Below are 57,671 nucleotides of genomic sequence, written 5' to 3' on the forward strand. Positions count from 1 at the left end.
CGCTGGTCCCCGAGGCAGATCGCCCTAATCATCGTGCCCCTGCTGATTCTTGTCCTGGGCATGGGCGATGAGCTGGCGACAGCCGTAGAATCACGTGGTTATGATCCCGCCAAGCAGCGGACCCCCGTCTATCAGCTCCGCTGGAGCAGGCGCGATACACTGGCAGCGCTAAGTATCCTTGCGGTCGCAGCTATATTGTGGTGGGTAGCCCGGATTAGCTGAGCGGATGCGGAGCGATTCAGCGAACAAAATTACCATAGTGGATGGATCATGAGCGAATGGATCATGCAAGAACTTATACGTGCTTCGCAGCTAATATAGTTAAACCCACCTTACCTATCCGCCCACCTGTGGGGCATCCGGCGAAATCTGGGGCAACAGTGCCCCTGATTTTTGCTTCATTGGCCTTTATTCAGCCTTCGCACCCTCGCGTCAGCCCATTGTATGCTGTTTTTGGCATACATTCAGCCCGTGTGCCTGCGTACCACCTCATTGTATGCTGTTTTTGGCATACATTCGGCCCGTGCGCCTGCGCGCCACCCCATTGTATGCTGTTTTTCGCATACATTCGGCCCGTGCGCCTGCATGCCAGCCCATTGTATGCTGTTTTTGGCATACATTCGGCCCGCCTTCCCTCTCACCGCCCATTGTATTCGGTTTTTCGCATACAATCTTGGCACACCATTTACTCATTCAGCATGCGTCCAATTACTCCCCCAACCATGCGCTCACTCCTAATCAAAAGCAAGCCGCCTCCTCCAACAATCGGAGAGGGCGGCAATTTTATGCACCTACAACAGCTTTATTTACTTCAATGTACTCGCAATGACCGAAATATCACCGGAGGAATAATCCAGGAAATACGCTGTTTTCGACTTCACATTAGCATACAGGAATTTGGTGGTGCCATTCTTCGGCCATTCCTGTTTCTTCACCAGCACCGCACCTCCCTGAGAGAATAGAGACCATGAATGCCCCTGCAGATCTCCCACAAAAACCTGACCGTTAATGGCCTCCGTAACCCAACCGGAGATGTCGCCTTCCTCTTTAAAGACTTGTTTCACAGAACCTGTTTCTTTGCCGGTGGCTTTGCTAATTAACCGGAATACCTTCTGAGCCTCATCAGCTGAAGGGCGGCTGACATTCCCCGGCACGGGCTGATAGGTGTACGAAGTGAAGGCAGTATAGAAGTTCCCGCTGGATTGAATGGAAAAGTCCGTATTGAAGTCCTTGATTACCGTCTCATTTCTTGAATAGAGATTAACCAGCTTCACCAGATAGTCCGTGCTCATAACACCCTGTGCCTGATACTTAACCGCCAAATACGGGTATCCCTGAAAATCCCAATCCATTACGGATAGATTCTCATATCCCTTGTCATCGAACTTGGCATTGTAAGTTACATTCGGCTTCACCCAGGGATACTGATAGAGGCTGAAGGTATTCCCCGCTTGGACCATGATCCGTTCATTAGTTTTGCCGGTTGGAGCTACCCATTTCACTTTATCTCCTGCCGTTTTAAGCGAAATATCCGTTTTGCTGAGGAGATGTCCATTAGAGGAGAATACGGATTTTGAAATTTTAGTGCCCTTGCCTTGTTTAAGCAGCACAATTTTCGCGGGACTGCTCATCACCTGTAAGTCCAGGATACGGCTGGAGTCCTCTGATATCGTAGTCGAAGTGTTTGTATGTAAGTCAACGATATCTGCTTTATTATTCACATGATCCACAAGCGCCACTGTATTTCCGCTAACCCATACCACATCGGTCTGCTCATTGACCGGCTGCTCTTTGGGACTGGCATTCGCCGGACCGACGGAAACCAGCAGGCCCATAGCCAACGCAGAAATAACCAATACCTTCTTGAACATAGAATAATCCTCCTGTTACGCGATTTTCGATTCCATGTTTATGACGCCCGAATATATAAAAAGTTGCAGAAAATCAAATATTTTCCGCAACTCTTTATCGCCGTATCCGGCCATCCGTCTACTACAAGGCTTATTCGCCAATCGCAAGCAGGCTATTCATCTCACTTCCCCTCCTCCGGGTGCCTGGAGACCAGCCGCACCAGATCCAGGGTCAACAGAGGGAGTGTAACAGCAGCGGGATAGGCCAGATACCGCGGCTCCCATACCGGGTTGAACTTCTCCTTATACCGGCGCAGACCGGAGAAGCCGTACCAGTGGCCGCCGCGTTCAAAAACCAGCCGGGCAAGCTTCTCCTCCCGCAGCGCTCCAAAGCGTCCCCCGACATTGGACAGCGGGGCAGACCCGAGGTTAAAGCTTCTGTATCCGCGGCCTTTCGCCCATTCCAGCAGGCACAGGAACAGGTAGTCCATAGTGCCGTTCGGGGTATCCTTGTGATGGCGCATCAGATCCACCGAGACGCTCTTCTGCCCGTCATAGCCAGGAGCCACGGAGGCAAAAGCCAGCACATGGCCCTCTGGTCCGCGCAGCAGCGCCAGCGGTGCGAGCTGGAGGTACGGCTCGCTGAACCAGCCCAGCGAATAGCCTTTTTCCATCCGCCCGGCCAGCCATTCCTCTGACAACAGATGGAGCTCCTGCAGCAGCTCCTTCGAATGCTGTGCCTCTGTGATCTCGAAACGGTAGCCCTCGCGCTCGAACCGCCCCTTCACATTACGAAGGCTGGCGTTCCGCGAACCGCTAATGCCAAAGTCCGCCAGCGGAACCAGCGCCTCTTCCCCCAGCTTGAAGAACCGGTAGCCCTGCTCATGATAGAGCGGAAGATGCGCCGGGGTCGCCTGATAGAAGACTACAGATAGGCCATATAAGTCTGCAGCCTGTCTGAACTCACTGATTCCATTGTTAAGCAGATCCATCGGCCCCAGCGGGTCACCCAGCACCACCAGCTTGTCCCGGACTCTGGCGAAAGCGAACAGCACCCGGCCTCCCTGGGCCCAATAGAAGCTTTTGTCGCCGAGGAACAGCATGTGGCTTAAGGCATTGCCCCAGCCTTCTGAGAGAAAGCGCTCCAGCCGCGCCATATCCTTATCCGCGAGAAGCGTATCTGCCTTGTGCTGCGGCCTGAGGGCTACAAGCATCGTCAGCAGCAGCCAGGAGAAGATCAGTCCGCCGGCCGCCGTAACGGCCACATTACTGTGCTGCCGCAGCCATTCCGGCTGGATGCCGGGCGGAAGATGCTTCAGGAAGCCGTGATGGGTATAACTCGCCAGCCCGTAATAGCTAAGGGCTACAGCCGAAGTCAGGAGCAGCCACCATAAGGTGCTTTTAGCGCTAAAAGGAACGCTGATCCGGTAGAACCGGCTTCGTGAGATCCAGAGAATCAGCGCCACCACCAGCAGGAACAAGGCCTCCTCGTAATCGAACCCCTTCGTAAATGCAAAGACCGCCCCGCCAAAAAGCAGCAGGCTTGTCCAGACGTAAGCCCTGCGGACACGCAGGGAGATCCCCCGCGACAGCAGAATCAGCATAAAGCCGATCAGCACGGACAGATGGTGCGAGATCTGCATCACGGGCAGCGACAACAGCTCCTCTGTCACCTTCAGCCGGTAGAGCAGCTCAGGCGTAGCTGCGGACAACAGAAGAAGCAGACCGCTGGCCAGGACCAGCTTGCCGAGTGCCCATACACCCAGATCGCTGAGGAAGGTATATTGGCCGGGCCAGCCCCATATTTTCTGCCATACCGTCAGAGGTGCATCCACTCTATCGCCGCTGCGCTCAACGCCCTTCGTACCCGGCAGCCCGAACTCCAGCGCAGCCAGCACCAGCCCGAGCAGCCAAGGGATAATGTAATAAAATAATCTGTAGATGACCAGGACTGCCATGGCATGGTCACTCTTGATGCCAAGCTGGGTAAGCCCGAGCAGCGCAATCAGATCGAATGCGCCAATGCCGCCGGGGGCCATGCTTAGAATTCCCGCTATGGCGGCAACTACATATATACTAAAGACCGTGAGGAACGGGGCGTTCCCGAGCAGTTCACTGGCAATGAACCAGAAGGTCAGCCCGGCGAATATCCACTCCAGGAAGGAAGCTCCCACAGAAGCAACCACAGTAGACCAGGCGGTTCGCCCCTCACCCCGGTTGACCCATTTGGCGAAGAGCGCAGAGCGCTGGAGGAGTACAAAGAACGGCAGATACAGCGCTATCCCCCAGACTGCAAAACCCAGCCAGCGATGCGCCTCCAGCAGCCGGTCCGCCGGCAAAAGCCCGGTAATCGTCCCCCACCCGAGCAGCGACAGCCCCGTAATCATCAGTGGCGACAAAAACACAATAGCCGGCGCGAGCAAGGACGCGGGCACACTGCTCCGCTTATAGAGCAGCGTTCTAAGGCCCGCACCAGCCAGACCGGCGAATCCGATCATATTATTGAACGTATTGGCAATCCAGGCATAACGGAAGGTCCGCAGCCGACCGATCTGCAGGCGGAAATGCCGCCGGATCAAGTAATCATAAGTACTCATAACCGCCACCGACAGCAGCGATATCCCCAGCATCTGCATAATAGAGGGCACGGGAACGGATTTCAGATCACGGATGATTTTGCCTAAGTGAATCTGCTTCAGCTCATGCTGCCCCTCCAGATAGACCAGCCCGATAATCAGCAGCGGAAAAAGCGCCCGCACCGCCTTAATCCGGTAGATGGATATCAGCAGCCGTACGATTTTGAAGCGTTCCAATTTATTTTTGATTACAGTATGCATGACTTCACCTGTCCTCACTGCCGAACGCTCTTGTCGCCTGAACATATTCAGCCCTCTTCATACGAACCCATTATAACAAGATCCACAGCAGAACTCCCGTATAATGGTCACACGCTTACAAGAGTTAGACGGCAGGCGGAGGATATTCCCTGCACAGGGAGTATATTAGTTCCGGTGATGGGGAGAAGTGTACGCATTCATATATGCATAAAAGCACCCGGACTGCGATTAGTCCGGGTGCTTTTATCATCATGCCAAGGGTTGTCATTCCGTAATGGAGAGCCTGTCACCACGGCAATGGCGGCTCTCTTCATAGGCAAGCTGTTCTCGCTCAAGGTTATACTCTAATGTCGAATCTCCCAGAGCTGTCGGTGGTTGCGTTAGCAATCTCCTGAACGGATGCCGCTGTCAGCTTATTATTGTTACCGGAAGGCTTGTCCGGAGACGCAGCAGCGTTGTTGGCAGCAGCAGAGTTGCCCGCAGCCTGTGACTTCTGGGCAATTTGCGCTTCGATCTGCTTGATCTGCTGTTCCAGCTGCTTGGTTTGTGTTTCTTTGGCTTGCTCGTTGTCCTGGCTTGCGCTTACCTTCTCAAGCTCAGCTTCCAGCTTCGCCTTCTGCTTCTCAAGTGCAGTGGTATCACTGGCGCTGGAGGAAGTATAAGATACGGATGCTGAAGCGGCTACGGATGAGACATTCATGGGCGGTCCCTCCTCTCACCTCTTCAATATATCCCTTTTCTCTACAAGGAACGTTAAAATGCGCTGAAAGTTTGCTGAATAGCCGTTCTTTACTCCTTGCGCACCCTCCGGTTCACCAGCATAACGCTCAGCAGGATGATGACCAGCCCGGCGATGGTGTTGGCATAAACCTGCTCCTGCAGGAAGATTACGCCCCACAACAGGCCAAATACAGGCACGAGGAAGGTAACGCTGACGGTCTTGACCGGGCCGACACTGGCAATCAGCCGGAAATACAGCAAATACGCCACCGAGGTGCAGATCAGCGACAGGCCGAGGACAGAATATACAGCGGCGGAAGAAGGGAGATGATCCGGGGCAAAAATCACCGCCAGCGGCAGCAGCACCACACTTGCGCCCAGCTGCTGTCCCGCAGCAAGCGCCAGCGGAGTGAGACCGGAGCCTACACGTGACGCGTATAAGCCTCCGAACGCATAGCAGAGCGCAGCTCCAAGCGAATAACCTACGGATAAAAGAACCGTACTGGTCAGCGGGAGCGGACTCCAGCCAACCAGCACACCCACACCTACAAGGCCTATTATCAGTCCGGCCGATTTGGCCGCCCCCGGCTTCTCCTTCCGGGTCCCCCATGCCGCCAGTGCTGCGAACATCGGGGTTGTAGCATTCAGAATTGCCGCCAGCGAGGCGCTTAAGTGCAGCTCAGCCATACAGATCAGCGTGAACGGAAACGCCGCGTTAATCGCACCGAGCAGCAGGAAAGACTTCCAGTGCTTCAGGAGATCCAGCCTGCGCCGGGTCAGCAGCGCATAGAGCAGCAGAGCAGCTCCGGCAATCGTAACGCGCAGCTCTGTCGTGAAGACCGGACCCAGCTCCGGCGAGGCAATCCGCATGAACAGGAAGGAGGCTCCCCAGGCAAAAGCAAGCAGCAGCAGGGTAGCGAAATCCTTGCGGCTCAAGGCTGGACCTCTCTTCTGCACAGCAGCAGATAGGACAGAACCGACAGGAGACCCGCTCCCGCGATGACCAGCGCCATCGGCAGGGCCGAGCCGCTGCCGCCAAGTCCGACCAGCGGAGCCGCGCAGCTCCCCAGCAGCAAAGGAAGCAGACCCAGGAGCGCTGAGGCGCTGCCTGCCGTCTCCCCCTGATCCTGCATCGCCAGCGAGAAGCTGGTCGTACCCACCAGGCCTACACTGGAGACCACGGCGAACAGACAGGGCAGAATCAGCGCCAGCCCGCCCCCCGCGAGGAGGGTGACCAGCAGCAGGATGCCGCCTGCGGTGCAGAGAAGAAGGCCGCAGATCAGCAGCTTACGCTCACCCACTCTGGCCGACATCCGCCCGGCAATCTGCCCGGTCAGAATAATACCCAAGCCGTTCACGGCGAAGATCAGGCTGTACATTTGCGGGGATACCCCGTAAATGGTCTGCAGCACAAAGGATGATCCCGAGATATACGCGAACATGCCTGCCATAACAAAGCCCTGGGAGAGCGCGTAGCCCATGAAGCCGGCATTGCCAAGCAGAGTGCGGAAGGTACGCAGGGTTCCTGCCAGTCCGCTGCGTATACGCCGTTCCTTAGGCAGAGTCTCCGGCAGCCGCAGAAGAATGACCGCCGCGAAGAGCAGCCCGCATACGAACAAGACGATAAATACACCCTTCCAGTCCGTCACTCTCAGCAGTTGTCCCCCGATGACCGGAGCTGCAATCGGACCCAGTCCGTTGACAATCATCAGCAGCGAGAAGAACTTGGTTAATTCCGAGCCGCTGTACATATCGCGGACCGCCGCGCGGGAGATCACCACCCCTACCGATCCGGCCAGGCCCTGGACGAAGCGCAGCACAATCAGCAGTCCGATGGACGGGCTGAACGCGCAGAGCAGCGAGGACACCGCATAGATAATCATCCCGAACAACAGCGGAATCCGGCGCCCGTGCACATCACTGAGCGGTCCGGCTACAAGCTGGCCCGAAGCCAGCCCCAGCAGGAAAAAGGTCAGAGTAAGCTGAACCATGGCGGGACTGGTATCGAAATAGAGACCAAGAGCAGGCAAGGCAGGCAGATACATATCAATCGACAGCGGGCCAATGGTAGCGATGGCTCCCAGAATCACGGCAAGCTGCAGCCGCAGGCTTCTGGACGGCCCGCCCTCGGCCAGGCTTGTCATCGAATTTTGCTTCATCATGAACAGGATACATCCTTTCTTGCACGTAACCTTTAGTAAAACGGCAGCGCCATTTATGTTCAGGTCCGTTTATATATTTCTCCATACTACCCGATTACCGCCGGATTGTTCAATGAATTAATGGTTCGGCGGGAAAGAGCAGGGGGAACTGGTGCAGAGGGATCAAAGTGCAATAGTGCCGGGAGATAGAAGCGGTCTGATGGGGGCGACCTGCTCGCAAATCCTGCAGAATATGCAACAATGTCGCTCATGAGAGGCCCTCTGCGTGGAAATCCTGCTTGAAATGCAACATTCGCAGCCCTAACTAGCCCCGAAGCGCCGGAATTCCTGCAAAAGATGCAACAATGTGCCATAGCCAGTAACAAATTTAGAAAATTGCTGCAAAAAGTGCAACATTGCTGCTCGGTTGAAGTGTACTGTGCGCGTATCCTGCGCGAAATGCAACAGTCGCAACCCCAGTTTGTGCCGAATTTGAGTTACGTGCCCCCGCACCCCCGCCCAATCTCCACAACAACAAAAAACCGCCTGCCGTAGCCGCCAATCCACTATCTGTGATCGGCAGGCCCGCAGGCGGTTATTCTATTCCGGGTGGTGCTGTTGTTACTTACACTTAATTGGTAAGAGCGGCCAGCCAATCTCTTGCCGCCTCCGCCTCGGCTGCGCTCAGGCGGTGTCCCTGATTGCCCCAATGGGAGGTAACATCGGCTCCCGCTCCGCTGAGCAGAGCTTCCAGCTCCTTGGTCTCCGGAGTGGGGATAATCGGATCGTTGGTCCCTGCCCCGATAAAGACCGGAACCCCCTGCAGCGAAGGAATCGTCAGACCGCGCAGCGGAACCATCGGGTGCAGCAGCACTGCCGCCCGGAAGAGGGCTCCATAATGGAAGAGCAGGCTGCCCGCGATGTTCGCACCGTTGGAATAGCCGACAGCGACCAGATTACCGGCATCGAAGCCATATTTTGCAGCCGCTTCCTCCAGGAACTGCTTCACCTCATGGGTGCGGAAGATCAGATCCTCCTCATCGAAAATCCCCTCCGCCAGCCGCCGGAAGAATCGCGGCATGCCATTCTCCAGCACGTTGCCGCGGATACCGAGCACAGATGCTCCGGGTGCCAGCAGCTCGGCCAGCGGCAGTAGATCACGCTCGTTGCCGCCTGTGCCGTGGAATAAAACCAGCGTTGGCTGTGTTACGTCCGTACCTTGCTTGAATACATGGATCATACCTGCTTCACCTCGATTTCACGGATTTCAAACGGACTTAAATTGTCTTCTATCGCCGCACGCTGCGGCTCAAACCACGCCGGAAGCATCAGCTTCTGCCCCAGCGCCTCAGGTGCTTCATCACGGGCAAAGCCTGGAGGATCGGTTGCAATCTCGAACAGAATCCCGCCTTCTTCCCGGAAGTAGATGGCATTGAAGTACTGGCGGTCCTGCACCGGAGTCGGCTGGTAGCCGTGACTCTGAACCCGGCGGCCCCACTCCAGCTGCTCGTTGTCATCTACGGCCCGCCACGCAATATGGTGAACCGTACCTGTACCGCCGCCGCCCTGCGGAACCGGTGTGGCCTTCAGATCAATAATATTGCCGATGTCTCCAGTCGCTCTATACCGGATATAACCGTCCCCTTCAGCAATACGTTCCATCCCAAGTGTGCGGGAGAGTGTATCAGCTGTGCGTTCCGGGGCTGTGCTGTAGAGGACAGCACCTCCGAAGCCTTTTACCGCATGCTCTACCGGAACGCCGCCGAACGACCAGGTGCTCAGCGCACCCTCTTCACGCTCCACCAGCTCAATCCGCAGTCCGTCATAATCCGCGAAGGAGAGATACGACTCGCCAATCCGGGTAACCTTAGTCACAGGGATCTGGTAAGCGGCCAGCCGCTGCTCCCAGAATCCGAAAGAGCCGGCCGGTACAGCATAAGTGGTCACACCGACCTGGCCGCCGCCGATTCTGCCTTTACGTCCATGAGCCCATGGGAAGAAGGTGATGATCGTACCTGGTGCACCCTGCTCATTGCCGAAGTAAAGGTGATAGACCTCGGGGGCGTCGAAATTGATGGTTTTTTTGACGAGCCGCAGGCCCAGAATTCCGGCATAGAAATCAGCATTACGCTGTGCGTCTCCTACAAAAGCGGTAACATGGTGAATCCCTGCAGTATGCATAGTCATGAGTGAACCCTCCTGATAGTTATGATGATGATGCGCTTATTTTAATTTTAGTTGAAGAATATTGCGTCCAGCGAAATCGAACCCGCACCTGTCAGCGCTACACCTACAGCGACTACCAGCACCGTCAATGGAAACTCAATCCCGTTCGCCGTGGACCAGAATCCGTTAGGAGCATGCACCTTCACAATGGCACCGAGCATCGTTGCCGCAATCAGTACCGCAGCCACCGGAGTCAGCAGACCCAGAGTGAACAGCAAGCCTCCGACCAGCTCCATCAGACCTGCCAGCACCGCCATACGCACGCCGGGCTTAATCCCCATCGACTCCATCCAGCCGCCTGTTCCCTTAGGCCCATATCCGCCGAACCAGCCGAACAGCTTCTGTGCACCATGCCCGATGAACGCTACACCAATTACCAATCTCATCAACAATAAACCTACACTAACCATTTTAAACACTCTCCATTCCCTTGGTTTTAATTATCTTAACATTAAGATATTGGCTAAAAAAATTTATTGAGCTATTATTCTCTCATTAGTTCAACGTACTAATAAGCAGACAACCTTACCGCCGCTGGGCTGCGACGCACTCACTTCTATACGCCCTTGCCCAGCTTCTTCAACAGCAGTGTCGCCTGAGCCTTCTCTTCACTGTCCAGTCCGCCCATAAGGTTATGAATAGAATGAATATGCTGCGGAAAAATATGATCGAACAGCTCACGCCCCGTCTCTGTAATCTCGGCATACGTAACCCGGCGGTCATCCTCGCAAGGAACGCGCTTCAGCAGTCCACGCTTCTCCAGCTTATCGATATTGTAGGTGATGCTGCCGCTGGTGACCAGAATCTTCTCGCCGATCTGCTGAAGCGGAATCCGGTTTCTATGATACAGCACCTCCAGCACCATGAACTCCGCCGATGCCAGCCCGTGACTCTTCATATCCTTCACCGCCTGATCCATCAGGCTCTTATACGCCTTCGACAGAACGACGAACAATTTCAGCGATGCTGCCTGCTCTTGCTCCTGCGCAGTATCTGCTTCCGTTCCTGCTGTCTTATTCTTGCTGCTCATTCGCTGCACCTCCTGCCCGGCTGTGTTTGTCTTTAAGTTAATTATCTTTAAGTTAAGATAACTATACGTTATGGGGAGCGGTCTGTCAAGTGGTTCTATTCACTGAATTTGCTTCTGGAGAAACAAATTGAACTTCTTTCTAAATGATGTAGAGTTACTCTGCGACAACGGAAGGACATCTCCATTCGAAATATAGATATTATAGCCCTTCACATAACTGACATGGTTCAAATTGATAACAAAGCTCTTATGTGGAACTACAAAGTCATAGAGGCTCATCTTTCTTGAAATATTAGATATCTTTTCTTTATGGATTATGTACTGCTTACCTTTTATGGTCTGTAAATATATATCGCGGTTCATGTACTCAAAGTATAGTATTTCCTGGCTTTGAAGAGATCGCACACCTTCTTTGCACAAAAATTTAACCTGCTGCACCTCTTTCTTGTGCGGAGGAGTGTACCTAACGGTATCTATGAGCAAAGAGAAAAGGGTATCGCGATTCACCGGTTTTACCAGATAACCAAAAGCATGAACGGAGAACGCAGAATCTTTATTTATTGAGTGGCTAGATATAAATACGATTTTCACTTCTGTATCCAGCTCACGGATTTCCCGCGCCAACTCGTAACCGTTAACGCCGGACATATCCAAATCCAGAATTAACAGATCAAAAACTTCCCTGTCCTGTAATATAGTCGTTCCAAAAACGTACTCCTTTATGCTGTATTCTATTTGATTGTTCAAAGCTTCTTGAATGTAACCGCTAATTTGATTAAGGACATGGAGTTCGTCCTCACATACTCCTATCTTCAGCATCCTGGTCATCTCCATACATGTTTTCCGTGCTATTCACAACACAATTGTGATCTGCAGGTGATCTTCCAGCAATTCAGCACTGATCGTTCCGTTTAATTTATCAATTAGAATTTTGACAATTGCCAATCCCAGTCCGGTGCTCCCTGCATTTCGGGATATATCCGATGTATAGAAGCGGTCGAACAGTCTTTCCACATTCACTTCATTCGGGCTTGAGATCCTATTGGTTATTATTAATTCTGTTACGCTGCCCTTCATCAGGGTAATCTTGATATCACCTGTGGCATACTTAGCTGCGTTATCCAGCAGGTTCTGCAAAATACGCCGCAGCATATCCTCATCTGCCCAGACAAATACGGTATCTTCCGGGAGGATAATTTCAGGATGCAGGCTCCGTACCTCGAACATAGCAGCATTCTCCACCACGCTATCCATAATGGCATTCGAGTAATTTACATTCTTGAATTCCGGCTCAATCTCTTCAGAATCAAGTACAGCCAGTTCATAAAATAATTTGATTAAAGTCTGCAGATGAGCAGCTTTGCGGAAGACTATTCCTATTTGTTCACGTTGCTCTGGATTCACTGCCCCTTTGCTCAGCAATTGAAGATAGCCAATCATTGATGTTAAGGGTGTGCGCAGATCATGGGAGATGTTGGCTATGGATTCTTTCAAATGATTGCCGCTGCGTATCATCTGAATGCGGAGCTCACGCTGCTTCGTCAGATTCTTATTGATCTCTGCAGTAAGTGAGTTCAAATCCTTATCGATCAAAGATATACTCAGTTTCTTTTCAACCGTTCCCAAAGACAATTCAACCATCTGTTTTGTAATATTGCGAATTTGCCTTTTTAGTGAAAAGAGGCGGAACATAATTACTCCAAAGATTACCGAGAGCAGAACAGCGATATATATCATTAATTGTAGCGCCTCTTTCCATCCTTATTTAAGTTCAGACGTATTGAACCGCAGAAATGAGAGCGCTATGAACAGCAGCAGAAATAATCCTCCTGAAAGTATGATCTCCGACACCTGAACCGTAGAGAGAGAGAAGGCTAAGGAGACTCTGATCTGATTCATAGGCAGCAACCGCAGCCACGGCACAACTTCATACCAGCCCAGCGGCCCTGCATAGGCAATGCACATTGCACTGATAAAAAGAACAACCATTGATACAGATACTGTTTTGGCAGAGTCCTTGAATAAAAAAGCAAGAAAGATACAGACTGAGAACACTGCACTATTCAGTAGCACCGACAACAGAATTACTCTTAGGATATACAAAATATCATGATTCCAGGAGTTCCCCCAGCCCAATTGAAAGGACATTCTTATGCTCCCCACTACCGGCCCCAGCAGCATCAAAAGATTGAATACAGCCAAGTAGATAAGACATTTACTGAAGAATATTGCCATTCGCGAATGACCCGCTACGACCTCCAGATGAATCGTGCGGTTCGAAAAGTCCTGGCCCATCAGCAAAGCCACAATTGCAGAGAATAACACCAGCCAGACCGTTGAATCGTAAACCATTGCATAAAATATGCCTATAGCATCTTTATGTGTTGTCAGATCAGCAATATAGCTCTTGCTGGCAAGAAGCCCGTAAAGGATACTAAGCAGTGCACTGCCGATAAAAAACCGGTTGTATTTCATGCGGAACCATTCCATTTGCATTAGATTATTCATGGCATCCTCCCCTTTAATATAATTCTGACCGATTGAAGATTCTAACTGCCGCCAAGCAGAAACACATCAAAAAAATGATTCCGACCAGCAACGCCGTACCTATGGATGAAGAGTCCTCAATTAATAATCTCAGCTGCCCCAATGGAATAAAGTGCGCAATCGCCTTAGCGTTCGGACCATTAAGCAGAAAGATGTTCAGAAAATAAACCAATGCTGGAATCGATAGGGTTTTACCAATGTCTTTACAGATGAAGGCCGTCAGCAGCGAAATTCCGCACATCGCTGCGTTCAATACTGCTGTGGTAAAGAATAAGGCAATTACTTTGCTAAAATCAGACCCGAAAGGATGACTACCCCATCCGTGACTTCCGGTGTTATACGCAATACAAAGAATGGGCTGCAATAACAAAATGATGTTGGACCCCACGATAAACAGGATGGCCTTGCTAAAGAAAACATGATTACGTGAATGTCCTGCGCAAATCATGTGGTACAGAGTATGGTCAGCGAAGTCCTTGCCAAGGTAGAGTGCTCCAAATACACAAGTGAGCAGCATTAGTATAGGTGCGTTATACAATGATGCCGATACACTATCATTTCCTGTAAGCTGCCCCTGATCCAGCATAAGGAAGCTGCCAAGCATTACAGACAGAGCAGACAGGATAAAAAAACTCTTATCATGCACCAGCTTATACAGCTCCGCCTTAATGAGACAATACATGCTTCTCTCCTCCAATACGCTCCAGGAAGTACCCTTCCAGCGTATCCCCGGCGATTGCCATTCCTGTAATCAGCACTCCCTCTTTCATTAAAGTAGCCGAAATCCCCTCCATGTCATCTAAGTGATCATATAGCTTAATGGTTCCATCAGGCATAACCTGATAATCTTTGATATTCATCCTGCTCTCTAAAGCATGCAGGGCATTCTCTACATGATTAGTCTGAAGGGCAATATGGCGTTTGCATTTCTCATTTAGCTGACTCTGCGTTAATTCCTCAATCAGAGCGCCTTGATTAATGAGGATGTACTGCGACACTGTCTGATACAGTTCGTTGAGAATATGGCTGGATATCAATATCGTTGTCCCGCGTTCCTCATTTAGGCGTTTCAGCAAGATCCGCATTTCAGCTATGCCCATCGGGTCAAGCCCATTAATAGGTTCATCCAGAATAAGCAACTCGGGATCATGCAGCAAAGCAATCGCAATACCCAGCCGCTGGCGCATTCCGAGCGAAAAATTACGTACTGCCTTCCTTCCAGTAAGATGATCCTCCAGACCCACCAGCTCCAGTGTCTCTCTGATGACCTGCGGATCGGGTATCCCCCGCTGAAGCCGTTGAACCTCCAGGTTCTGCACCGCAGTCATGTTAGGATACAAGGCAGGCGTTTCAACCATACAGCCGATCCGTTTGCGCTGTTCCTGCAAGGCCTGCTTCCCTGTCTTACCGAACAGGTGCAGCTCACCGCTCGTAGGAAAGGACAACCCTACAATAAGACGGATCAGCGTTGTTTTTCCCGCGCCATTCTGCCCGATGAAGCCGTAAATCTTTCCCCTTTCAATGGTTAGATTAATATTATCCAAGGCCAAAGTATGATTATATTTCTTGGTGAGATTTTTGGTCATAAGGATGATGTCACTCATGTCTGCCACGCTCCTTATCTACAGTTACGCTGAATTACATAACCTTACTGACTACATTAAGCGGTAACCTTAAAGAAATTCTTAATTCTGCCTGGGCCACTTTTAAAGAATTTATAAAGTTTATGTTCCTGCAGGGCTTTGCACACAACAGGAAGAGCCGCTTGCGCCATAAGCAAACGGTATCCTCAAAACGAGCTTATATACTTTATCCGATCTTGGGCTAGTCAAGTTTATACAAGCGGTATCCTATTCCCCAAACCGTTTCTATGTAATGTTTATCCGGACTTACTGCCTTCAGCTTATTGCGTATATTGCTAATATGAACATTCAGCGTGTTATCTTCACTCATGTACTCTTCATTCCAGATACTCTGAAATAAATTGGATTTAGAATATATTTTCTCTGGATGCCTCATAAGCAGTTCAAGAATACCGTATTCTTTGGCCGTAAGCGCAAGCTCATGACCCGCAACCTCTACAATATGATTCATCTCATTGAGTTGGATGTCCTGATAAGCTAAACTTCTGGTGCCTACAGAATCCTGGTTCATTCGATTACGCCTTAGATTACTTTCTATTCGTGCAAGGGTCTCATCAAGATCAAAAGGTTTGGTGATATAATCATCCGCGCCAATCCGCAGGAGCTCAATCTTGGTTTGGATCGTGTCCTTGGCTGAGATTATGATCACCGGAACTGCAGAATATTCCCGCAATTCATTTAGCAACTGATCGCCGCTCTTATAGGGCAGCATCAGGTCTAGGAGGACTAAATCATAACAGCCCCTTTGAATGAACTGCAAAGCCTCTAACCCATTGTAAGCTGAAGTAGTCAAATAGCCGTGTTCCGTCAAAAACTGGCGAAGCAGACTATTTATCTCTTTCTCATCCTCAACAATAAGTATATGTTCCAATTAACCACATCCTTATCATTTCTCTAATCATCATTATTCGGCTATTTTGCCGGACTCGCAGACTCTTACGGGTATATATTTTTCCTTTTATCCTTTATTTTAACACTTATTCTCGAAAAAACGATAATTAAGATTAGAATTAGATACATTTTGATTTCAACAAGTCCGTCCAGCCAGTAATGCCGACTCGAGTACCCTATCAGAAAGTTATGATACACTTGAATAACCGGTGTAATAATAATATAGATAAGAACCGACATCGATATTGCATAGTACATAAGATAGACGCCCTTAACTTTTAATGACTTGTTGGTTAACAGTCCCTTAATTCCTGAAAAGGACTTTTTTCTTAAATTAGGAAATTTCAAAATAGTTGTAAGCAGAAAGTATCCATCCAGCGGCAAGAAAGGAATCAGGTTAGTCACTATCAGACCCAGATTTGAATAGCAGATAACCAAAAACAAACTGTGAAGTGTTCCTGTCGAGAACCATTGACCTATTGCACCCGCGGAAAAAATCATAAAGTTGCAAAGTATCCCGGCCACCCAGATAAAGGCTCTTTTTTTGCGTTCTAATGTGTAGATTCCATTAGTTATGATATAGGCCATAGGATTAATATATAGATACAATGTTATTTTCATTTGCTTGGGAATGAGCCCATACTTTTTGGCTACCACAGCATGGGAGATCTCATGAAGCAAAACGCTTACGGTGGTTACTGCTAAAGAAATAATTAGGCTAATCATTGAGGAATCCACAATTTTATAAATATTCACAAATAACAATGCTTTAAAAACCCCAGGCAATAAGGGAATGGCTGCTATCCCTAGTACAACCCCGCACAGCAATAATGCATGGCTCCATTTCGCTAAAATGCTGAACATCGCTTGAAAACGGCTTAAGCTTAGTGCGGTAATTTGTATGCCGTGTTTTTCAAGTTCGTTAGAACTGTCATATTCGATTTCCGCATTAGTGATCAGACCTGCATGCTCAAATAAAGTATAGAGTCTATGGACATCAAGTTTCAGATTGTGTTCTTTCTGGAGAAGAGCATCAACCTCTGACAAAGAATTCTTCCCGTCAAAATAACTCGCCGCCTGCATAATAGCATCTTTATTGGCCTCCTGGGCCTCTATGTAACGGTCATACGCAAGGCTGCCTATGCAGTATATGTTTTCCCTGTTTTTATTCTCAAACAGCAAATAAGCTTCCAAATCGGAAGCTATTATAGGCTTTATCACGTTATGCACCCCGCTCACTCATCTTCTTCACAAAGCGCAAGCAGCACTTGTTCGGTCAATCCCTTGAGGAAATTGCATTCCTCTTCAGGAGTTGTGAATATATCGCCGGTGCCAAAATGATTAATTCCCATACACCCATTGCACATCGTATTGTTAAAACAATCCTTGCATTGCTCATTCTTCAGCTTGTCAAAACGGCGGAATGCATTCGACAGAGAGTCAAGACCGCTCCAGAATTCACGATCTACAGAATTAACATTTCCGAGCTTGTGTTCCTCAACATCTGTAAGCATGAAACAAGGGTAGATATCTCCATTTGAAGAAACCGAGTAAATAGAAGTGCCTGCTTGGCAAATATGCCTATCCGTTCTTCTGGTTCTCAAATTGCCTAGTATTCTATTAACGAGCATGTATCCGTTCTCTTTTTCTCTAATCACCTCCGGAATCGCTTTAAGAAAAGAATCCCGATCCTTCAATTTATATTCCATTCCATCTTCTGCGCTAACCGGGCTGACATGAACATCTGTGATCCCAAGCCTTTCGCCAATATACTTGACCACTTCTCTAACCTCAATGCCCTGCTCTACATGAAGTTGTGTAAAGGTAACCTCTGCACTTTGGGGTTGTCCGGTCCGAGCGCGCAGCTTCAAAATGTTGTCTTCCAGAATATCTGCTACCCCGGCACCTGTGTTCGCCAGCCGGGTCTGATTAGTGATCTCGCGGGGTCCATCTATACTTACGGTAAGTTTTATGTTGTACTTATTGATTAAAGCAATAAATTTTTCACTGGAGCACATCCCATTTGTAGTCATACAAAGAACGGGCTTAGTATCCATTTCTTTTCGCTGCAGCTTCTGTTCAATATATTCTCCTACGTAAGCTATAGCATTAAGATTAAGGCTAGGTTCGCCGCCAAACAGCTGAATTACTCCAATATTATTATATCTTTCAAAGAATATGTTAAGCGCCTGTTCCAGCACGGCTTCTTGCATAATCCCCTTATCTGAATGATATGTCCCGCCGTTGGCGTAGCAGTAGACGCAGTTTAAATTGCATTCATTAGTTATATTCAATACTAATTTGTAAAGTCCATCTGGATCTGCTTGAAGCTCTGTCAGGCTATTCGTATTATTGTTAACGATCTGGTAAAGATCGTAATAGTCCTTATCCGCTATATTATACTTTTTTACGATTTCCTCTTTAGTCATTTCTTTCCAAATATCGCCAATGATGTTTGCAGTCAGGCCATCAATCTTAAAAAACTTATATGAGTTCGGAAAGTACAGCACGTTTGTATTTGTCCCCTCAATAATATGCGCCTTCATATTCTCCTCCTATTTTCATTTTCAGAACGCCCGCTCTGGGAGAAGACGTTCTGAAAATAAATTGTGGAATCCTAATAATTAATGGCAGTATGCACCAAACCAGCCGTTAGGACATCCAAAGCCGAAGCTTGGAGTCATTGCTTCCTCCATAACTTCACAAGCATCCAGCTGCACTTCTTTCATAACGATTTTGTTGATTTCCTGCATTTCTGTTTTGTTTTGCATTTTCATTTTCTCCCTTCAGTTGATTGTTTTATATAATAGGATAAATATCCTGTTATATCTCTTCTTGCAACTTACATAATTCCTCAAAATACCCAATAAAATCTCTTGTTTCCACTTTATTATTTAATATGTAATAGTTATACTTTTCCTTTCATTAAAGATCAATCCTTTGTGCACACAACACATTTTTTTCAACATAGAATCAAGATTTTTCAGTCCGGCAACCAGAACACTGCCTCACCGGGACAGGACGCACCTCTGCCATCAGATCTGCCTTAAGCTCCTTTCAGAATGTCTCCTGCATATTTGACCTGTTCTCTAAAACGGCGTAGACTTTCAAAAGGTGAGTATGAACTGAGGAATGAAACTATTTCTATAGAAGGAGGCTGATTATGGAATCGAAGGATCATCATCATTCCGGGGCCGCCGCGCCGCGCGTGCTGATCGTGACGGCAGTCGCGGCTGAGCGCGAGGCGGTCCTGCGCGGCCTTGCCGGCAGCGGCCGCTTCGACGTCATCGCGGCGGGCGCCGGCACCGCAGCAGCAGCGGCGGGCACCGCTGCCGCCCTGGCAGCCGGCTCGTACGGCTACGTCGTCAGCGCCGGGATCGGCGGCGGCTTCCCGGGCCGGGCACCCGTAGGCTCGCTGGTCGTCGCCAGCGAGATGCTTGACGCGGCCCTCGGCGCAGAGACGCCGGAGGGCTTCCGCAGCGCTGCCGAGCTCGGCTTCGGCAGCGTGTCCGTGCCTGCGCCCAGCGGCACGGTGCAGGCCCTTGCGGCCGCGCTCGCAGCGGCCGGCCTCACGGTAAGCACGGGCACCGTGCTTACCGTGTCGACCGCGACCGGCACCGCCGGGACGGCCGCGGCTCTGGCCGCGCGCCATCCGGAGGCGGCGGCGGAAGCGATGGAAGGCCACGGGGTTGCCGTGGCCGCCCAAGCGCTGGGGATCGCAGCGCTGGAGCTGCGCGCGATCTCGAACCCGGTCGGCCCGCGCGACCGGGCCGCGTGGAAGATAAATGAAGCGCTGGACGCTCTGGCAGCGGCGGCGGCTATTTTACGGGAGGTGCTGTAATGACTCAAGAGCTTCATATTGCTTATTCCCCTTGTCCGAACGATACCTTTGTCTTTCATGCCTGGGCGCATGACCTGATTCCCGGGGCACCCAAGCTGGATGTAATGTTTGCCGATATTGATATCACTAATGGGCTTGCGGCAGACGGCGCCGGGCCGGAGGTACTCAAAATCTCCTACGCCGCACTCCCCTGGGTGCTGGACAAATACAAGCTACTCCCTTGCGGCGGTGCACTGGGACGGGGCTGCGGACCGCTCGTACTGACCCGCAAAGGCGCAGGCGCCATCAAGCATCCACGCGAGCTGTCCGGCCGCAGAATTGCTGTACCGAGCGAACGCTCTACGGCATACCTGCTGTTCCGGCTATGGGTAGCGCAGCAGGTGCAGGACGGTCCGGCCGAGATCATCGTTATGCCTTTTGATGAGATCATGCCCGCCGTGCAAAAGGGAGAGATCGATGCAGGACTCGTCATCCACGAAGCCCGTTTCACTTACCCGTCTTACAATCTCAACCTGCTGACTGACCTCGGCAGCTGGTGGGAGAGCGATACCGGCCTGCCCATTCCGCTTGGTGCGATTATTGCCCGCCGTGATCTGGACCATGAGGCCATTACCGGCTGGATTCGCAGTTCACTCCAGTATGCCTGGGACCATCCTCTGGACTGCCAGGAATACGTGTTAAGCCACGCCCAGGAGCTGTCGCCGGAAGTGGCCAAATCGCATATTGATCTCTACGTCAACGAATTCACAATGAACCTGGGCGAGGACGGCTACGCAGCCATCTCTGCACTATTGACCCGGGCCGCTGCCGAGGGGCTTGTGCCTGCAGTTGATCCGGCGCTGCTGCGGTAGCACGAATACGGTTGTACGGGTATTGATACACCCGGTGTTCAAGCTGCAATTCCACTTTTCTTGCACAGGAGGCTATTCCCCATGATTCCTTCAGGCAACAGCAAGGCTAATATCGACCGTTTTCTAGGATACCAAAATGACTACGACCGTTATCGGCCGGAAGCCCCGCCTATGGTTATTGAACTGCTCACCAGTTATCTGGGCCGCCGTCCTGCCCATGTTGCAGATATTGGCTGCGGCACCGGCCTGTCCACCTTTCTGTGGAAGGATGCCGCTGATGCGGTAACCGGAGTGGAACCTAACCCGGATATGCTCAGCAAGGCACAGGAGAAGCTCCGTCTGCTCGGCAGCGGAGCGGATAACCTGTCTTTTGTGCAGGGCTACTCTAACCAGCTTCCTTTTGATACAGAGAGTGTGGACATCATCACCTGCTCGCAGTCGTTCCACTGGATGGACCCGGCCAGCACCCTTGAGGAGATCGCCCGTTGTCTGCGGCCCGGCGGAGTCTTCGCAGCTTATGACTGTGACTGGCCTCTGCTGCTGCAGCCTGCCATCGAAGCCCGGTACAACCGGCTGATCGCAGCTTCAGATGCCTTGCTTACAGAGCTTCAGCCGGACACTGATCAGGCCAGCAAATGGGACAAGGAAGGACATCTGGGCCGGATCAAAACCAGCGGAAGGTTTACGTATGCGCGCGAGATTGTTTTTCATAACACAGAATCATGCGATGCAGGGCGCTATGTTGGACTAGCCCTCAGCCAGGGCGGCGTCCAGTCCCTCCTGAAGCTCAGCCCGGCCTCACTTGAGCAGGACATTGCCGAATTCTCGGCAGAGGTAGAAGCATTCTTTCAAGGCCGGACCTTACAGGTACCGGTTAGCTACCGGATGCGGACCGCTGTGAAGTGACATTTTGCTCGCTCCATATCTAGTCAAGCCTCCAAATTTACCCTATACTTAAAATCAGCGAGACGAAGAACGTCCCGGTTGCCCTTTGTGGGGAAGCCGGGGCGTTTTCTATTTTCCGGAGAGGATGAGGAGCATGACTTTTGAAGAAGCGCATGAACAGTTTATCAGCGGACACTTGAACAGCAGACCTGAGGGGGAACGAAGAGCACGCTTGGAAAGGGGGCATCGGCATGCCGAGGTGCTGTTCCTGATGAATGTATGGTGGCCTTTGCGGGGACATTTTACCGGACTTCACCCGGAGTATGAGGTGATGGACTGGCGGGGACGATCTTATTTTGCCGACTTCGCCTGGTTACCAGGGTACGTGAAGCTGCTGATCGAAATCAAAGGCTATGCTTCGCATGTCCGAGATATGGACCGCAACAAATACTGCGGCGAGCTGAACCGCGAAACCTTCCTGTATGCTATGGGCTATCATGTAATTTCATTCGCGTACGATGATGTTGAACAGCGTCCCGAGCTTTGCATGACTTTGCTGAGGATGGTGCTGGGCAGGTATCAGCCTGCGGCAAACCCAGTATCGCGTGTACAGCTCATAGAGCAGGAGGTAATCAGGCTAACTGTTCATCTGGCCCGGCCCATCCGTCCGCAGGATGTGAAGCAGCATTTCTCCATCGATTACAGGACCGCCGTCCGGACGTTGCATAGTCTAGTTGACAAAGGCTGGCTCCTACCGGTTCCCACCCGCAATCAGGAACGAACCGCACGATATGAGTTGAAGCGCGGCGTACTGGAGTATTTTAATTAGTCTGCGGCAAATAATTGGAAAATCGCATCTTAATTTCTCGCTTCCTGTGGAATAACCGGAAGCAAGTGGAAAAACAGCATCTACTACTCTTGGTTTTGCCGCTATGGAGCGATCTGAGGAAATTTAAGTGCTGTTTTTCCAACTCTCTCGGCCAGAACCCTTTAATACTTATCAGCAAGTGGATAAAATCCATCTGTTTCCCGCTTCCGCTGTACTATAACTCGACTCCACCAAGGCTAATTACTCCACAAGCCCCAGCAGACCGGTTCTTATCCTCAATCAAAATATCCTCCCCAGCGCCTCCCCCTGGTAACCAAAAACCCCCGCCTGCGCATAAGCACAAACGGGGGATTCTCAGCAGGCCTACAGCCTGCCGGCTACTTCTTATTCATCTTAAACATTAGGAACAGCTCATTATAGTGGGCAAGCATCCGCTTGCCAAGGTTGTCGTAGACCTCCAGCCGGTCGGTGAGCTCGGCGGGCGGGTAGAAGCGTTCGTCGCCGGAGATGTCCTCCGGCAGCAGCTTCAGCGCAGGCACGTTCGGCGTGGAATAACCGACGTATTCTGCATTCTGTGCGGCGACTTCCGGCCGCAGCATGAAGTTGATAAACTTATGAGCGCCCTCGACATTGCCTGCGGTGCGCGGAATGACCATGTTGTCGAACCATTTGTTCGAGCCTTCCTCCGGCACAACGAAGTCCAGCTTGTCGTTGTCATCCATGATCTCCGAAGCGTCGCCGGACCAGACAATACCGACTGCCGCTTCTTCGTTCGCGAGCAGCATTTTGACCTCGTCACCTACAATGGCCTTCACATTCGGAGACAGCTTGTTCAGCTTGGCGAGCGCCTCTTGCAAATGTTCCTCCTTCGTGTCGTTGACGGAGTAGTGCAGGCTGTTCAGCGCCATACCCATGACCTCACGGGCTCCGTCCACGAGGAAAATGTTATTCTTCAGCCGCTTGTCCCACAGGGAATCCCAGCTGCTGAAATCAATCCCCTTCGTCATGTCGGGGTTGAAGATGATCCCCACCGTCCCCCAGAAATAAGGAACCGAATACTTGTTACCGGGATCGAAGGACAGATTCATGAACTTGGAATCGATGTTGGCGAGATTCGGCAGCTTGCTGTGATCCAGCGGCAGCAGCAGATTCTCTTCCCGCATCTTGGCAATCGCATAGTCAGACGGGATGACGACATCGAAGATGGTGCCGCCCTGCTCGACCTTGGTCAGCATCGCTTCATTGGAATCGAATGTCTGGTAGATGACTGTAATTCCAGTCTCCTCTTGGAACTGCTTCAGCAGATCGGGGTCCACATAGTCGCCCCAGTTATAGATGGTCAACGTGTTGCCGCCCGAATAGCCCTGGGCTGAATTCAACCGGGAGGCCAGGAACATCAGTCCGAAGGCAACGATCAGAATCGCCAGGAACGTATTGACTAGCTGCTTCATCTAGGCACCCCCGCTTCGGCCACCGGCTCGGCAATCTGCACCGGCGGACGGCTCTTGCGCTGGTTCAGGTAATAATAACCGATGACCAGCAGAATCGTGAAGAGGAAAATCAACGTCGACAGCGCGTTAATCGACAACGAGACCCCTTGCCGGGCGCGGGAATAGATCTCCACCGACAGGGTGGAATAGCCATTGCCCGTGACGAAGAAAGTAACTGCGAAATCATCCAGGGAATAGGTCAGGGCCATGAAGAAGCCGCTGAAGATTCCCGGCTTGATGATCGGCAGAATGACCTTCGTGAGCACATCCCGGCGCGTAGCCCCGAGATCGCGGGCGGCATCCGTTAAGGTCGGGCTCATCTCCTGCAAATGCGGCAGGATCATAATGACCGCAATTGGAATGCTGAACGCCACATGCGAGAGCAGCACCGAGGTGAAGCCCAGCTTGATCCCGACAATCGTGAACAGGATCAGGAAGGAGGCTCCGATAATGACATCCGGGCTGACAATCAGCACATTGTTCAGCGAGAGCAGCGTGTTCTTGGCCCGGCGGCTGCGGACATGATGAATTGCCAGCGCACCGATCACCGCTATTATGGTCGCAATAGCCGATGACAGGAGGGCAATGACCAATGTGTTAATCACAATAATCATCAGCCGGGTATCCGCAACCACTTCACGGTAATAATCCAGCGTGAAGCCTTCGAACTTGTGCATGGTGCCGCCGCTGTTGAACGAGTAGTACATCAGATAGAAGATTGGCGCGTACAGCACCAGGAAGACCAGCACCAGATAGATATTCGCGATGCCGTTCTGGTTCTTAACCCTGCGTCTGTTCTTCATCCGCGCACCCCCTTCCGCGAGCCGCCGGTCAGAATCATGAACAGCGCCATAATCGCGATCAGGAACACCGCAACGGTCGAGCCCATCCCCCAGTCCTGTGTGACCAGGAAGTGCTGCTCAATCGCGGTGCCGAGCGTAATCACCCGGTTCCCGGCAATCAGACGCGTAATCATGAACAGCGACAGCGCCGGAATAAACACCGCCATACAGCCGGAGCGTACACCCGAGATCGTCAGCGGAAAAACCACCCGCCGGAACGTTGTCCATCCCGATGCGCCCAGATCGCGCGCGGCATCCACCAGCGATAGATTCATCTCATCCAGAGCACTGAAGATCGGCAGAATCATGAATGGAATGAAAATATAGACCGACACAAACACAAAACTGAAGCCTGTAAACAGAATCTGCTGCTCGCCCAGACCCACCAGATCAAAGAAGTTATTGACCGGGCCGAAGGTACCGAAGATCCCGATGAAAGCATATGTTTTGAGCAGCAGGTTGATCCAGGTCGGCAGAATAATCAGCAGCAGCCACAGCTGCTTGTGCTTCGTTCGCGTCAGCAGATAAGCGGCCGGATACGCCACCAGGAGCGAGAACACCGTGATCAGAAAAGCGTACCAGAATGAATTCAGCATCATTCTCATATAGACCGGTGTGAAGAAATTGACGTAGTTATTCAGCGTCAGCTTCCCCTCCAGATCGAACAGGGAATAGTAGACCACCAGCAGCACCGGCGCAATGACAAACAGTGCGATCCAGAGATAGTACGGGATGAGATAATACGACTTCCCCTTACTCATCATGGCTCTCCACCTCGGCGTAAGCCTCCAGACGCTTGTCGAACTCTTCCTCCGTTTCACCGAAACGCATAACATGGATCGCTTCCGGGTCAAAATACAGCCCGATCTCGGAGCCAACCTCAGCCTTACGGGTGGAATGGACGAGCCATTCATGGCCTGAGCCGTCGTAGCAGCTGATTTCGTAGTGAACCCCGCGGAACAGCTGGGAATCCACACGCACCTTCAGCTTGCCCGCTTCCAGGGTGGCAATCTCCAGATCCTCAGGGCGGATCACAACCTCCACTGCTTCATTCGGCTTCAGACCGGCATCGACACATTCGAACCGGTGTCCGTTAAATTCAACCACATAGTCCTCAATCATCACAGCCGGCACGATATTCGACTCTCCGATGAAGTCGGCCACGAACCGGTTAATCGGTTCATCGTAGATATCATTAGGCGTGCCGCTCTGCTCAATTTTGCCGCCGTTCATGACGAAGATCCAGTCGGACATCGCCAGCGCCTCTTCCTGGTCATGGGTAACGAAGATGAAGGTGATTCCCAGCCGCTGCTGCATCTCCCGCAGAATATACTGCATCTCGGTACGCAGCTTCAGATCAAGCGCAGATAACGGCTCGTCCAGCAGCAGTACCTGCGGTTCATTGACAATGGCGCGCGCAATGGCGACACGCTGTCTCTGCCCGCCGGACATTTCATTAATGGCCCGCTGATCATAGCCGACCAGGTTGACGAAGCGCAGCGCTTCCTGTACCTTTTGCTGAATTACATCCTTCTTCAGCTTCTTGATGCGCAGTCCAAACGCCACATTCTCGAATACGTTCAGATGCGGAAACAGCGCATAGTCCTGAAACACTGTATTGACCTGCCGCTCATTGGCGGGAATGTGGTTGATTTTTTTGCCGTTCAGATAGATCGAACCTTCAGTCGGCTCCGCGAAGCCGGCGATTAGACGCAGAATGGTCGTTTTTCCGCAGCCCGAAGGGCCCAGCAGCGTGTAGAATTTACCGCGTTCAATTTCGAAGCTCACGCCTTTGAGTACAGCCTCTTCGTCGTCGTATTGCTTAATCACCTGGTCAAAAGAAATAATAGTGCCTTCCGGGGTAGCTATAGCTAACAACCTCCCTTACCTTATGTATTACAACCTATTTTACCCGCTTCTTGCGGGAGACAATCCGGCAGCGGCATGCTCAGCACGGATAAGCGACAATTCCTGCCTTGGTTCGACAGACTTCAATATATATAGCATAAAGGAATCCTGCAATATATGCGATAGCTTACATTGTGAAATCACGCACAAAAACTTAACAAGTTCGTAAAATCTTGCCCGCCTCCGGCCTGTTTTGAGGTGCTATAATGAAAACGGATGAAAACCATAAAATTTTTCCTATTTACATGAAAGAAGATGACAAACATGAACGAGGGCTTACAAGAGCGCCTTGAAAAGTTCGGATTATCCTTATATATGATACGGATTACGCTCGCCGCTTCGCTCTCGTGGCTGGCCGTGCACATTATCTACGGGGACCATTACCTGTACTTCGCACCGCTGGCGGCGATTCTGATTACCCAGAGCAGCGTCAAGGCCTCCCTTGAAAAAGGCGTCTACCGCATGACCGGCGTGGTCCTTGGCGGCATCGTCAGCCTGATCGTAGGCAAGTTCTTCGATGTGGGCGCGCTGTCGATTCTACTGATGCTGCTGATTGGCATTGGGGTGGCTACAGCCTGCCGGATCAATATCCAGGCCGTCTCCCAGGTCGGCGTCACCTCGGTGCTTGCACTCACCTTCTATCATGACCAATATATCGTCTGGAGAGTCGCCGAGACGCTGATCGGCGTGCTGATTGCCCTAATCATCAATATGATTATCGTGCCGCCCAAGAGCTTCGTCAAGGTCAAGGACCTGGCGCTGAAGGGCAGCCTGACCTTATCTGATGCTTTAACCGGATTTGCTGCAAGCGGCCGGGATGCCGCGCAGGCCAAGGCTGCTCTTGAGCGCTCCGGCGAGCTGCTGAAGAAGAGCGACCGGTTGCAGAAGGAGATGCATTACACGCTGTCCCATTACCAGTGCCGTAAGGACATTGGCAAGCTGACACAGTCGACCACCCATCTCATCAAGGTGCACTCCTATGTCAAAGCCATAAGCGAAGAGATCGCTCTGCTGCCGGCCCATTATGCCGCCGCTGATTGGATGCTGGAGGTTGTAACCGCAACGGCAGACTGTATCGCCCTGTACGGCACACGGACGCTATCGGATGCCGAATGCAGCGGACGTTCACTCCCCGAGAGTCTGAGAAGAGCCCGCGATGTGCAGCTCGCCTGGTTCTCGCAGCTGCAGGATCAGTGCCCGCTCGCAGCCTTCCGTGATCTCGGTGCGGTATTCTCCCACCTGAACCGGATTCTTGAAGAGATCGAACGCGCCGATTACGCGGCCCTTTCCACCGCACCACAGCATGTCAAGGCACAGCCTGCACGCGCCATCCAATTCATACAAAAAGGACTCTTCCACAAGCTATAAGCTTGGGAGGGTCCTTTTTTTTTGTGTTCTAACCATGCCGGCCACTCTGCACCCACCCGGCTCTCCAGCTCGCCGCCGAAGCGGTTGCCGTTCCTTCTTGGTGGATGGGTCGCGCGCTTAAAGTAGCTCGGTTGGCTTGAGTAGATTAGGCGAGGGGCAGGGGTGACTTGGGCTTGGATAGCTAGTGTGGCATGAACAGCGATAGCAGGTATCAGAAGTGGCTTGGGTGGCATCGCAGCGTGCAAGGAATTAGTTGGAAAAAAGGCGCCTAATTCAGCCAAACCAAACGATTTCGCTGAAGCAGTTGGAAAAGGTACATCTAATCCGCCGAATTCTATCTAATCCGTTGAAACCGGGCAAAATAAGTGCTGTTTATCCATGTGCTGTTCCCAAAGGCAGTATTCATCCGGCAGCAGGTGTACAAAATCCAACTAATTACTACAAGTGGAACGTTAACGCGAACTGGGATACACAAATTCCACCTTAGTATAACGCACGCAGAGGTGAACGCCGAAAGCCGCAGTTAATCGGCAGGCAGATATCTCCAGCCCCCGTAGGCTGTAACATTCTCGGCTCCGGCGGCGGCATAGCCTTCGCAGATGAAGCCTGTCACTTCGCGGCCATCGGCAAGCGCCACCCTGCCCAGGCCCAGCGGAGCCGGGATAAGCGTGGCGAATGCACCCAGCGATTCCACAGGCATCTGCCACAGCTCCAGCTCGATTGCGCTTCCCCCTGCCGCCTGTCTCAGCAGGCCCGGCTTCGCCGGCACGGTAGGGAGCTTGACCAACTCGTAACAGGCAGCGGTCCGCGCTTCCTGCCAGAAGCGGGCACCATGCTCCAGCATCTGCTTCTCCAGCGGGAAGCCGCGCATGTGCAGCCCGCAGACGGCAAGTGTAACCATGCCGGACACTGGTAGATCGGCACCAGTAGCAGCGCCAGCAACAGTTCCAGCAACAGTTCCAGCACTAGCTCCTACTCCTACTCCAACGTCAGTACCAGCAGTACCAGCAGTACCAACAGTGCCACCAGTACCTGCGCTACCCTCCGACTCCAGGGATTGGCACTCTGCCAGAGGTTGAGCCCCAGTCCCAGCAGAATTCACCGCACTCTCACCACCACCTTCCCCCTCCGCCAACAGCCGTCTTCCGGCTCCATCGAGCAGATGCTCGCTGTCCGCCAGAGCGAACAGGGTAATGCCGAACGGCAGGTTCTCCGCCGCTTCTCCGGCAGGGATCGCTACCGCCGACAGATCAAGCAGGTTGCAGTGATTGGTGTAGCGGCCCATATCGGAGTTGGCCCCTACCGGGTTCGCGGCTACCTGCTCACGGGTCCAGGTTCCGCCGCAGGTCGGCAGTACCAGCACCGCATCCCTCAGCAGCAGCTCTGCTTCCCGCTTATACCGCTGCAGGCGGTGCATGGCCTGGAACAGGCTTGATGCGGTGTGGCGCTCTGCTGCCCCGGAGGAGAGAATCGACTCCGTTACCGGCAGCACAGCATCACGGTGACTCTCTACGAATGCGGCCAGATCGGCCCAGCGTTCAGCTACCCAGGGGCCATCATACAGGATGGCTGCCGCTTCAGAGAACAACGTGCAATCCACCCGTTCAACGGGCAGCCCCAGCGCCTGCACCACCGCTTCGGCCCGTTCCCAGGCCCGGCGGTATTCGTCCGCATGTGGCCCATAGAAGTCCAGCGGCGCTTCCGGCAGCAGCAGCTTCCCGGGCAGAGCGGCAGCCGCCCGCTTCACAGCACGCGACCAAGGATCGGCTGCTTCGAAGCCGCGTGCTGCGCGGTCCACCGTGAGCGCATCCTCCAGATTGTGCGCGAATACGGTGACACAATCCAGGCTGGCACACGCCGGCACTACGCCGCGCACCGGCCAGGCCCCCAGGCTGGGCTTGAAGCCGACCAGCCCGTTCAGCGCAGCCGGTACACGGCCCGAGCCGGCGGTATCGGTGCCCAGGCTGAACACCGCCTGGCCCCGGGCCACGGCAACCGCCGAACCCGCGCTGGAGCCGCCGCTGATGTATTCGGGACGCAGAGCATTATGCGTCTCTCCGTAAGGGCTGCGCACACCGACGAGTCCGGTGGCGAACTGGTCCAGATTGCTTTTGCCGACCGGGACCGCCCCTGCAGCCACCAGTCTCGCCACAACCGCTGCGTCTGTATCCGGTTGATAAGCGAATTCAGGACATGCCGCCGTCGTGGGCAGCCCCCTCACATCAATGTTATCCTTCACCGCGAACGGGATGCCCCACAAGGGATACTCCTGCGGATTCAGCACTTTGAGCGCTGCCAGGTAGGGAGCGATCTGTGCCTCGGCGGGCGGTTCAATCCAGATGTTCATGTCCTTGTCCCGCTCAGCACGGCGGATGATCTCCCGGATGACCTGCTCCGGGTCTAGCGTGCCGCTCAAATACTGCCCCCGCAGCCAACCGGCAGTCAGCTTCACGGGCCATTCTGTTGTTGCTGTCATCAGGCTTCATCTCCTTCTCTGCGTATCGGTGCCGGACCTGCGGCCCTTGCTCATCTCATGCAGCTTCAGCGCAAGCTGCAGCTCCAGCATATCGTCACCGTCATCCTGGCCGAGCCCCAGCAGCTCACAGGCCCGGTCAATCCGGTAGGTGACCGTATTATAATGAGTGAATAGCTCCCCGGAGGTCCGCTTCACGTTGCGGTTGCACTTGAAATACAGCTGGAGCGTCTGGAGCAGCGAAGCGTTATGCTTGCGGTCGTACTCCAGCAGCGGAGCAATATACTGATCCCTGTACTCCGTAATCTCCTCCAGCTCGGGCAGATGGTACAGCAGCCGGAAGACCCCCAGCTTCCGGTAATCGACATAAGATCCGCGGTATCCGCTGATTTGGCGGATACGGGCGATTTTGCGGGAGGATTCATAGCTGAACCGCACCTGATCGGGGCCGTCCGCAAGATCGCCAATACAGAAGGCGCAGGTCCCGCTGACAAACACCCGGTTCATCTCGGCCAGCAGACGCCCCAGCGTCTCCTCCAGCGGAAGCTCCGGCTGCTCCGGCACGGTCAGAACCAGCTCCCCTTCAAGGATGGTGAGCTTCACATGCTGAAGGTCTGCCCGGGCACGCACCCGCTTCACTACCTGCTGCAGCTGCTTAAGCTCGGGCTTATCCTCCAGCCATCCGGCGGTTACAGCACGCAGCGGGCGCTCCGGGAGCGGGCAGCCGCAGGCCGCGCCGCGCAGCTTCAGATCCTCGGCAGCGGCAATCCGGCCGCTGATCCAGTCCTGCAGGAACTGATCCACATACTTCAGCTCCACCTCGCGGCGGGCTCCGGCATTGATCATTTCCAGCCCGACCAGCACACCGACCCTGTCAATCGTTAACTGATCCACTACCGACAGCTCGCTGTTCCACTCCAGCAGCACCAGCAGACACTGGTCTGCTCCCTTGTCATTGACGGCTGAGACATAAGCGCGGATACGCCGTTCTCCAACGGTGAGGAACGTAATGCCGAGACTGCCTTCCTGGCGGAGCTGTATCCAGGCCGGAAGCTGCTCCTCCAGCTGTAGCGCATCCGCCTGCGGAGAACAGAAGAGCTGATCGGTATCGTCCAGCAGGACGACCGGATTATGCAGCATCCCGTCCAGAGTCAGCAGGAAATCCTCAATCCCGTCGCCATGGAGAAGCTGCTTCGACAGCTTCTGGAACCGGCTCTGCAGCTGCGAGAGCTCCCGCGCCTCCTGCACCAGCACCCGCTCCATAATGTCGCGGACCACATCGGAGAAGGAGGTGGAGGCGGGCAGCTCGAAGATCGGAAAGCCCAGCTGATCCGCCAGCTCCAGCGCCCGCGGCGGAATCTCATCGATATAACGCTTGGTTTTGATCCCGAGCGCGGACACTCCCTTCTGGTCCAGCTGCGGAATAATCTCTGCGAGCAGCTCCGGCCGGTTATGAAAGGGGAAGCCGCTCGTAATCAGGAACTCTCCCGGACGGACCCAGTCAATAACATCGGGAACCTCCATCACATTGACCCGGTTAATATAACGCCCAAGGCCGCCGGCTCCGGCCAGCAAAGCCGCTTCCTTCAGATCGGGAATCAGCAGAATATCGCTGCAGGTCAAACCGGTAATTACATTGCTGCCCATGGCTCCGCCGCCTTTACTATAGCTTGGAAGAATAGATATCCTCGATTAGTGTAGTGCCGAAGAAGCTGTTCCCCGGCACCTCCGCCTCCGCAGGTACAAAAATACTGATCTGCTCCGAAGGAGAATCCCCTGTATTCCGGACAGAATGAACGACGCCAGCAGGCACATGGAACGTATCTCCGGCCCTGTAGCTGTACCACTCCCCGTCACATAGCAGCTTGACCTCTCCTACGGTAATATGAATGATTTCGACTACATCATGATAGTGCGGCAAGACCTGACCGCCGATCCCCAGCTTCTCCCACAGAATCGAGCTCATGCGGATGCCCAGGCGGTCCGCCTCCTTTGCCGAGACAATCTCCCGGTGATACAGCTCTATGTGATTCGGCATAAGCTCCCATGTCATATCTGCTGCTGCCAGCACTTTCGTTTCCTGTGTATGCATATTCGATTCCCCCATGATGGATAAAATGTTGTTGTATCTTACCTGCGGCGGAACACAGCCGCCACCGGCCCTCCGCCCTTCGGCCCCTGATGCTCGCCTCCGCCGGAGACATAGATCATCGGGTCGCCGCCGACATAAGCCAGCACACCGCCGACTACAGCCCGCGCATGGCGGGTATGATTGATATCCGAGTCGTCCAGCATGATATGGCGGCGTCCGCGGATGACGCCATCGGGATCAGCTTCCGCCTTGGCCAGCACCTGTACCAGCTCTTCACCGGGATACCGGTCCAGCAGGCCCTGAAGCGCAGCACCATCCACAGCATCCTGCATCACGGCATGGTCGATGTGGTACGGGCCGTCCGCAGACAGTGAGTTCCCGAACACAATCACTTCGCAGCAGGACAGCTCACTGCCCGCTGAAGTAGAGGCTACCGCGCTGAATTGAGTCCAGTCCGTGCAGATATCTTCCTCCTGTAGAGAGGCACGATCCACCTCACCCAGCGCTACCCCGGCACCAAGTGCAGAGGCTCCTCTGGAATAGCCCATCGATTTATAAGTATCCTCTGTAATGAGTGATACCCCACGGCTGTGCGCCTCATAGATCTGTTCAGCGGTAAGCAGCGGACACTTGATCTGCACAAAATGCACATCCCCCGGTGAGGTGATGCCGGCATCCATAACCGCCCGGGTCACGGCATCCGCCACGGCGTCTGCCTGAGGGAGCCGGCCCAGCTCCTCCGGACGGAAGCTCCGGGTTCTTGCCACACCAATGGCGAGTGACTTCAGGCCATCAGCGACCACACCCGGCTCCCCCTCTCCGCTGCGGCTAATAACTGTGAAGTGCGGGCTGAGCACCCCCTCCGTACCGCCGGACATCACATAGGAGATATCGGCAGCTCCTCCTTTTGCCGCTTCAGCAAAGAAGCCTTTCAGTGCCATAACCGCATAACCCCGCGTAAAATCATTCACACAGCCGTTGCCCTCCGTCTTCCCCAGTACCGCAACCACTTCCTCCGGCCGGAACAGCCCCGCTTCCACCGCTGCGCTTAATCCCGACATATCATGCGGCGCGCCTGCAGGGATTCGGATAACCGAGCAGTTCATCATAGATCATCGCTCCTTGTCCAGAAAATAACCCGTTTCTCCAGCAGCCCGATACACCAGAACAACAGCAGGCCGCACAGCGCCGAAGCAATAATAGCCGAGAACATCACCGGCGTATCCATATGATAGGAAGAGACCAGCACTACATAACCCAGTCCCTTATTGGCTCCGACAAATTCGCCGACGATGGCACCGACGATGGCCAGCGAGGTGGAGATTTTGAGGGCAGAGAAGATATAAGGCAGACTCGTCGGCAGCCGCAGCTTCCAGAAGATTTCGCTCTTCGTCCCTTTGTAGGTGGAGAACAGCTCCCAGGCTTCGTATTCAATCGCCTTAAGCCCCTTAACACTGTTCACCAGAATCGGGAAAAAGCAGATCAGCATCGAAGCGATTACCTTCGAGGTATATCCGGTTCCCAGCCAAACGACCAGCAGCGGGGCCAGCGCCACCAGCGGCGTAGTCTTAAGGGCAATGGCCAGCGGGAACATTCCCTTCTCCATCGGCTTGGAATGCACGAAAATCACTGCGGTAGCCAGGCCGAGGATATTGGCGAGAATGAACCCGGTCAGGGCTTCACCCAGCGTAACCAGCGTATGCGACCAGAGCGAGCCATTAATAGCCGAGACTACCTGTGTAGGTGCAGGCAGCAGATACATGGGAACCGCCAGAAGACGTACAGCCAGCTCCCACAGCAGCAGGAAGCCGAGCGCAAACGTAACCGGGTACAGGGTGTCTTTGATTTTGACCGTCATAGATGCTTCACCCGCTTTCTCAGTTCCTTGACAATCCGGTGGAATTCCGGCAGCTCTTCCATGCCCGCTTCACGCGGGGAGGGCAGCGTCACCGGAATGATATCCGTCACACCGGCAGGCCGGGGAGACATCATCACGACCCGGTCCGACAGCAGCGCGGATTCATGAATCGAATGGGTAACCATTACAATGCTGCTTAGACTGGTCTCCGGGCTCTCCCACAGCCGCAGCAGCTCGAAATTCAGCTTCTCCCGCGTCAGCTCATCCAGCGCGCCGAACGGCTCATCCATCAGCAGCACCGTCGGATCGGCCGCCAGAGCCCGGGCAATCGCCGCCCGCTGCTGCATCCCGCCGCTGAGCTGATGCGGAAAGTGGTTCAGATAATCCTGAAGGCCGACCAGGCGCAGGGCACTTTCTGCTTTTTCACGTGCCTCGGCTTTGCTGAATTTCTTCTTCTCGCCCAGCTCAAGCGGCAGCATTACGTTCTGCAGCGCACTGAGCCACGGCATCAGGACCGGCTTCTGGAAGACCATGCCCAGGGACAGATCCGGGGAGGCATACGCCACTTCTCCACCGGCCTCCGGACTTAACAATCGCAGCATCAGCCGGAGTGTTGTAGATTTCCCGCAGCCGCTCGGTCCGAGAATCGAAATGAACTCATTGCGGTATACGTCAAGACTGACCTGATCCAGCACAGGCACGTTGCCGAAGGAAAGAGAGCAATTGCGCAGGGAGAGCATCGTTTCCCGGGTACCGGGATGCTGCGCGGAGGCAGCATCCAGCTGTTCTTTGATCGCTGTTGTCATTATCGGGTCCCTCCTTATTTCAAAAACTCGTTGGTGAACAATCCGCCGATGTCCTGTTCCTTTTTCACAAAGCCCAGCTCGACCAAATTCTTCTGCAATGTCTCCCAGGACGCCTCGTCCATTGAGCCCAGCGGAAGCTTCTCCGGATCAAGCAGCGGAATGCTGGCCTTCATCATATTGACCTCATGCTTCAGATCCAGCTTCTCGCCATATTTCAGACCGAATTCCGCTGCCTCCTCCGGATGCTTGACCGCATAATCCCAGCCCTGCATAGATGCCTGCACGAAGCTTGCGACCATCTCCGGGTCCTTCTTAATAACAGACTCCGTGGTGAACAAGGTATCGGCATAGAAATTGATGCCATAGTCGTTCGGATCAATAATATTCACTTCCTTGCCTTGCTCCTCTACAGCCAGCACCTCATTAATGACATATCCGGGCCAAGCCTTGACCTGACCGGTTAACAGCGGACTCAGATCATATTTGACCGGCATCTCTTCAATTTTCGAAGGTTCGATGCCCGCACTTTTCTCCATGGCACGGAAGGTCAGCTCTTCGTTTCCGCCCAGCTTAATGCCTACCTTTTGCCCGACAAGATCCTCCATTGTCTTGATCCCGGACTCTTTGAGCGCGAACATGACGAACGGGGTTTTGCGGTAGATCGCGGACAATGCTTTGACCGGGACGCCTTTCTCTCTGGCAATGACGACCTGGTCGGCACCGGTAACTCCGAACTCCTCACTGCCGGAAGCTACCATCTGCACAGCCGGGAAATCCGAGCCCCCCGGGCGGATCTCAACATCCAGCCCCGCTTCTTTATAGAAGCCTTTTTCCACTGCGGTATAAAATCCGGCAAACTGCGCCTGATGAATCCACTTCAGCCGGAGCACCACCTTTTTCAGCTCGCCTGAGCCTTCTGCTCCCTGTCCTTCGGCCTTTCCGGCATCCGTATTGTTACCGCAGGCGGTCAGGAGCAGCATTAGCGAGGTTAACAGCATCAGTGCTTTCGTTCTGGACTTGTTCCACATGGTAATTCCCCCGTTTATGAATGATTTAGTATTGCTCCAGTGCCTTAAGCACCGCTTGCGAATCACTTACACTGCCGAACACCCCGCCCTGCATTTGAACCATATTCAACGCCGCCAGGTGATTCGCTTCATCCGTCGCTCCCGTGCAATCCGCAAGGATCAGACACTCGTACCCCCGGTCATTGGCCTCCCGCATCGTGGTGTGTACACAGACATCGGTAGTAATACCAGTCAGAATCAGATGGGTAATTCCTTTATTCTTCAAGATTAGGTCCAGGTCGGTTGCATAAAAGCTGCCTTTGCCCGGCTTGTCTATAATGTACTCTCCGCGGGCAGGCGCCAGCTCCTCAATGATTTGCCAGCCGCGCTCCCCCCGCACGAGGATTCGCCCCGCCGGTCCTTCGGAGCCGATCTCGGCCCCGATCTGGCGGCTGCGCCAGCGTTTGTTCGCCGGCAGATCCGACAGATCCGGCTTATGCCCCTCGCGGGTATGAATCACGGTGAACCCTTCGATGTCCCGGATACGTGCCAGCAGCCGCTGAATGGGCTGAATCGCCCGCGCCGTTAATGAGAGATCATAACCCATTCTCTCGACGTAACCGCCCTTGCCGCAAAAATCCGTCTGCATGTCGATAATCATCAGCGCTGTCTTCGCCGGGTCCACTGCCCCGTCATAAGGCCAGATGTAAGGTGTTGCTGCAATCTGCATGGTTTATGCTCCTCTCCTGATGTCGCTATCTCTATTAATGTTAGTTTAGTTAACATTAACTCGCGTTTCTTTGGTATGAGTTAGATTATATTACAACGAATTTGTGATGTCTTCGGTTTTATTACGAAATAATACACTGAAAGTTTGTGTTTATTTACATAGTTAACACATATATGACATAATCATTCGCAATACTGCTTATTAAAAAGGAACAGTCCGGGTTTTACCAAGCCCAGGGTGTTCCAACAGCTGAATACCCGCATTTCTTCTCATCTCCCTCTTCCATAAGCTGTAAGCGCTGGGAAACCAGTTTTTTTGTCGAAATAGAGCTGCATATTTCGAGTTTTTTGATAAATAGGCATAATATAGTTGAAAAATAGCTCTTTAAGTACTAGAATTAAGCTTGTTTGCAGAAGTTAATGACGCATAAGAACTATTTATGATTCTTTTTGTCGATTGCAGTCGATCACAATTCATCGCCTCTACAGGATGTATATCATTGATCTATTTCTAAAGGCAAACTTCCCGAAAGGGCAGGACGCAAAGCTATGGGCCTAAGAACGCCAGAATCCGCGTTTACGGTTGCCAGGCTGCCAATAGAGACCACTTAAGCCAGCTGTTCAGGAGGAAGACTTCCGGGCTTGATGATGTTCTTTTTCTGTACGAATTGCCATTGATCATACGAAAAAGTGAGGTTACAACCATGCCGCAGCAGGATATCGAACCAAGCCGATATGAATTCGTAGAGTCCCTGATGCTTGAACGTAAAGGTCTCCTGGATTCATTCTCTGTGGAGGGCCGGACTTCTGACGGGACAACTGGAGATAAGAATGGAATTATCCTCGTGCAGGACAACCAGATATTCATTACTCCCCCGCTCCCCGGAGGCGCTCCCGCCCGCATTTCTGCGATCCACCCTGTTGTCCTGAAGATCAACTGGAAGACCGTTACAGAGCCAACCGAGGTGACCAAGTCAGATTATATTACCTGGGAGATCTGCGAGAAGCCGCAGTATGAAATTACCGTATCGCCTGACAAGCTCAAGGTCCACTTCACTTTATACCGTGCAGAGAAGTACGCCTGGAATCTGGTTAACTGTCCCGCCGCCTTCGAGGCGGTCGTCCGTGCCCAGCCCAACCCGGCGGTGCTGCTGTCCACGCTCACCATAGAACAGATTATTTCTTCACTGGACAACCGTTTCATTCTGCGCAGCCTGAACATTCCCGCCCTGTACGCGGAGCTGGAGAATCCTACATATCTTCCCGTATGCATCGCAGAAGGAAGAGCTCCGCTGCCCGGCAAGGAAGCCCGGCTGGAATTCCTGCTGCCGGAGCATACACTGGAGGGGAACAGAATGCTTGGGGGACAGGAATCCCCCGCTCAGAAGCCTGCGGAACCCTTGGAGTATCTCCGTTTCCCGGGAGCTCCCTTTACCTTTGCAGGTGAGGTCTTCGCCCGCAAACTGCCGCCGGAGGAAGGCATTCCCGGCCTCGACACAGACGGAAGGGTTCTGCCCCCTCCCCCGCCGCAGGATATCTACTTTGCTGCCGGCAATCATGCCAAGCTCCTTCCCTGCGGTAATATCGTAGCCAACCACACAGGCAGACCCCGCATCTGCGGAGGAAGCGGCAGCATCCGGATCTGCGACTTCCCTCCGCTCTGTCTGCTGACCAGAGAGATGACAGAGCCTGCGGGCGACGTTATGTTCGCAGGCGACATTATTGTACCGGGAGATCTGGAAGGATCTGTACGGATCGAAGCCCTGGGGAATGTGTACGTCTATGGCGATATCCGCCAATCTACGATTATAGCCACCGGCAGTATTTATGTTAGCGGCCAGGTTACCGGCAGCGGCCTGTACGCCGGATATGCCGGGGTACAGCAGCATCGTCTGCACAGCCTCGCAGGACTGCTGCGTATAGAAGTGGACGGACTGCGTGAGGCGGCACGCCAGCTGGCCAAGAACGTAGAGTCCCGGCAGCAATCGGTGAATTACGGTCTGGTGGTCATGCTGCTGCTGGAGGATAAATACAACCACCTCGATAGCCTGATCCGCGATCTTGAGGCTACCCTGAGCCGTATGAACGGAGAGTTCGGCTCCGGCACAGACCCGCTCCGGCATATGCTTGAGGTGTTCACCCACCCGGGGCAATTCACCGGATACATTACGGATAGTGTCCTAAGCAGCTTCTCCAGGCTGCTCCTCAAGCTGGGCGAGGAGATCGAACTGCTCGAGGAGGAGCATGCAGTAATTAATCTCGCCCGTTCGCAAGGCAGCCGCCTGGAGTCCGGCGGCAAGCTGCTTGTGCGGGATTCTTGTTAAGTACTACTAGATAAGGAGAAGTGAGAGCATGCGATATAACCGTCTAGGCAATAGCGGCCTTCAGGTGTCCGCCCTGGGTCTTGGAACCAATTCATTCGGTAAACGGGCAGATCAGGAGACCTCGGTCCGCATTCTGCACACCGCTATGGGTCAGGGCATCAATTTCATCGATACCGCCAATATCTATGCCGGCTCTGAATCGGAGCGGATCATCGGCCTTGCGCTTGAGGGCAGACGCCATAACGCAGTGCTGGCGACCAAAGCCGGATTGCCGAAGCATGAGGGACCCGGCGGCAGCGGCTCTTCGCGCCATCACCTGATGCAGGAGCTGGAGGGCAGCCTGCGCCGGCTGAAGACTGACTATGTGGATCTGTATCAGATCCACACCTTCGACCCCTACACACCGCTGGAGGAAACGCTGCGCACGCTGGATGATCTGATCTCCGCAGGCAAGGTGCGGTATATCGGAGCCTCCAATTATGCCGCCTGGGAGCTGATGAAGGCGCTTGGAATCAGCGAAGCCCGCAGCTGGGCGAAATACATCTCTATCCAGTGCAGCTATTCGCTGGCTGACCGCACGCCCGAGGCCGAGCTGCTTCCGCTCTGCCTGGATCAGGGGCTGGGCATCATCCCCTACTTCCCTCTGGCGGGCGGTATCCTTACCGGCAAATATGCCGGCAGCGGCAAGGCCCCTGCCGGCTCCAGAGCAGAGACCGATCCGAACTTCCGCCGCTTTCTTACCCCGGAACGCATCTCGCTCGGGGAGCAGGTTCAGGCCATTGCGGAAGGGCTGGGCACCTCACCTGCGGCTCTATCCCTGTCCTGGCTGATGAACCGGCCCGCCGTCTCCACGGTGATTGTCGGCGCGACTACAGTAGAGCAGGTCCAGCATAATTTGCAGAGTCTCTCTGCTTCGCCGGATGCGGAGGTACTTGAGCAACTTGACCAGGCTAGCGCCGCCTTCCGCACCGGCGAGCCGTTTGCGGTCTACCGGCTGCCATAAGCGCTGACGGTAACGTTCATATCTATACACACAAAGCGAGCCCCCGTATACATATACGGAGACTCGCTTTTGTGTTTTTTGGCTCATATTGAATTTGTATTATACCGCAGCGATGAACCGCTCCATATCTTCCTGTACGGTAGTAATACCGCCGATACCAAAGGTATCTACCAGAACCTTGGCTACATTAGGCGACAGGAAGGCCGGAAGCGTAGGGCCCAGATGAATGTTCTTCACGCCCAGATGCAGCAGCGCCAGCAGGACGATCACCGCTTTTTGCTCATACCAGGCAATGTTATAGGAGATCGGAAGATCGTTAATATCCGCAAGACCGAAGACTTCCTTCAGCTTAAGCGCTATAACTACAAGAGAATAGGAGTCATTGCACTGGCCGGCATCAAGCACGCGCGGAATTCCGCCGATATCGCCAAGCGCCAGCTTGTTATATTTGTATTTGGCACAGCCTGCGGTAAGGATCACCGTGTCACTGGGCAGCTCTGCTGCGAAGTCGGTGTAATAATTCCGGCTCTTCATCCGTCCGTCGCAGCCGGCCATGACGAAGAATTGCTTGATCGCGCCGCTCTCTACCGCTCCAACCACCTGATCTGCCACATTCATTACAGCCGCATGGGCGAAGCCGCCGACAATCTCTCCGGTCTCAATCTCTACCGGAGCACTGCAGCTCTTGGCCTGCTCGATCAGAGCTGAGAAATCCTTCTCACCATCAGTGCCTGCCGCGATATGCTGAATTCCCGGATAACCGGTGTTGCCTGTCGTGTATAGCCGGTCTTTGTAGCTGTCCTTCGGCGGTACAATGCAGTTGGTGGTCATCAGAATCGGACCGTTAAAGCTGGCAAATTCCTCATTCTGCTTCCACCAGGCATTGCCGTAGTTGCCTACGAAGTGGCTATATTTCTTGAAGGCGGGATAGTAGTGGGCCGGCAGCATCTCACTGTGCGTATACACATCCACTCCGGTACCCTCGGTCTGCTTCAGCAGCGTCTCCATATCCTTGAGGTCATGACCGCTAATCAGAATACCGGGGTTTGTACCTACACCAATATTGACTTTGGTAATCTCAGGGTTGCCGTAGGCTGCGGTGTTCGCACGGTCAAGCAGGGCCATTACATCCACGCCGAACTTGCCGCATTCCAGCACCAGGGCTGTCAGCTCGCCGCCGCTCAGACTGTCATCCAGGGCAGCAGCCAAGCCTTTTTCCATAAAAGCATGTGCGCCCGCTTCATAGAAGCCCAGCACTGCGGCATGCTCCATGTAAGCAGCCATTCCCTTCAGGCCATAGGTCAGCAGCTCGCGCAAGGAACGGATATCCTCATGCTCCGTAGCAAGCACGCCCACCGTTGCCGCCTTCTCCATCAGCTCTTCATCGGTCACCGCATTCCAGTTCGCCGCGTCATGCTCCGATAAATGGGCCATCACTCCGGCATCGGCCACTCTGCTGCGCCACAGGTCCCGCAGGGCCAGTCCTTCCCGAACCTTCGCCGTGAAGAATTCCGGCACAAAGTTGGCATTGGTAATCGTAGCGAACAAGCTCTCTATAATGAATTTCTCCGTTACCGGATCGGTGATCCCCAGTTCGCGCCCGCTGCGCGCGAAGACGGCAATGCCTTTGAGTGTATATACCAGAAGATCCTGCAGATTCGCTACCTCACTAGTCTTGCCGCACACCCCCTGAATCGTACAACCCGTCCCCTTAGCTGCCTCCTGACACTGGAAACAAAACATTTCGCTCATTACCTGAATCACTCCTTATCATTATTGGAACCGCTCTGTGCCTCGCCTTTACAGTTACCAATAATTGTAGTAGACTTTCGTCTATCAATCGGTAACGAATGTTACCAATCACTACACATCGGGAGGAAAAGTATGAGACCGGAGCCTGCTACACTGCAATCCTGCCTGCTATTTCGCGGAAAGTCCGCAGAAGAGATCGGACAGCTGCTGGATACACTGGCTTACGCTGTCAGCTCCTACCACAAGAATGCGATTATTCTGGCAGAGGGTGATCCGGCAGACCGGCTCGGGATTCTGCTCTCCGGCCGCATCGAGGTGCAGAAGACACACCCCACCGGCAGCAGTGTGACCATCGCGCATCTGAAGGAGGGACAGACCATCGGCGAAGCCGTATTATTCCGCAGGAATAACACCGTGCCCGCCACCGTCACGGCCACTGGCCCCTGCAAGGTGATGTTCATCAGCAAGCAGGAGCTGCTGAGATTATTCGCGGCCGACACCGATATCCTCACCCGCTTCATCGAGAATCTGTCCGAGCGGCTGGTGCTGGTGAACCGGAAGATCGAGAACCTGTCCGCCGGTCCGCTGCGCCGCCGTATCGTAGACTTCCTGCTGGAGCAGGGAGAGCAGCAGGAATCCGATACCTTGAAGCTTCCCTTCAGCCGGAAGGAATGGGCCGAGCATATGAATACCGCCCGCCCTTCCTTGTCGCGGGAGCTGGGATTCCTGCGCGATCAGGGCTGGATCGAATTCAAGGGCAATGAAATCACCCTGCTGAACCGGAGCCGGATGCAGGATTACATCCAGACTCTACCCTCTTCAGCAGGTAATCTGTAGGAACCGCAAACGACCGAGGAGGATACAAGCATGCCACCGTCCACTGCAGGGCAGATTGACCAACTGCTGGCTGAGCACAGACAATGGTTCGCCAGCGGAGTTACGAGAACCCACGGCTTCCGGCTGGAGCAGCTTCGGAAACTGAAGGAGGCCATCTCACGCAATGAAACCCGGATTATTGCTGCACTGAGCCAGGATTTGCATAAAAGCGAGTTTGAGGCTTATGCCACAGAGATCGGATTCACGCTGGACAGCATCGGCTATATGATGAAGCATCTACGGCGCTGGATGAAGCCGGTGAAGGTAGGCTCACCACTGCATCTGTTTCCGGCGCGGAGCAGAATCATAGCCGAGCCTTACGGAACGGCGCTAATTATCGGGCCGTTCAACTACCCGTTCCAGCTGCTGATCGAACCGCTGATCGGTGCTATCGCCGCCGGGAACTGCGCCGTACTGAAGCCCTCCGAGAGTACACCCGCTACCTCCGCTGTCATCGAGGATATGATCCGGGAGACTTTTGATCCCGCTTATATCCGGGTAGTACAGGGCGAGAAGGAGACGACGAATCTGCTGATTCATGCGGCATTCGATTATATTTTTTTTACCGGAAGTGTGCCTGTAGGCAGAATTGTTATGGAAGCGGCGGCGAAGAACCTGGTGCCCGTCACCCTTGAGCTGGGCGGCAAAAGCCCGGTAATCGTAGACCGGAGTGCTGACCTGGAGACCGCCGCGAAACGGATTGTCTGGGGGAAGCTGATCAATGTGGGGCAGACCTGTATTGCGCCTGATTATCTGCTGGTCCACAGCGAGGTGGCAGCGGAGCTGATTGAGCGGATGAAGCGCTGCATCACCGATTTCTATGGCACCGACATCCGGCATAACACAGACTATGGGCGGATCGTGAATGAACGCCAGCTGCGGCGGATCGGAGAGATGCTGGAACGGGACCGCGATAAGCTGATTCTGGGCGGGACAGTGATCCCTGAGGAGCTGTATATCGAGCCGTCCTTGATCTATCCGGCGGAATGGAGTGACGCTTCCATGGAGGACGAGATCTTCGGGCCTGTGCTGCCAATTATGGAGTATACCCGGCTGGAGGAAGCCATCCGGAGCATCAACGCCCGTCCGAAGCCGCTCGCTCTCTATCTGTTCACCCGCGATAAGCAGGTGGAGCAGCAGGTGATGACCGGGGTGTCCTTCGGCGGCGGCTGCATCAACGATACCATCTCCCATGTAGCCAGTACCCGGCTGCCGTTCGGCGGTGTCGGGAACTCCGGGATCGGCGGCTACCACGGCAAATACAGCTTCGACCTCTTCTCCCATCACAAAAGCATTGTTAAGCGGGGCACCCGGCTTGACCTCGGCATTGTCTACCCGCCTTACGGCAGCAAGGTCAAGCTGGCGCGGAAGCTGCTGAAGTAGTGCGGGGCGAGACGAGTAGCGCCATTGTCACGTGAATTGCCGGTTTAGAAATTCTGCCCATAATGCAACATTCCCCTGTTTATTTCGGCTCAATTTTAAAAATGTTGCACAAAAGGAAGCATTTCCTCTTCCCCAAGCGGGTTAACGGTACAATTGATGCAATTTGTACAACAAGCCGCATGAACACATGGCATCTTGGGCTTCAAGTTGCAACAATTACAACACTTCCTCTGATGCAGCATGTATTTAACCAATTAGAAACGGCTGCACCGTCCTTTTAAAGGACGGTGCCGTTTGATTTACTCATTTGGCCTGCGTCCAGTGATTTCAAGTGCACTATAGGTGGCTGATGCTGCTACAAATACATTAACCCAACAAGATGCAACAAACCCAATAGGCCCATTGGATATATAATTAATCTAGAGTATAGGTTCTTGAAATTATTACTTGGATGCTTCTCAAAGAAAAAATGGGCGATCGAGTGAATAATTAAAAATATGTCTATTATAACGAAAGATAACAGCTGTTGACTTATAAATGAAAACAGTAACAAGGCATACAACGGCAGATGCAAAATTGTGAATACTTTAAAGGCACGTTCATCTGTCAACTCTCTCAGGAAGATAAACATCCTCCATTCTCTGGCTCTGATTGCATCCATTTCGTGCACAAGCAAGAGAGCAAAATTAATCGAAAAAATCGTTAGTAAAATTGATGACAAGCCTACACCTCACTTATTGATATACTCAGAGTTAATTACATCATAAATAGATAGTTACGTTTCGGGACACGGAAAGGTTCCGGTGAACTACATAATCCCACTTCTTCCCCATGTTGCCGTATTACTCTGTGAGAAAACCCGGACTTCTTCGGTTCACAGCTTAATCTCAACCCGCCATCCGCCCCGCCACCCAGCCCGCGACCTCTTTCTCCGGAATAGGCTTGCTGATATAGTAGCCCTGAATTTTGTCACAGCGGGTCCGCTCCAGAAAAGCAAGCTGCTCCGGGGTCTCCACCCCTTCAGCCGTAACGTTCAGTCCCATATCATGGCCGATGGTGACGATGGAGCTGGCCAGCGACATATTGTCCGGGGTATCGATGCTGTCGATGAAGGACTTGTCGATCTTCAGGGTAGTAATCGGGAGCTGCTTCAGATAGCTGAGTGAGGAATAGCCCGTTCCGAAGTCATCCAGCGCAATGCCAATGCCTCTCTCCTTGAGCGCCTCCAGCTTGGAACTGATCGCCTCGAAGGATTCCATGAAGATCGACTCCGTAATCTCCAGCTCCAGATACTCCGGCGCAAGCCCGGTATCTTCCAGCACGCTCAGCACCATCTCCGTGAAGTCATCCAGCATCAGCTGAATGACCGAGATATTAACCGAGATATGATAGCCCTCATAGCCCTGATTCTGCAGATCCTTGGTGAACCGGCAGGCGGCGCGCAGCACCCACTCACCTATGGGGACGATCAGGCGGCAATCCTCGGCAATCCGGATGAAGGATAAGGGGGAGACGAAGCCGAGCACCGGGCTGTTCCAGCGGATCAGCGCCTCGAAGCCCCACAGCTCACCTGTGCCGGTATCCACCAGCGGCTGGTAATGCAGCGACAGCTCATTATTGGATACCGCGCTTCTTAAGTGATTCTCAATAATCATCCGTTCGTCAAAATACCGCTGCATCTCCTGCCCGTAGATCATATAGCTGCCCTTGCCCGCTTCTTTGGCCTTGTACATGGCAATATCGGCATTCTTCAGCAGCTCTTCCGCATTCCCTCCGTTCTCCGGGTACCCTGCAACTCCAATACTGGCTGAGATATGCACCACACCCGCATGAAGCTGGAACGGCTCCTTGAAGCTCTGTACCAGGGAATCCGCATAGCGGATCACCTCACCCGCCTCTGCCACATCCTTGAACAGAATCACAAACTCATCGCCGCCGAAGCGAAAATGCTTACTGCGCCCGTCAGAGCGGCTAAGCAGCCGTTCACCGACCTGCACCAGCAGCTCATCCCCGAAGGTATGGCCCATGGAGTCATTAATGTACTTGAAGTTATCGATATCCAGGAAGAACAGCGCCGCATGGCCGCCGGAATGCTCTTCAATGAACCGCTGCAGCTCCTCGGATAACGACAGCCGGTTCGGCAGACCGCTAAGCACGTCGTTATAAGCCAGCAGCCGGTACTTCTCCTCACTGATCTGCAGCAGCGCCTGATTCTCCACCACCTTGTTATACTGCTCCAGCAGCTCATCCTGCAGAGCAGTCAGCTCCTCATAGGTCGATTCCAGCTCCTGATAGCTCGTCTGCAGCTTGCTCTCATAGCCTTTGCGGTCCGTGACATCCACCATCGATCCGGCAAACCGGATATATCCGCCGCCCGCATTACGCAGCACCTTGCCCCGCGCCTGAAACCACTTGTATTCGCCTGTCTTGCTGCGCATCCGGTATTCAGCGTAGTAGTAAGAAGAACGACCCTCCAGATGCTGGATGCGCAGCCGGTTCTCCTGCTCGGCATCCTCCGGATGGAGGATATCCCGCCAGCCGCCGCGGCTCTCATTCAGCTCATCCCGGGCATATCCGAGCACCTCATACCAGCTGTCCGAGAAGTAATAGATCATCGTAGACATATCAACGTCCCAGATTACCGCATCCGAGCCGTAGGTTGCCAGGCTGAAGCGTTCATTGCTTTTTTCCAGGTTGCTTCTAATCCTTCTGACCAGCTGCACATAGAATAACAACACCATAATGAAGGTTACCAGCACCGCAAAAGCAGCCACGATGCTTAGCACCAGCACCTTGTAGGTCTGATAGAAGGAGAACGGCTCGTTAATCACTTCGCTGCCCTTCGGCAGCTTCTCCGGCGATATCTTGAAGCGCTGCAGCTCATTATAATCAAATACCTTACGTACATTGCTGTCGGTCACTACCGGGATATCTCCGGCATGCTCTCCCTTCAGGATACGCTGCGCCAGACCGGCCGCTGCCTGCCCCTGCATTCTGCCGCTGATCAGACCGCCGCCGAAGGCGCCATGGTTCAATGCAAAATCGTAGATATGGTACACCGGAACACTGCTGCTCTTGCCCAGCTCGCTTGCGAACCTGTCGAACTCCACAATTCTTCCGGTAGAGTCACTATAATATGTAGTCATCAGTATAATACTGTCCGGGGACAGCGCCGATGCCGTAGCTTTGATCTGTTCCATGGACAAGCGGTTCATAGGGAACAGCGCAAGCCCCGGATTCAAGGAGCTAATCTGATCCATCACCATCCGGCCGGTCGACAGCCCGCTCTCCGAATTATCGAAGACGACATACACCTTTTTCAGCGAAGGGTTAAGTTCCATGGCCATACGGATGGTGGGGGAAGCATCGATTTTCTCAATAACGCCTGTCATGTTGCGCTTATCCGGGAGGCTGTCCACCCCCAGCTCGTTGACCCCGCTGAAAATAATCGGAGCATCGTTCAGAAGCTCATGGCGGTATTTCATCGCGAAGCTCAGCGCCGCATCGTCCGTTGTAATGATCGTATTAATATGGATGTTCTGATACTTGAAGCGGATGGTTTCGTAGAAATGCTCGAGGTTCCCCTGCGTGGGGTACCTTTTCCAGTCCATGTATTCGGTGTAGATGACGGGAGGATTAGCGGTATCTTTGAGACGTTCCTCTATTCCTGCACTTTGGTCATCGGTCCAGGCGAAGCCCTTCTGATAGGAATGCAGCACCAGCACGTTCCGGGCGGGAAGCTCCTCGGCTGCGGCGAATGCAGCTCCTGCCGGGCCTGTCGTATACAGGAAGATCAGCAGAGGCACAAGCAAGCTTCTTAACAACCTGAGATGAATATGATCTACACTCATTCGCACACTCCCGTTCATCTATCTCATAATCGGAATCTGACAAGTCGAAGGATAATGTATACATGGGGCTTTATTACGGGGACTGCTTTGATACAATTATAGGGGGAAAAGGTGTTTTTAGAAACAACAAAAAGCGACAGCAGCCGCCCCAATTGGACAGAGCCGACCGCTCACGTTAGAATGAATCTGCAGTTGACTGCTCAGACAGGAGGCCTGGCCATGCCGACCATCAAAGACGTTGCGCTGAAGGCTGGCGTATCGGCAACCACCGTATCCCGGGTACTGAACAACAGGGGTTACTTAAGCGAGGAATTGAAGCACAAGGTGCACCAGGCGATGGAGGAGCTGAATTACCGGCCGAACGAACTAGCCCGCTCCCTTAGCCGCTCCAAATCCAACATCATCGGACTGATTATTCCGCATGTGTCTTTGCCTTTTTTCGGCGAATTGACCAGTCATATTGAAGAACATGCCTACCGCGAAGGCTATAAGCTGCTGCTCTGCAATTCGTGGCAGGACAAGCAGAAGGAACAGGAATACATCCACATGCTGCGCGCAAGCCGGGTAGACGGCATTATTATGGGCAGCCATACGCTGGAGGTGGAAGCCTACCGGCAGATGAATCTGCCGCTGGTGACGTTCGACCGGCAGATCTCACCGGATATCCCTTATGTCTGCTCGGATAATTATGAGGGAGGCAAGCTCGCGACAACTCTTCTGATTCAAAAAGGCTGCCGGCACCTCGCCCATATCGGCGGGCATCCCAAGCTGAACATCTTATCCCATCTGCGCTGCGTGGCCTTCGAGGATATGGCGAAGCAGCACAGCCTGGAGTATGTCACCCTCCATACGGACAACAACAGCTTCGACTTCGAAGCCTACGAGCAGCTGCTCGGGCAGCTCTTCCTGGAGCATCCTGAGGTGGACGGGATTTTTGCGGGCAGCGATATCATCGCCGCCTATGCCCTGAAGGCCTGCCGCACCAGAGGACGGCGCGTCCCGGAGGATGTGAAGATCGTCGGCTATGACGGCATTATGCTCCGCAGCCTGCTCGACCCGCCGATCACCACCATCCGCCAGCCGATGGAAGCGATAGGCCAGCTGGCCGTGGATCTTATTCTGCAGCAGGTGCAGGGCCAGAGCGTGGCCGCTGCGCATATTTTGCCTGTGGAGCTGGAGGAGGGAGGGACTACTTGAGGGGGATACTTGAGCGGGCTACTTAACTGCATTCTGTACAACTATATCGTCTGATGTAACGCCGAAAAACCGTTTAGCTGTATTTCGTACAACTAAAATGCCAGCCATACCCTGTTCCCGCCCTTTTGGGCAAATTTAGTTGTACAGACTACACTTAGAAGAAGAACTCCTGCCTTTTACGGTTTTTAATTGTACAGAATACATCTATCGCCGAAAGTTGGCCTCGAACAAAACTCCATACAGTGCCGCATTTATGAGTGTAGCCGAACAAGCCTCTGCATAGCTGCAGAGGCTTGTTTAATCTCATAGTAAATGAAGTGTAATATGAACGAAATCAACTTTTGAGTAAATAACGTTCTATTCCCCGCCGGCGGCCTAACGCGCGAACAGCTCAAGCAGCTTCACGGCATCCAGCTCCGCCGTAGAAGGCAGCACCAGGTCGGCCGCGCCAAGCTGCCCGGCCGCGCCGATGCCTACAGCCTTCATGCCCGCCGCCCGGATCGCGGCCACGCCTGCGGCTGCATCCTCCACGCCGATGCAGTTGCCCGGCGGAACACCCAGCTGCTCTGCCGCCTGCAGGAAGATCTCCGGGTCGGGCTTGCCCTTCCGGAGCACAGCCGGGTCGGCAACCGCCTGGAACCACCGGGCTGCGCCGAGGCGCTCCAGAATCAGCGGCGCATTCAGGCTGGCCGAGGCCAGCCCCACAGCGATTCCCCGCCCGTGCAGGGAATCGAGCAGCTCCCGGATACCCGGCAGGAGGTCCGCCGGGGTGATCCGGCCGATCATCTGCCGGTAATGATCGTTCTTCTTCTCCGCCAGCCGGAGCTTCCCGGCCTCAGGCAGCTTCGCAAGGCCGCTGCCCTCCAGTACGATCTCCAGCGATTCCATCCGGCTGACACCCTTTAGCCGTTCATTCTTTTCCCGGCTGAAGAGTATACCCAGCTCATCCGCGAGGGCCTGCCAGGCCAGATAATGAGCCTCGGCGGAATCTGTAATCACACCGTCGAGATCGAAGATTACGGCCTCCAGCCGGTGCGCCAGCGAAATCCTCACCGGCTCCTGCGGAAGCAGCCGCAGCGGCTGCTTCTTATGCCTGATCTCAAGCGTCGTTCCCTCCAGCAGCGTATACACTACCGCTTCACGTTCAACGAAGATATCCAGCAGTTTACCACCCACTGTAACCTTAAAGCGGTAGCTCTCCCACTGCTCCGGCAGGACAGGGGCAAAACTCAGCTCCCCCTGAGCCAGCCGCATGCCCCCAAAACCATTCACAATCGACATCCAGGACCCGGCCATCGCTGCCATATGCAGCCCGTCCTTGGCATTGTGGTTGATATCGTCCAGATCCATCCGCACCGTGCGGCCGAAATAACGGTATGCCCCGGCCAAATCTCCGATCTCCGCAGACATAATACTGTGGATACAAGGAGACAGCGAGGAGTCATGCGTCGTTAACGGCTCATAATAATGATAGTTGCGGAGCTTATCCGCCAGGCTGAACTTATCCCCGAGCAGGAACAGCGCCATAATCAGGTCGGCCTGCTTCAGCACCTGATGCCGGTAGATTACAAGTGGATGATAGTGGAGCAACAGCGGATATTTATCCGCAGGCGTATGCTCGAAATCCCATTTTTGCTTACTCAGGAAGGTGTCATCCTGGGCATAAATGCCGAGCCCCTCGTCAAAAGGAATGAACATGCCTGCGGCGGCATCCCTCCAGCCCTCTGCCTCTTCCACGGATAGCCCTATCGCCTGCCGTAGCCGTTCGTAATCCGCCGGATAATCCCGCTGAAGCAGCAAAGCTGTCTCATAGGCATACTGGAGCTGATCCTGCACCATGAGATTGGTATAAGCATTGTTATTCACAATCGCTGTATATTCATCCGGCCCTGTTACTGCATCGATGCAGAAGGCCCCTCCTCGCGCGGGGTTATAGTGGCCCAGATCGGCCCAGAACCTTGAGGTCTCGAACAGTATCTCCGCACCCCGGCTAACCAGAAAATCTATATCACCGGTCGCCTGGACATATTGCTTCAGGCCGTAGGCAATGTCGGCGTTAATATGCGCCTGGGCAGTGCCTGCGGGGAAGTAGGCAGAGTTCTCCTCGCCGTCAATGGTCCGCCACGGGTACAGCGCCCCCTTCTGCGACATGACTGCTGCCCGTTCCCGCGCCTTACCGAGCGTTGCATACCGGAAGTCCAGCAGCGCCCGTGCGATCCCCGGCTGCGTGAAGGTGAAGAACGGCAGCATGTACATCTCCGTGTCCCAGAAATAATGCCCCTCATAGCCTTCGCCGGTTAAGCCCTTGGCTCCGATATTCGTTGCTCCGTCCCGGCCCACGGATTGCAGCAGCTGATAAGCATTGAAGCGGATGCCCTGCTGGAGTGCAGGATCACCGCTAATCTCCACATCAGTCTGAGCCCAGAATCTGTCCAGATACGCCTGCTGCTCCCCGGCCAGACCGGTGAAGCCCAGCTCCTTGGCCAGCGCCAAGGCTGCAGCACTCCGGCCGGGCAGCTCCTCCTCCCCATAGTCCCTGGAGGTGTGATACGTTATATATTTGGTAAGCGTCACAGTCTCTCCGCTGCGCACAGCAGCGGCATAACAGACGGAGATGCGCTGAGCGGTCAGCTGGTGGCCCATCCCGCGCCCGGACTTCGCCTGCAGCGCATGGCTGACAGCGGTCAGCAGCGCGAAGCGTGTATGCCGGGTCCGCTGCTTCATCCACAGGTCCCCGGATACTTCGTCATAACCGGTGTCCTCCAGCAGCAGGCTGGGTAAAGCGCTGCCCGCTCCCAGCCTAGGATCATCCGTTGCCTCCGGCCGCCGGATCTCGCCGTCCACCACAGAATCGAACTTCAGTGTCCCGGAGAAGTTCAGCGCCGTCACGGCATAGTCGATAGCGGCCAGATGCTTGTGCGTCAAGTTAACCATCCGGCGGATCACCAGCAGCACCCGGTGCCCGGCGGGAGATTCCCACTCCAGCTCGCGGTGCAGCATGCCGCTCCGCATATCCAGCCGGCGCTTATACCGGTGCAGCTTCCCCTGATCCAGCCGGAATTCATGGCCTTCGATGCTGAGCCGGATGATACGGGCATCGCTCACATTCAGCATAGCCTGGTTGCGGGAGGGATACCCGAAGGCTCCCTCAGGATAGACAACCGGCTCAGAATCAAAGAAGCCGTTCAGATAATTTCCGGCTACCGAAGTCCCCGCGTTGCCGTGATAGCCTTCCTCGAAATTCCCGCGCATGCCGATATAGCCGTTGCCGAGTGCGAAGACACTCTCGCTCCGCTGATTGTATTCATCCTCATAGTGTTCCTCTTCAATACTCCACTCCCTGTAAGGATATAAGGCGGCAGGATGCTCACAGGACTTCATCTTTATTTTCATCTCCGTGCGTATATCCGTGCCTATCTCCGTACTTATCTCCGTTCTTGTCTCCGGTCTCATCTTCGTATTCTCCTCCCGATTGCCGACTTCTCTTGTCCCAGCCGCAGATCAGCCCTTGACTGAGCCGCCCATCAGCCCCCGGACGAAATACTTTTGCAGCAGGAAGAAGATCGCCAGCGGCATCAGCATCGAGATAAAGGCGGCCGAGGTCAGCAGATGCCAGTCATTGCCGCGGGAGCCGACCAGATCGGCGATCTTCATCGACATGACCTGCACCGACGGCTGGTTGCCGATGAAGATCAGCGACACCAGATAATCATTCCATACCCAGAGGAACTGGAAGATCCCGATGGAAGCGAGTGCAGGTACGGAGAGCGGCAGAATCAGTCTGCTGAAAATAGTAAAGTGGCTCGCGCCGTCAATAAAAGCTGATTCAAACAGATCCTTCGGCAGCTGGCTGATGAAGTTATACATAAAGTACGTAACCAGCGGCAGTCCGAAGGCCGTATGTGCCAGCCAGATTCCAAGATAACTGCCGTTCAGCCCAAGCGCCGTGTAATCCTTGAGTACCGGAATTAGTGCAACCTGAATCGGAATGACCAGCATCGCAATAATGATGACGAACAGTGTCTTCCGTCCCGGAAAGCGCAGCCAGGCGAAGGCATATGCGGCAAAAGAGGCGATCAGCACCGGAATCACCGTCGCCGGAACAGCAATCGTCAGTGTATTCCAGAACGCCTGCGACAATCCGCTCCCCTTCTGCACCGTCTCGCTGCCATCCGCTTCCTTGAGTGTGTACTCCTTGCCGGATAGCACATTCTTGTAGTTGTCGAGCGTGAGGTCAGGCAGTGCTTGCCAGCCCTGCTCCTGCATATTAACCGTGCGTGCCCGGCGGTTCTCCCACATCAGCCGGCTGTCATCCGCCTTCACACCTGCCTTGAGCTGTTCATCCGTATAGGTCTTGCCGTTCACCTCAATCGGCCCCCGCAGATCCACCTCCTTGGAGAGCTGCACCGTCTCGCCCGCTTTCCATTCCTGATGGGGGAACACCTTCCACCAGCCCGTCTGCAAAATATCCGCTGCGGGACGGAAGGAGGAAGCGAAGAGTCCGAACGTCGGCAGAATCCAGAGGAAACAGATGACGCCCAAAATCAGATTGACGGCTGTTTTGCTGCCCTTTTTTTTCTTGGTGCCAACCATTAGAATCCCCCCTGCTTGCGGAACTGCCGCAGATTAATAAGAATAACAGGCAATACCGCGATCAGGAGCACGATAGCCAGCGTAGAGCCGTAGCCGAAGTTACGGTACATGAAGAACTGCCGGTAGAACTGCGTCGCTACAACTTCTGTATCGTATTGACCTCCTGTCATCACCATGACAACGTCAAATATTTTCAGCGTAAAGACAATAATCGTGGTGGTTACCGTCAGAATTGTTGTGGAGATGTAAGGAATCATGATGCCAAAAAAGATCTTCACCTCACCCGCACCATCCACCCGTGCAGCCTCCAGAATATCCTCGGGCACTCCTTTGATGGCTGCGGAGAAAATGACCATCGCAAACCCCGTCTGCATCCAGATCAGAATGATAATAAGGAAGAAATTATTCCACGGCTGCAGCATACTCGTCCAGGCCTGCGGTTCACCGCCGAAATAGGTGACAATCGCATTCAATAGTCCAATCTGCTCATCGCCCGGCTGATAATAATAGACGAACTTCCAGATGACCCCGGCGGCAACAAAGGAAATAGCCATCGGCATGAAAATAATAGATTTGGCGATCCGCTCATAGCTGCTCCGGTCGGCAAGAATGGCAATCAGCAGCCCGAAGCAGACACAGGCCAGCGTGCCCACGAACACCCAGAGCAGGTTGTTGCGCAGAGCCGTAGCCATCAGACGGTCGCTGAAGATCGCGGCGTAATTGCTGAGTCCGACGAACTTCTCGGAGGACGCGTTGAAGAAGCTTAAGTACAGCGTCCGCAGGGCAGGCAGAATCAGCAGCCATCCGAGAATAAGGACCGCCGGTCCGACAAAAACATAAGGCAGCACCTTCCTGCGGACATGCTCCGGGTACTGCTCCACTGCCCAGGTCAAGGTGTAATAGATCAGATATACGCCCAGCACGCCCCACAACACTGCGAGCACCGCAGTCAGCAGCGGATGAAGCGTTGAATCGCGGAAAAACAGGAAAATCAGCCCGTTGACCACAATATTCGCAAGCAAGACGCCCAGCGACAGCAGCACTGCCCTGCCGCTGATTCTCTGACTGGCCTGCGCTCCGGCGGCACCCGGCTCCGGCCTTATTTGTGCATCCATATCGGTTCCTCCTATAGGCTCTGTTGGAGCAGAGCCTTCTTCATAAGCACCCGTTAACACCAGTTAAGGGGCAGGCCTGATTGTTCAAGACCGCCCCTTCAACCTCTTGGCGTCTAATTCCGCGCTTGCCTGGTCCTTAGTTCTTCCAGCCTGACTGAATCTGCTCCAGGGCCTGATCCAGCGTAGCAGTTCCGCTCACATAGTCAGTCATGCCTTTCCAGAAGGTACCTGCACCCACCTTACCCGGCATCAGGTCCGAGCCATCGAAGCGCAGAGTCGAGGCATCCTGTACCAGCTTCGCCATCCGGCGGTCGGATTCGGACTGGTACCAGTCCAGAGAAGCATCATTCATTGGGGCAATGACGCCGCCGGATTGCACCCAGCTTTTGATCGATTCGCCAGTGGTGAAGAATTCCATTACCGCGCGTACCTCCGGTCGGTCATTGAACATGGCGTAGATGTCGCCTGCCACCAGAACCGGCTTGCCGTACTGCTCATCAATCGGCGGGAGATAGAACCAGTCATAGTCTGTATCCACCTTGGCCGTTTCCGGGAAGAAGCTGGTAATGAAGTTCCCCATCAGGTTGAACCAGGCTTTGGGCGGGTTCTCGAACATCGGCTTCGGAGCATCACCGAAGGCAGTAGTGACAATGGATTTAGCACCGCCGTAGACATAATCCTTGTTCAGCCAGATCTTGGACATTACTTCCACCGCGTTCTTCACTTCAGGCGAAGTGAACGGCAGCTCCCCGCTTACCCACTTGTCATAATTCTCAGGCGTCGTAGTCCGCAGCATGATGTTCTCTACCCAGTCGGTTGCCGCCCAGCCGGTTGCCGCGCCGCTCTCGATACCGATTGCCCAGGCCGGATCACCGTCTTTGGCGATTTGCTCCGTCAGAGCCATCATTTCATCCCAAGTCTGCGGAACCGTATATCCCGCTTCGTCAAATTGTTTCTTCGGATACCAGACCAGGCTCTTCACATTGCTGCGGTTCCAGATCCCGGCCATAATCTTGCCATTCTTGCCGTCCATGGTGGACATATCCAGCCAGCTCTTATTGTAATTGGCCGTCAGCTTCGCCTGATCCAGCACCCCGGTCAGATCGATAACCTTGCCGGTCTTAGCAATAGAGGCCAGCAGGCCCGGCTGCGGGAAGTCCGCGATATCCGGCGCATTGCCGCCATCGACCCGGATATTAATCGTGGCTTCGAATTCCTTGGAGCCTTCGTATTGAATATCAATGCCGGTTTTCTCTTCGAATTCCTTAATACTGCTCTCGAACTTCACCTGGTCCGCATCGACAAACGGTCCGAACATCGTGACCTTCGTGCCTTTGTATTCACCCTTCATCGCCAAGTCCAACGGGCTGCCTGCCGCAGCGGGATTTGGGCTATCTGTTGATGCTGCGTTGTTATCTGCCGAAGGTGCTGCTGTCGGCGCTTCTGTAGCCGCCGGGGCCTGCGTTGGTGCAGCGTTGTTGTTGCCGCCGCAGCCGCTGAGCATCATGGTGAAGGATAGACACAGCACCATCGCAAGTGACAGTTTACGTGCTGGAGCTTTCTTCATTGTTTCATACATCCCCTTTAATTGTTTTTAGAGACTGCATCAAGCCAGCTTCATTACCGGAACCCCTTCCGGCAGCGCAGCAACTCACCCCCTTATCGAAATTCACGGACACCAGGCACCCACACTCATTAACACCGCTAATTCAAACGTACATTATCCATATCCCACTATAATGTATGCGCTTCCAATATTGCGTTAGTACCTTCTGCTGCGGGTTCGTTTCCTGAAACAATTCCTGAACCGGCTCCCGAAACGATTCGCTCGCATTCCTGTAACCCGCCACTCTGAAAAGCTTTTCAGAATGGCCCAAAGAAACCGTGCTGCCCTATCCCAGGCAGCCGTGCTCCAGCCCGCCGGAACTATATTTCACTTCTCGCGCGAGGATTCTCTTACGATTAGCTTATGTTCCATCTTCTCTTTCATGACAGCCACCTTGCCCGTGGTCAACAATTCATGCAGCTTCTCGGCCGCCCGGTATCCCAGCTGATAGATAGGCTGTGCAATTGTTGTCAGCTTCGGAATGAACATCCCCGACATCCGCAGATTATCGAAGCCGATGACCGACACCTGACCGGGAACCAGAATATTGCGGTCCTTTAAGTAAGAGATCGTTCCCATAGCGAACTCGTCCGCTACACAGAATACTGCGGTTAGCTCCGGATATTCAGTGAACAGCTCGTGCGTTGCCTGATAAGCCTGCTCAAAGCGGTGGTTGGCGTACTTGATTTTCCCGATATTACGCTCCAGCCCCGATTCGCTCAAGGCTCTCACGAACCCCGCCATCCGCGGTGGCCCAGACACCGAATTATCATGATTGAAGCCGATCATCCCGATCTCCCGGTGCCCCAGCTCAATCAGGAATTTCACAGCATCATACGCCGCCTTCTCATCATCCACCTCCACCGACGCTACCTCGTACTCATCGGAATGGGAGGAGACCAGCACGAATGGAATTCTGCAGTCCACCAGCTTCTCATAATACTCAGGGTGTAGAATATCACTGGCGAACACAACACCATCCACCTGCTTCTCATGAAAAGTATCCATATAGGACAGTGTCCGCTCCTTGTCACGGTCTGTATTGCAGATCATCAGACTGTATCCGAGCTTAATGCAGGCATCTTGCATTCCCCGGATCACCCCTGC

48 protein-coding genes, 1 pseudogene and 1 riboswitch (2 of these 50 only partly in view) are annotated in these 57,671 nt (G+C 53.6%); of the genes and pseudogenes, 11 read left to right on the plus strand and 38 right to left on the minus strand.

The window, feature by feature from the left end:
• On the plus strand, nucleotides 1–222 hold the 3' end of the coding sequence (locus NSS83_RS17625; RefSeq protein ID WP_341346153.1) for an ATP-binding cassette domain-containing protein. The gene continues 1,575 nt to the left of window position 1, outside the view; the window shows 222 of its 1,797 coding nt (coding positions 1,576–1,797); the start codon falls outside the window, past its left edge; the stop codon is at nucleotides 220–222.
• A 584-nt stretch (nucleotides 223–806) separates the two neighbouring features.
• On the opposite strand, the gene NSS83_RS17630 is transcribed toward NSS83_RS17625, so the two are convergent.
• The 18 genes from NSS83_RS17630 to NSS83_RS17715 all read right to left on the minus strand — a co-directional run bounded on the left by NSS83_RS17630 (nucleotide 807) and on the right by NSS83_RS17715 (nucleotide 18,656).
• A complete protein-coding gene (locus NSS83_RS17630) occupies nucleotides 807–1,871 on the minus strand; it encodes a hypothetical protein (RefSeq protein WP_341346154.1) in 1,065 nt (354 codons plus the stop codon).
• Between the two features lie 161 nt (nucleotides 1,872–2,032).
• Nucleotides 2,033–4,687: a bifunctional lysylphosphatidylglycerol flippase/synthetase MprF gene (mprF, locus tag NSS83_RS17635; RefSeq protein WP_341185185.1), complete on the minus strand. Its 2,655-nt coding sequence runs from the start codon at nucleotides 4,685–4,687 to the stop codon at nucleotides 2,033–2,035.
• 337 nt (nucleotides 4,688–5,024) lie between these two features.
• Nucleotides 5,025–5,387, minus strand: a complete 363-nt coding sequence (locus NSS83_RS17640; RefSeq protein WP_341346155.1) for a FlxA-like family protein — start codon at nucleotides 5,385–5,387, stop codon at nucleotides 5,025–5,027.
• A gap of 89 nt (nucleotides 5,388–5,476) precedes the next feature.
• Complete coding sequence (locus tag NSS83_RS17645) at nucleotides 5,477–6,343, minus strand: DMT family transporter (protein ID WP_341346156.1); 867 nt, start codon at nucleotides 6,341–6,343, stop codon at nucleotides 5,477–5,479.
• Entirely contained in the window at nucleotides 6,340–7,566 is a 1,227-nt protein-coding gene (locus tag NSS83_RS17650) for a multidrug effflux MFS transporter (protein ID WP_341185184.1), read from the minus strand. Before NSS83_RS17650 ends, NSS83_RS17645 begins: the two co-directional genes overlap by 4 nt.
• Nucleotides 7,567–8,179: 613 nt before the next feature.
• Entirely contained in the window at nucleotides 8,180–8,788 is a 609-nt protein-coding gene (locus NSS83_RS17655) for an alpha/beta hydrolase (protein WP_341183503.1), read from the minus strand.
• On the minus strand, nucleotides 8,785–9,735 hold the full coding sequence (locus tag NSS83_RS17660) for a ring-cleaving dioxygenase (protein WP_341183502.1): 951 nt from the start codon (nucleotides 9,733–9,735) through the stop codon (nucleotides 8,785–8,787). Before NSS83_RS17660 ends, NSS83_RS17655 begins: the two co-directional genes overlap by 4 nt.
• Nucleotides 9,736–9,782: 47 nt before the next feature.
• A complete protein-coding gene (locus NSS83_RS17665) occupies nucleotides 9,783–10,184 on the minus strand; it encodes a DoxX family protein (protein ID WP_341346157.1) in 402 nt (133 codons plus the stop codon).
• Between the two features lie 146 nt (nucleotides 10,185–10,330).
• Complete coding sequence (locus NSS83_RS17670) at nucleotides 10,331–10,804, minus strand: MarR family transcriptional regulator (RefSeq protein WP_341183500.1); 474 nt, start codon at nucleotides 10,802–10,804, stop codon at nucleotides 10,331–10,333.
• Nucleotides 10,805–10,903: 99 nt separating this feature from the next.
• Nucleotides 10,904–11,623, minus strand: coding sequence for a LytTR family DNA-binding domain-containing protein (locus tag NSS83_RS17675; RefSeq protein ID WP_341183499.1), 720 nt, complete (start codon nucleotides 11,621–11,623; stop codon nucleotides 10,904–10,906).
• Nucleotides 11,624–11,656: 33 nt separating this feature from the next.
• Nucleotides 11,657–12,496: a HAMP domain-containing sensor histidine kinase gene (locus NSS83_RS17680; RefSeq protein WP_341346158.1), complete on the minus strand. Its 840-nt coding sequence runs from the start codon at nucleotides 12,494–12,496 to the stop codon at nucleotides 11,657–11,659.
• A gap of 69 nt (nucleotides 12,497–12,565) precedes the next feature.
• Nucleotides 12,566–13,312, minus strand: coding sequence for an ABC transporter permease (locus NSS83_RS17685; protein ID WP_341346159.1), 747 nt, complete (start codon nucleotides 13,310–13,312; stop codon nucleotides 12,566–12,568).
• A 13-nt stretch (nucleotides 13,313–13,325) separates the two neighbouring features.
• Complete coding sequence (locus tag NSS83_RS17690; protein ID WP_341183497.1) at nucleotides 13,326–14,033, minus strand: hypothetical protein; 708 nt, start codon at nucleotides 14,031–14,033, stop codon at nucleotides 13,326–13,328.
• Nucleotides 14,017–14,955 (minus strand): ATP-binding cassette domain-containing protein, encoded by a 939-nt coding sequence (locus NSS83_RS17695; RefSeq protein ID WP_341346160.1) that lies wholly within the window; start codon nucleotides 14,953–14,955, stop codon nucleotides 14,017–14,019. The genes NSS83_RS17690 and NSS83_RS17695 overlap by 17 nt, the downstream gene beginning before the upstream one ends.
• Before the next feature lie 220 nt (nucleotides 14,956–15,175).
• Nucleotides 15,176–15,865, minus strand: coding sequence for a response regulator transcription factor (locus NSS83_RS17700; RefSeq protein ID WP_341183495.1), 690 nt, complete (start codon nucleotides 15,863–15,865; stop codon nucleotides 15,176–15,178).
• 65 nt (nucleotides 15,866–15,930) lie between these two features.
• The gene (locus NSS83_RS17705) at nucleotides 15,931–17,106 is read right to left on the minus strand and encodes a hypothetical protein (protein ID WP_341346161.1); all 1,176 of its coding nucleotides are present in this window, start codon (nucleotides 17,104–17,106) and stop codon (nucleotides 15,931–15,933) included.
• 14 nt (nucleotides 17,107–17,120) lie between these two features.
• On the minus strand, nucleotides 17,121–18,431 hold the full coding sequence (locus tag NSS83_RS17710; RefSeq protein ID WP_341183493.1) for a radical SAM protein: 1,311 nt from the start codon (nucleotides 18,429–18,431) through the stop codon (nucleotides 17,121–17,123).
• Nucleotides 18,432–18,509: 78 nt separating this feature from the next.
• A complete protein-coding gene (locus NSS83_RS17715; RefSeq protein WP_341183492.1) occupies nucleotides 18,510–18,656 on the minus strand; it encodes a hypothetical protein in 147 nt (48 codons plus the stop codon).
• A gap of 392 nt (nucleotides 18,657–19,048) precedes the next feature.
• Between NSS83_RS17715 and NSS83_RS17720 the strand changes: the two genes are divergently transcribed.
• From NSS83_RS17720 to NSS83_RS17735, 4 genes are all read left to right on the plus strand, one after another.
• Nucleotides 19,049–19,726: a futalosine hydrolase gene (locus tag NSS83_RS17720; protein WP_341346162.1), complete on the plus strand. Its 678-nt coding sequence runs from the start codon at nucleotides 19,049–19,051 to the stop codon at nucleotides 19,724–19,726.
• Nucleotides 19,726–20,577, plus strand: coding sequence for a 1,4-dihydroxy-6-naphthoate synthase (locus tag NSS83_RS17725; protein ID WP_341183490.1), 852 nt, complete (start codon nucleotides 19,726–19,728; stop codon nucleotides 20,575–20,577). The genes NSS83_RS17720 and NSS83_RS17725 overlap by 1 nt, the downstream gene beginning before the upstream one ends.
• An 81-nt stretch (nucleotides 20,578–20,658) precedes the next feature.
• Entirely contained in the window at nucleotides 20,659–21,483 is an 825-nt protein-coding gene (locus NSS83_RS17730) for a class I SAM-dependent methyltransferase (protein ID WP_341183489.1), read from the plus strand.
• Nucleotides 21,484–21,616: 133 nt separating this feature from the next.
• The gene (locus NSS83_RS17735; RefSeq protein ID WP_341183488.1) at nucleotides 21,617–22,291 is read left to right on the plus strand and encodes a hypothetical protein; all 675 of its coding nucleotides are present in this window, start codon (nucleotides 21,617–21,619) and stop codon (nucleotides 22,289–22,291) included.
• A 377-nt stretch (nucleotides 22,292–22,668) separates the two neighbouring features.
• On the opposite strand, the gene NSS83_RS17740 is transcribed toward NSS83_RS17735, so the two are convergent.
• The 4 genes from NSS83_RS17740 to NSS83_RS17755 are packed head-to-tail and all read right to left on the minus strand — an operon-like array spanning nucleotide 22,669 to nucleotide 26,501.
• A complete protein-coding gene (locus tag NSS83_RS17740) occupies nucleotides 22,669–23,742 on the minus strand; it encodes an ABC transporter substrate-binding protein (RefSeq protein WP_341183487.1) in 1,074 nt (357 codons plus the stop codon).
• A complete protein-coding gene (locus tag NSS83_RS17745; protein ID WP_341183486.1) occupies nucleotides 23,739–24,584 on the minus strand; it encodes an ABC transporter permease in 846 nt (281 codons plus the stop codon). The genes NSS83_RS17740 and NSS83_RS17745 overlap by 4 nt, the downstream gene beginning before the upstream one ends.
• The gene (locus NSS83_RS17750; protein ID WP_036692036.1) at nucleotides 24,581–25,387 is read right to left on the minus strand and encodes an ABC transporter permease; all 807 of its coding nucleotides are present in this window, start codon (nucleotides 25,385–25,387) and stop codon (nucleotides 24,581–24,583) included. Before NSS83_RS17750 ends, NSS83_RS17745 begins: the two co-directional genes overlap by 4 nt.
• Nucleotides 25,377–26,501, minus strand: coding sequence for an ABC transporter ATP-binding protein (locus tag NSS83_RS17755; RefSeq protein WP_341183485.1), 1,125 nt, complete (start codon nucleotides 26,499–26,501; stop codon nucleotides 25,377–25,379). Before NSS83_RS17755 ends, NSS83_RS17750 begins: the two co-directional genes overlap by 11 nt.
• 294 nt (nucleotides 26,502–26,795) lie before the next feature.
• On the opposite strand from NSS83_RS17755, the gene NSS83_RS17760 reads away from it, so the two are divergent.
• A complete protein-coding gene (locus NSS83_RS17760) occupies nucleotides 26,796–27,899 on the plus strand; it encodes an FUSC family protein (protein WP_341183484.1) in 1,104 nt (367 codons plus the stop codon).
• 523 nt (nucleotides 27,900–28,422) lie between these two features.
• Here the strand turns inward: NSS83_RS17760 and NSS83_RS17765 are convergent.
• Genes NSS83_RS17765 through NSS83_RS17800 form a run of 8 tightly spaced genes read right to left on the minus strand, consistent with a single transcriptional unit; the run spans nucleotide 28,423 to nucleotide 36,865 of the window.
• Nucleotides 28,423–30,375, minus strand: a complete 1,953-nt coding sequence (locus NSS83_RS17765) for an allophanate hydrolase (RefSeq protein WP_341183483.1) — start codon at nucleotides 30,373–30,375, stop codon at nucleotides 28,423–28,425.
• Nucleotides 30,376–30,381: 6 nt separating this feature from the next.
• Nucleotides 30,382–32,019: a PucR family transcriptional regulator ligand-binding domain-containing protein gene (locus NSS83_RS17770; protein WP_341183482.1), complete on the minus strand. Its 1,638-nt coding sequence runs from the start codon at nucleotides 32,017–32,019 to the stop codon at nucleotides 30,382–30,384.
• Between the two features lie 16 nt (nucleotides 32,020–32,035).
• Entirely contained in the window at nucleotides 32,036–32,464 is a 429-nt protein-coding gene (locus tag NSS83_RS17775; RefSeq protein WP_341183481.1) for a cupin domain-containing protein, read from the minus strand.
• Nucleotides 32,465–32,502: 38 nt separating this feature from the next.
• Complete coding sequence (locus NSS83_RS17780) at nucleotides 32,503–33,573, minus strand: ring-opening amidohydrolase (RefSeq protein WP_341183480.1); 1,071 nt, start codon at nucleotides 33,571–33,573, stop codon at nucleotides 32,503–32,505.
• A complete protein-coding gene (locus tag NSS83_RS17785; protein WP_341183479.1) occupies nucleotides 33,570–34,322 on the minus strand; it encodes an ABC transporter permease in 753 nt (250 codons plus the stop codon). Before NSS83_RS17785 ends, NSS83_RS17780 begins: the two co-directional genes overlap by 4 nt.
• On the minus strand, nucleotides 34,319–35,128 hold the full coding sequence (locus NSS83_RS17790; RefSeq protein WP_341183478.1) for an ABC transporter ATP-binding protein: 810 nt from the start codon (nucleotides 35,126–35,128) through the stop codon (nucleotides 34,319–34,321). Before NSS83_RS17790 ends, NSS83_RS17785 begins: the two co-directional genes overlap by 4 nt.
• Nucleotides 35,129–35,142: 14 nt before the next feature.
• Complete coding sequence (locus NSS83_RS17795; RefSeq protein WP_341346163.1) at nucleotides 35,143–36,156, minus strand: ABC transporter substrate-binding protein; 1,014 nt, start codon at nucleotides 36,154–36,156, stop codon at nucleotides 35,143–35,145.
• A gap of 25 nt (nucleotides 36,157–36,181) precedes the next feature.
• Nucleotides 36,182–36,865 (minus strand): isochorismatase family cysteine hydrolase, encoded by a 684-nt coding sequence (locus NSS83_RS17800; protein ID WP_341346164.1) that lies wholly within the window; start codon nucleotides 36,863–36,865, stop codon nucleotides 36,182–36,184.
• A gap of 505 nt (nucleotides 36,866–37,370) precedes the next feature.
• A riboswitch (cyclic di-GMP riboswitch) is annotated at nucleotides 37,371–37,463 on the plus strand.
• A gap of 105 nt (nucleotides 37,464–37,568) precedes the next feature.
• Here NSS83_RS17800 and NSS83_RS17805 point away from each other — a divergent pair.
• Both NSS83_RS17805 and NSS83_RS17810 read left to right on the plus strand, forming a co-directional pair.
• Complete coding sequence (locus tag NSS83_RS17805) at nucleotides 37,569–39,188, plus strand: flagellar assembly protein A (RefSeq protein WP_341346165.1); 1,620 nt, start codon at nucleotides 37,569–37,571, stop codon at nucleotides 39,186–39,188.
• Between the two features lie 28 nt (nucleotides 39,189–39,216).
• Nucleotides 39,217–40,191 (plus strand): aldo/keto reductase, encoded by a 975-nt coding sequence (locus NSS83_RS17810; protein ID WP_341183474.1) that lies wholly within the window; start codon nucleotides 39,217–39,219, stop codon nucleotides 40,189–40,191.
• Nucleotides 40,192–40,290: 99 nt separating this feature from the next.
• Here NSS83_RS17810 and hcp read toward each other — a convergent pair whose 3' ends face one another.
• Entirely contained in the window at nucleotides 40,291–41,943 is a 1,653-nt protein-coding gene (gene hcp / locus NSS83_RS17815; RefSeq protein WP_341183473.1) for a hydroxylamine reductase, read from the minus strand.
• A gap of 132 nt (nucleotides 41,944–42,075) precedes the next feature.
• Here hcp and NSS83_RS17820 point away from each other — a divergent pair, with 132 nt between their 5' ends.
• Both NSS83_RS17820 and NSS83_RS17825 read left to right on the plus strand, forming a co-directional pair.
• On the plus strand, nucleotides 42,076–42,780 hold the full coding sequence (locus tag NSS83_RS17820) for a Crp/Fnr family transcriptional regulator (RefSeq protein WP_341183472.1): 705 nt from the start codon (nucleotides 42,076–42,078) through the stop codon (nucleotides 42,778–42,780).
• A 15-nt stretch (nucleotides 42,781–42,795) separates the two neighbouring features.
• Nucleotides 42,796–44,202, plus strand: a pseudogene (locus tag NSS83_RS17825) (aldehyde dehydrogenase); the annotation flags it as partial.
• A 355-nt stretch (nucleotides 44,203–44,557) separates the two neighbouring features.
• On the opposite strand, the gene NSS83_RS17830 reads toward NSS83_RS17825, so the two are convergent.
• Together NSS83_RS17830 and NSS83_RS17835 are read right to left on the minus strand one after the other, a co-directional pair.
• Nucleotides 44,558–44,923 carry a DUF6713 family protein gene (locus NSS83_RS17830; protein ID WP_341183471.1) on the minus strand — a complete coding sequence of 122 codons (366 nt, stop codon included), beginning with the start codon at nucleotides 44,921–44,923 and terminating at the stop codon, nucleotides 44,558–44,560.
• Between the two features lie 166 nt (nucleotides 44,924–45,089).
• Nucleotides 45,090–48,053, minus strand: coding sequence for an ABC transporter substrate binding protein (locus NSS83_RS17835; protein WP_341346166.1), 2,964 nt, complete (start codon nucleotides 48,051–48,053; stop codon nucleotides 45,090–45,092).
• Nucleotides 48,054–48,272: 219 nt separating this feature from the next.
• Here NSS83_RS17835 and NSS83_RS17840 point away from each other — a divergent pair, with 219 nt between their 5' ends.
• Nucleotides 48,273–49,250 (plus strand): LacI family DNA-binding transcriptional regulator, encoded by a 978-nt coding sequence (locus NSS83_RS17840; protein ID WP_341183469.1) that lies wholly within the window; start codon nucleotides 48,273–48,275, stop codon nucleotides 49,248–49,250.
• A gap of 375 nt (nucleotides 49,251–49,625) precedes the next feature.
• Here NSS83_RS17840 and pgmB read toward each other — a convergent pair whose 3' ends face one another.
• The 5 genes from pgmB to NSS83_RS17865 all read right to left on the minus strand — a co-directional run.
• Nucleotides 49,626–52,703, minus strand: coding sequence for a beta-phosphoglucomutase (gene pgmB / locus NSS83_RS17845; RefSeq protein WP_341346167.1), 3,078 nt, complete (start codon nucleotides 52,701–52,703; stop codon nucleotides 49,626–49,628).
• A gap of 48 nt (nucleotides 52,704–52,751) precedes the next feature.
• Nucleotides 52,752–53,843: a carbohydrate ABC transporter permease gene (locus NSS83_RS17850; protein WP_341346168.1), complete on the minus strand. Its 1,092-nt coding sequence runs from the start codon at nucleotides 53,841–53,843 to the stop codon at nucleotides 52,752–52,754.
• A complete protein-coding gene (locus NSS83_RS17855; protein ID WP_341346169.1) occupies nucleotides 53,843–54,958 on the minus strand; it encodes a sugar ABC transporter permease in 1,116 nt (371 codons plus the stop codon). The genes NSS83_RS17850 and NSS83_RS17855 overlap by 1 nt, the downstream gene beginning before the upstream one ends.
• Before the next feature lie 136 nt (nucleotides 54,959–55,094).
• Nucleotides 55,095–56,525 carry an ABC transporter substrate-binding protein gene (locus NSS83_RS17860; protein ID WP_341346170.1) on the minus strand — a complete coding sequence of 477 codons (1,431 nt, stop codon included), beginning with the start codon at nucleotides 56,523–56,525 and terminating at the stop codon, nucleotides 55,095–55,097.
• A gap of 366 nt (nucleotides 56,526–56,891) precedes the next feature.
• Nucleotides 56,892–57,671, minus strand: partial view of a LacI family DNA-binding transcriptional regulator gene (locus NSS83_RS17865; RefSeq protein WP_341183465.1) — the 3' portion only. 228 nt of this gene lie beyond the right edge of the window; the window shows 780 of its 1,008 coding nt (coding positions 229–1,008); the start codon falls outside the window, past its right edge; it ends in the stop codon at nucleotides 56,892–56,894.

The sequence above is a fragment of the Paenibacillus sp. FSL H3-0469 genome, assembly GCF_038051945.1.
Classification (GTDB): Bacteria; Bacillota; Bacilli; order Paenibacillales; family Paenibacillaceae; genus Paenibacillus_AQ.

Bases quoted from the DNA above. Each gene is read 5' to 3' on its own strand.
- NSS83_RS17850 (WP_341346168.1), bottom strand. From the start codon at position 53,843: ATGGTTGGCACCAAGAAAAAAAAGGGCAGCAAAACAGCCGTCAATCTG.
- NSS83_RS17750 (WP_036692036.1), bottom strand. From the start codon at position 25,387: ATGATGAGTAAGGGGAAGTCGTATTATCTCATCCCGTACTATCTCTGG.
- NSS83_RS17715 (WP_341183492.1), bottom strand. From the start codon at position 18,656: ATGCAAAACAAAACAGAAATGCAGGAAATCAACAAAATCGTTATGAAA.
- NSS83_RS17795 (WP_341346163.1), bottom strand. From the start codon at position 36,156: ATGTGGAACAAGTCCAGAACGAAAGCACTGATGCTGTTAACCTCGCTA.
- NSS83_RS17785 (WP_341183479.1), bottom strand. From the start codon at position 34,322: ATGACGGTCAAAATCAAAGACACCCTGTACCCGGTTACGTTTGCGCTC.
- NSS83_RS17780 (WP_341183480.1), bottom strand. From the start codon at position 33,573: ATGATGAACTGCTCGGTTATCCGAATCCCTGCAGGCGCGCCGCATGAT.
- NSS83_RS17760 (WP_341183484.1), top strand. From the start codon at position 26,796: ATGAACGAGGGCTTACAAGAGCGCCTTGAAAAGTTCGGATTATCCTTA.
- NSS83_RS17630 (WP_341346154.1), bottom strand. From the start codon at position 1,871: ATGTTCAAGAAGGTATTGGTTATTTCTGCGTTGGCTATGGGCCTGCTG.
- NSS83_RS17770 (WP_341183482.1), bottom strand. From the start codon at position 32,019: ATGGGCAGCAATGTAATTACCGGTTTGACCTGCAGCGATATTCTGCTG.
- NSS83_RS17655 (WP_341183503.1), bottom strand. From the start codon at position 8,788: ATGATCCATGTATTCAAGCAAGGTACGGACGTAACACAGCCAACGCTG.
- mprF (WP_341185185.1), bottom strand. From the start codon at position 4,687: ATGCATACTGTAATCAAAAATAAATTGGAACGCTTCAAAATCGTACGG.
- hcp (WP_341183473.1), bottom strand. From the start codon at position 41,943: ATGAGCGAAATGTTTTGTTTCCAGTGTCAGGAGGCAGCTAAGGGGACG.
- NSS83_RS17820 (WP_341183472.1), top strand. From the start codon at position 42,076: ATGAGACCGGAGCCTGCTACACTGCAATCCTGCCTGCTATTTCGCGGA.
- NSS83_RS17730 (WP_341183489.1), top strand. From the start codon at position 20,659: ATGATTCCTTCAGGCAACAGCAAGGCTAATATCGACCGTTTTCTAGGA.
- NSS83_RS17670 (WP_341183500.1), bottom strand. From the start codon at position 10,804: ATGAGCAGCAAGAATAAGACAGCAGGAACGGAAGCAGATACTGCGCAG.
- NSS83_RS17725 (WP_341183490.1), top strand. From the start codon at position 19,726: ATGACTCAAGAGCTTCATATTGCTTATTCCCCTTGTCCGAACGATACC.
- NSS83_RS17805 (WP_341346165.1), top strand. From the start codon at position 37,569: ATGCCGCAGCAGGATATCGAACCAAGCCGATATGAATTCGTAGAGTCC.
- NSS83_RS17740 (WP_341183487.1), bottom strand. From the start codon at position 23,742: ATGAAGCAGCTAGTCAATACGTTCCTGGCGATTCTGATCGTTGCCTTC.
- NSS83_RS17640 (WP_341346155.1), bottom strand. From the start codon at position 5,387: ATGAATGTCTCATCCGTAGCCGCTTCAGCATCCGTATCTTATACTTCC.
- NSS83_RS17765 (WP_341183483.1), bottom strand. From the start codon at position 30,375: ATGACAGCAACAACAGAATGGCCCGTGAAGCTGACTGCCGGTTGGCTG.
- NSS83_RS17665 (WP_341346157.1), bottom strand. From the start codon at position 10,184: ATGGTTAGTGTAGGTTTATTGTTGATGAGATTGGTAATTGGTGTAGCG.
- NSS83_RS17745 (WP_341183486.1), bottom strand. From the start codon at position 24,584: ATGAAGAACAGACGCAGGGTTAAGAACCAGAACGGCATCGCGAATATC.
- NSS83_RS17735 (WP_341183488.1), top strand. From the start codon at position 21,617: ATGACTTTTGAAGAAGCGCATGAACAGTTTATCAGCGGACACTTGAAC.
- NSS83_RS17710 (WP_341183493.1), bottom strand. From the start codon at position 18,431: ATGAAGGCGCATATTATTGAGGGGACAAATACAAACGTGCTGTACTTT.
- NSS83_RS17650 (WP_341185184.1), bottom strand. From the start codon at position 7,566: ATGAAGCAAAATTCGATGACAAGCCTGGCCGAGGGCGGGCCGTCCAGA.
- NSS83_RS17680 (WP_341346158.1), bottom strand. From the start codon at position 12,496: ATGTTCCGCCTCTTTTCACTAAAAAGGCAAATTCGCAATATTACAAAA.
- NSS83_RS17685 (WP_341346159.1), bottom strand. From the start codon at position 13,312: ATGAATAATCTAATGCAAATGGAATGGTTCCGCATGAAATACAACCGG.
- NSS83_RS17720 (WP_341346162.1), top strand. From the start codon at position 19,049: ATGGAATCGAAGGATCATCATCATTCCGGGGCCGCCGCGCCGCGCGTG.
- NSS83_RS17690 (WP_341183497.1), bottom strand. From the start codon at position 14,033: ATGTATTGTCTCATTAAGGCGGAGCTGTATAAGCTGGTGCATGATAAG.
- NSS83_RS17835 (WP_341346166.1), bottom strand. From the start codon at position 48,053: ATGAGTGTAGATCATATTCATCTCAGGTTGTTAAGAAGCTTGCTTGTG.
- NSS83_RS17660 (WP_341183502.1), bottom strand. From the start codon at position 9,735: ATGACTATGCATACTGCAGGGATTCACCATGTTACCGCTTTTGTAGGA.
- NSS83_RS17695 (WP_341346160.1), bottom strand. From the start codon at position 14,955: ATGAGTGACATCATCCTTATGACCAAAAATCTCACCAAGAAATATAAT.
- NSS83_RS17790 (WP_341183478.1), bottom strand. From the start codon at position 35,128: ATGACAACAGCGATCAAAGAACAGCTGGATGCTGCCTCCGCGCAGCAT.
- NSS83_RS17860 (WP_341346170.1), bottom strand. From the start codon at position 56,525: ATGAAGAAAGCTCCAGCACGTAAACTGTCACTTGCGATGGTGCTGTGT.
- NSS83_RS17855 (WP_341346169.1), bottom strand. From the start codon at position 54,958: ATGGATGCACAAATAAGGCCGGAGCCGGGTGCCGCCGGAGCGCAGGCC.
- NSS83_RS17810 (WP_341183474.1), top strand. From the start codon at position 39,217: ATGCGATATAACCGTCTAGGCAATAGCGGCCTTCAGGTGTCCGCCCTG.
- NSS83_RS17840 (WP_341183469.1), top strand. From the start codon at position 48,273: ATGCCGACCATCAAAGACGTTGCGCTGAAGGCTGGCGTATCGGCAACC.
- NSS83_RS17675 (WP_341183499.1), bottom strand. From the start codon at position 11,623: ATGCTGAAGATAGGAGTATGTGAGGACGAACTCCATGTCCTTAATCAA.
- NSS83_RS17775 (WP_341183481.1), bottom strand. From the start codon at position 32,464: ATGCATACACAGGAAACGAAAGTGCTGGCAGCAGCAGATATGACATGG.
- pgmB (WP_341346167.1), bottom strand. From the start codon at position 52,703: ATGAGACCGGAGACAAGAACGGAGATAAGTACGGAGATAGGCACGGAT.
- NSS83_RS17800 (WP_341346164.1), bottom strand. From the start codon at position 36,865: ATGCAGATTGCAGCAACACCTTACATCTGGCCTTATGACGGGGCAGTG.